Consider the following 57,175-nt stretch of genomic DNA (forward strand, 5'->3'; position numbering starts at 1 on the left):
AGGCGATCCCGGACGGCAAGGTCAGCAATCACCTGGTCCGCGAGGCGCGGCCGGGCACGCTGATCCACCTCGACCAGGCGACCGGTGACTTCGTGCTGCCGCGCGTCAAGCCCGCGAAGGTGCTCTACCTGACGGCCGGCAGCGGCATCACGCCCGTGATGGGCATGCTGCGCGACACCGAGTTCGACGACGCCGTCATGATCCACTCCGCGCCCCGGCCGCAGGACGTGATCTTCCGCGAGGAGCTGCACGGCCTGGTCGCGGAGCAGAAGCTGCGGCTGACCGAGGTGCACACCGACACGGACGGCATGCTCGACATCGCCCGCCTCGAAGAACTCGTGCCCGACTGGGCCGAGCGCGAGACCTGGGCCTGCGGCCCCGCGGGCCTGCTCGACGCCGCCGAGAAGCACTGGTCCGAGCACGGCATCCCGGAGCGCCTGCACACCGAACGCTTCCGTCCCAACGTCGTGGTCGTCGGAGACGGCGGCGAGGTCACCTTCAGCGCCACCGGCAGGACCGTCGACGCGGACGGCGCCACGCCGCTGCTGGACGTCGGTGAAGAGGCCGGCGTGCTCATGCCCTCCGGCTGCCGTATGGGCATCTGCTTCGGCTGCGTCGCGCCGCTCAAGGCGGGCGCCGTCCGTGACCTGCGCACCGGCGAGATCACCGAGGCCGAACCGGGCGTCCTCATCCAGACCTGCGTGTCCGCCGCCGCGGGCCCCTGTGACATCGAACGGTAGGAGCACCTTGACCGCCATCGACCCCACCGCCCACCTGACCGCGGAGCAGATCGAGGAGCTCGGCCGCGAGCTGGACGCGATCCGCGACGAGGTGATCGCCAGTCGCGGTGAGAAGGACGCGGCCTACATCCGCAAGGTCATCTCGGCGCAGCGCAAGCTGGAGCTGGCCAGCAGGGGCGTGCTGCTGTTCTCGTTCTTCCCGCCCGCGTGGCTGATCGGCACCGCCGGCCTGTCCGTGGCGAAGATCATGGACAACATGGAGATCGGGCACAACATCCTGCACGGCCAGTGGGACTGGATGCGGGACCCGAAGATCCACTCCACCACCTGGGAGTGGGACCACGTCTCGCCGTCCGACCAGTGGAGGCACTCGCACAACGAGCTGCACCACAAGTACACCAACGTGATCGGCAAGGACAACGACCTCGGCTACGGCATCATGCGCGTCGACGAGGACCAGAAGTGGCACCCCTTCCACCTCGGCCAGCCGCTGTGGAACTTCATCAACGCCTGCTTCTTCGAGTACGGCATCGCGGCGTACGACCTGGAGCTCGGCAAGAACCTTCACAAGCGCCGCCGCAACAACCCGGAGTTCCGTGCCCGGGCCAGGGCCGTCGGCCGCAAGATCCGTAAGCAGGTCCTCAAGGACTACGTGATCCACCCGCTGCTGTCGGGCCCGTCGTTCCTCACCACGCTGGCCGCCACGTTCACCGCGAACCTGGTCCGCAACCTCTGGTCCCACTCGGTGATCATGTGCGGGCACTTCCCCGAGGGCGTCCAGGTCTTCGAGCGCCGTTCGATCAAGGGCGAGACGCGCGGCCAGTGGTACCTGCGCCAGATGATGGGCTCGGCGAACATCAGCGGCAGCAAGGCCATGCACTTCATGACCGGCAACCTCTCGCACCAGATCGAGCACCACCTCTTCCCGGACCTGCCGAGCAACCGGTACGCCGAGGTCTCGGTGAAGGTGCGCGCGCTGTTCGAGAAGTACGAGCTGGAGTACGTCACCGGACCGCTGCCCAAGCAGGTGTTCTCCGCGTGGCACAAGGTCGTCCGGCTCTCCCTGCCGAACAAGAAGCCCAAGGTCAAGGCGCCGGAGCGGGAGCAGGAAGTCCTCGCGGCCTGATCCCCGGTAGCGGTCCCGTACCGGCTCCCGGTCCCGTACCGGCTCCCGGTCCCGTACCGGCTCCCGGTCGGTCCCGTACCGGCTCCCGGTCCCGTCGGCAACGCCGGGACCGGGAGCCGGACGGCGTCACGTCACTCGGGGACGTGGAGCGGCGGGTGCTCCAGCACCCGGGGCCTGTACTCGACCAGTTGGATACGCCCGTCGAAGGTGCGGTGCTCGATCATGTCGAGGGCGACGTCCGGATAGCCGTCGTAGATGCGCTCCTCGCCCGTGGCCCCGGTGATCACCGGGAACATCACGACCCGGAAGCGGTCGACGAGCCCGGCCCGCAGCAGCGACCGGCTCAGACTGAGGCTGCCGATCGTGCTGAGGAGCCCCGAGCCGCTCGCCTTCATGGCGCGGACCGTCTCGACGGCGTCCTCACGGACGAGCGTGGTGTTGGCCCAGGTCAGCGGCTCCTCCAGCGAGGACGAGAACACCACCTTGGACGCTCGCGTGAGCCCGTCCACGGACGCCTCCTCCTCCGGCCGGAACTCGTCTTGGCCCTCGGGCACCTGACCTGCGGCGAAGCCCGACATCAGGCGGTAGGTGTTGGCTCCCATCAGGTGTGTGACCTCGGGCTGCTCACCGAGCCAGGCGAGGTACTCCGGGCCCTCCAGGCCCCAGAACCCGGGCCACCCTTCTCCCGACGCGTAGCCGTCGAGGGAGGTGATGAAGTCGACGAGAAGCTCCGACATGGCCGTGTCCTTTCGTGGGGTGTCACGAGTGTGGACCGGCGTGGAGCCGCGAACTCATCGGCCGCGCCGTGACGCACCGGGAAGCCAGTGACGCCGCGCGGAACATCCGCGGCCGGGCGGACGGCCGCTGTTTGCCGTGATCTGCCAACTCAGGCCCTACTGAGGGTGGTTCAATGCGTTCTGTGAGTACGCGAGCGCTGAATGTGGTTTCGTCGGCGGCGGGGAAAACTGTTCCCGCGCGGCGGCCGGCGTCAGCGCGAGGCGACGACGAGGAGCCGTCCGATGAAAGTGGGCCTTGCCGACCTGCTCCAGGACCTGCGGAGCGAACTGACCGAGGCCATGCGCGACGGGACCGGCTCCGACATGCGGTTCGAGATCGGCACGGTGGAACTGGAGCTCTCCGTGCAGGTGCAGAAGGAGGCCAGGCCCGGCGCCAAGGTCAGGTTCTGGGTCGTCGAGGCCGGCGCCGAGGCCGCGGTGACCGCGACGTCGGCCCACACCATCAGGCTGTCCCTGGAACCCCGATTGGCGTCGGCGCCGAACCGCCGACCGCTGATCGCGGGCGCCGAGGTCGAGGGCGAGCGCGTGCCGGCGGTCACTCGCGCCGAGGCCGATGGCGGACGGTGACCCGCGCCGGGACCGCGTCGCCGAACTGATCGTCAGCCACTCCGGGGGAGCCCGGCGCGGTTCCGGCTACCGCGTCGCTCCGGGCGTCGTGCTGACGGCCGCCCATGTGCTGGAGGACGCCGTCGATGTGCTGGTCTCCTTCGAGGCCAACCTTCCCACCGAGCACGCGGTGGCCGCGATCGGCTGGCGCGGGGTCGGCACCACCGACATCGCACTGATCGTCATTCCGCCGGTCGCCGACGACGGCGAGTTGCCGCAGTTCGGGCGGGTGGGAGCCTCGGCGGAACACCTCAACGTCCAGATGATCGGATTCCCGCTCTGGAAATTGCGCACCGACGCGGACGGCAGCAGGTACCGCGACAGCCACCAGGCGTTCGGCACCCTCGCGCCGCTGTCGAACGCGCGTGAGCGGACCCTGGAGATCACCGTGGGTCCGCCGCCCGACGATCCGTCGCCGGACGTGTCGCCGTGGGAGGCCATGTCGGGCGCCGCCGTGTGGGCACAGGGCCGGATCGTCGGGGTCGTCAAGGCGCACCACCCCGGTGACGGACTGTCCCGCCTCGCCGCCACGCCGCTCGACGTCGCCCTGACATCGCTGCAACCCGCCCTGCTGGCCAGCCTGCGCGCCCTGCTCCCGACCCTGCCCGCGCCCGCGGACCTCCCCGACGTCCTCGCCCGCCCCGACACCGGCGCCGGCGATGTCCCCGCCGGGCGGGGAACGCGGGAGGTGCTCCGCGCATACCTGGAGACGCTCGTCGAGAGCTTCCACTGGCTGCAGCTGCAGGGCATCGAGGACGACGGCTCGCTGCGCATCGAGCTGGAGAAGATCTACGTAGCCCTGGAGATGGCGCCGGAGACCGACTACGACCTCGGGCACATCGCGGACCTGCACTCGACGGAGGTGCGCGAGGCGGCCGGGGGGACGGCCGTCGACGCCCTCGCGCCCGAACTCCTGACGAAGCTCGACGCCGAGATCGTCCGCCGCGGCTTCCGGCCCTCGGGAGAAGGGGCCGGCCCGGAGCACACCGCCCAGGTCGCCACCATCGCCGACGCCTTCCGGGCGCACCGCAGGATGGTCATCCTCGGCAAGCCCGGCAGCGGCAAGAGCACGCTGGGCCGCTGGCTCGCCCTGCAACTGGCGCGCGGCATGCTCGACCGGATGGCCCAGGAGGTCCCGCCGGTGTCCGGCCCGGCACTCCCGCCGGACGCCGTCCGGGTCCACGTCGCCGCCGCGACGCGCTTCCTGTTCTCCAGGAGACACTTCCTCCGACCCGGCCACGGCGACCCCACCGGCACCGTCGTCATCGACACGCTCCCGGAGCGGGGCACGCTCACGCTGGCCGGCACCCCGGCCGCCGCCGGCCAGGCCGTCCCCCTCGACCAGATCGAGCGGCTGGCGTACACACCCGCGGGCGACGAGTGCGGCACCCGCTACGCCGAAGTGCGGTTCTCCACCGGAGGCGACACCGAGGCATGGGAGCGGGGCGTCGTCGTCATCGACGTCGGGCACCCGGTGCGGGTACCGGTGGCCTGGGTGGATCCCGGTACGACCGGCCCGGACGCGACCGGGCGACTCATCGACCTGGGGCCCGCGCGCGTCCCCGTCTTCCTGCGCCTGGCGCACTTCGCACACGAACTCGCCCGCCGCGAGCGCGCACACGAGCCGCCCCTCTCGCTGGCGGAGTACCTCGGGCGCGACCCCGACCTCCGCGGCGCGGACGCGGACGGCCGCAACGCCATGCTGCGCACCTTCCTCGACGAAGGCCGGGCCGTGATCGTCCTCGACGGTCTCGACGAACTGCCCGAAGGCAACCGCCGGACGGTCTCCCTGGCGGTCCAGAAGTTCATCGAGGAGGCCGCTGCCGCCAACGCCGCCGAGGAGAGCGACTGGCCCTGGCGCACCGGCGGCAATCAGGTCATCGTGACCAGCAGGTATGTCGGATACCGGTCGATGAGCATCCGGTCCGGTTGCGTTCACTTCGGAATCCGGCCGATGGAGCGCCCCGCGGTGGAGCACTTCGTACGGATGTGGACCGCGGTCGCCGGCAAGCGGTCGAAACCGGGCGCACCGCAGCGGCCGGTCGCCGAGGACCTCGTACGCGAGATCTACGACGACGCCCGGCCGGGCATCCGCACCCTGGCCACGAACCCGCTGCACGTGACCATCCTGGCAACCGTCTACTGGGCCGACGGACGCCTGCCCGAACAGCTCGCGGGCGTGTACGACCGGGTGGTGGAACGGCTGCTGCGCATCTGGCTCAGCCGGCCGGAGTGCCAGGCCCACACCCTGACCAGGGACGAACTGCTGGCGGCCCTGGAGCCGCTGGCGGCCGAGATGCAGGACAGCGCGGTGGGCAACGGCCTGGTCGGTCTCGACCGGATCGGCGAGCTGATCGCGACCCCGCTGGCGCGCATGCGGCACACGTCCCCCTCCGACCGCGCGTTCCAGGGGGTGCTCCGCGACCTGCTGACGGTCATCAAGAAGCACGTCGGTCTGCTCGCCGAGGAGTCCGACGACAACTACGCCTTCTCGCACCGCACACTCCAGGAGTTCCTCGCCGCCCGGCACATCCTGGCCGCGGGGGCGGCCGCCGCCGAGACGATCATCGAGAGGCTCGACGACCCGCACTGGCGGGAGCCGTTGAAGATGGCCCTGGGCCTGGTGACGGTCAGCGCGGAGTGGGGCGGCCCGCAGGCCAGGACGCAGTTGCTGCGTGACGTCCTGGCCGGCGACGACCGCGATCCGATGATCGCCCGCGCGGCGATGCTGATGGTCGACGCCTTCCCCGGGCTCGGCGACGCACCGGAGGACACGGTCGCCCGGATCGTCGGCCAGTTGCTGAAGTCGTACGCGTTCGGTCAGGACCAGGCGCAGGCGGAGGGCCTGCGCGAGGAGATCTGCGCGATCTTCGCCCGGCTGCGCCGCGGACCGCGGGCGGAACAGGTCGTCGAGGCCCTCGCCGACGCCATTCGGGGGTCCGCCGGGGGCCCCGACCTGGCGGGAGCCGCAGCCCAGGTGTTGCAGCGCACCGCCTGGTTCACCACCGTCACCGCGGACGCGCTGCTGGAGCAGGTCCACCGCGCCCCGGACCACCGTGACGCCGCCCGGCAGCCGGTCCGGTGGGCGCTCGTCTCCGCCCTCGGCAGGTCCGCCGAGGAAGCGCGAGGTGCGGAGCCGGCCGACCTCGACATGCCGCGACTGCTGGCCCGGCACCTGCCGATGCGCCGGCTCCTGGAGTCCAAGCCCGAGCTGACGGCCTTCGTGCGCGGCGACACCGACTGGCTGTGGCTGATGGTCGCGCTGTACGGCGGCATCGGCCAGGCGGACCAGGGCAGGGCCCGGCGCGCCCGGCAGACGGAGCGACTGCGGGCGTTCCGGCACACCGGCGTCCCCGCCGGCCTGCCGGTGCTCCCCCCGGAGGAGGCGCCGCCGCTCGGCTTCGCACCCGGCGACATCGTCTACGACCTCACGGACGCGGGACTGAGCCGCACCCTCCGCCGGCACCTGATCGCCCGCCTGCCCGCCCAGCAGCTGGCAGGGCCGTTCCGGGAGCTGTGGGAAGGGGCCGGCGACCCCGCGGGAGGCGCGGACGCCGTCGTGGGCCTGGCCGCCCTCGGCGAGGACGTCGTTCCCCTGATCCGAGACGCCCTGGCGGACCCGGCCCGACGCCCTACCGCGCTCGGCGCGCTCAGCCGGTTCCGGTGGCTGCAGGATCTGCTGCGCGAGCCACTGGTCGGATCGGCGGCGGTCGCCGCCCGCACCATTCCCGGGCACGCGCCCGAGGACCACCAACTCGATCTGCTGCGCATCGCCATCGACGGCCGGATCGCCGGAGGCGGTGACCCGCTGCCGGTCAGCGACCGGATCGCGGCCTACCGGTACGTCGACGCGACGACGGAGAGGGTCCGCGACGCGGTGGAGGCCGAGTACTGGAGCCACACCTTCTCGGGCCTGGCGCCCGAGACGCTGACAGGCACCGGAACCGGCACCGGCAGCCGCACGGTCCTGGGCGTGTCCTTCCCCGGGCCCGGAGGCCTGCCACGCGGCTGGTCGGGCCTGCCGGTGCCGCGCAACGAGTCCGTTCGACACCGGCTCACCTGGCCACGGGCGGTCCTGACCCAGCCGGCGGAGACGCCCGTCCAGCGCTACCTCGCCGCTCTCGACCGCCTGCTGACCGCACCGGACGAACTCGGTCAGCTGGCGGGCCACGTGCTGGGCCGCTACACCCGGCTGCTCGACGACCACCGGGAACTGCTCTGGGAGACACTCGCGGTCTGCTGCCTCCGCGACCGGACGTTCCGCAGCGGGTTCCTCTCGGGATTCGTCCAGGCGCGCACCGCCCACCAGTCGTCCGGCGTGACCGCCGCCGACGCGATGCTGAAGTGGGGAGAGGGATGGGCCGCCGCCGAAGGCGCCGACGCGGGCGAGATCCGCGAGATCCTGGCAGGCGTCCTCTACCCGCGCGACCCGGACTCGGGCGACCCGGACTCGGGCGACCCCGCAGGGTTCGACGTGCGCCCCGAGGCAGCCGTCACCGGTGCCATGGTGCACACCGCCCGCATCCACGACCCCTACCTGCGGTTCCGGGCTCTGTGGCGGCTGGCGGGCGCCCTCGCCGACCTGGACGGCACGGTTGCCGACCTGGCGGTGGCCCACTCCTTCGCCCGCATCGCCGACCCGCGGGACCTGGCGCGCGCCGTCGAGGTGATCGCCCTGACCGAACCGAACCTGCGCCCCGGCGACCTGCCGCTGTACGAATACCGCAGGCTCCGCCACGAGTTGGGCGAGGTCGTCCAACCGGCGGACCGGGCTCGGGCCATGGCCCGGCTGGCGCTGCTCGCCCCCGACCACTCGGACGAACTGCTCGCGGTCTGCACCGCGTCCCTCCGCCAGATCGACGACGACCGGCAACTGGTCCAGGCGCTCCGTGAAGTACGTGCCGTCTTCGGTGGGTTCTACGGACCGGCCGAGACGGGGGACACCCTCGTCGAGGCGGTCCCCGACGCGTGGCTGCGTGACCTGGCTACGGAACGTGCCTCGCGGCTCGTCGCCCGCTACCGCGCCCACTACGGTCAGGGGGCCCTCGCCTGGCGGCTGCCGCCAGGGATCACCGCCCTCGGCGCGAGGGAACACCGGCTCTCACAGCCGACCGGACGCCTTCCGTGGGGCCTGCTCTACCTCAACGCCACGGCGGCCGAGGCCATCACGATGGAAGCCGTGCCCACGGACGGCGACGCCAACTGGGACCTGCTGCGGGAGCGGGACCCGCAGGCGGCGGTGGCGGGCCTGCTGGAGGCGGCGATCGAGGAAGGCCTCCGGATCACCCCGAGGGAGGCGCTCCTCCTCACCCGCCTCGTCGAATCGGACCGCGGAGACGTCCTCGGCCCGCTCTGGGCACACCTGCGATGCCCCGACCGGGCGGCGCGGGCCATCGTCTCCCGCTGGACCGACTCCGACCCGGCCGCCGCACGGTGGGCGGCGCTCGTACAGGCGGAGGCCGGGCACCTGACACCCGGGAACGTCTCCAAGGTGATCGAGCTGATCGGCACATCGACCGATCGCCTCCGGCTGCGGGCCGCCCTGGCCCTGCACGGCACCACACCGCACGGCAAGAACCGTGACCGCCGCTGGTCCGTGCGGCGGGTGGGGGCGGCCTCCCTCGACACGCTCGCCGGACACCTGCGGCGCACCGACCTGCCTCCCGTCGTGCTGTCCTCCCTGGAGTGGGTGCGCTGCGACATCCACCACGACGACGGGACCGCGATCGACACCTGGCTGGAGCAACTGGCCTCCGGGGGCGGCGGATCCGCCGAGTGGATCGTCGAGTCGATCGAGTCGATCGACGCCGGACTGCTGCCCCGCCTCCTCGCGGCCCTCCCACGGATGCCCGCGGCCGGGCAGCGCGCACTGCTGACCGCGCTGTGCAAGCTCGCGTACAACCAGCCCGAAGTGATGAAGCCGCTGACGGACTCGGTCCACGCGGCCGTGACGTCCGTACCCGAGACGGTCAGAGGCGCGCTGCGCGTCGTGCACGAGGGCCCGGCGGCCTACCTCAAAGCAGCCCGCAAAGCGGTGACCGACCACAGGGCCGACGAGCGTCTGCAAGCAGCCGAGAGACTCGTCGTCGAGGCCGGAGTCTGGTTGGGCGGCGACGCCCTGGACAGCGCGGGCTCCTGCATGGAACGGCTCAAAGTGATCGGCGAAGGGCAGTACATCACGATCGGGCTGTCGAAGAACTCCGGCTACTGGGCCGCGGCCGACACCGCGGCGGCTCCCCTGCGCGGCGACGACGACGTACTGCGCCTGCTCCTGGCGTGGGTGGAGTCCGTCAACCCGGCGGACGACACGGACGACGAGCTGGGCCACCTTCTGACGGCCCTCAACGCGCTCGCCCAGGCAGCCCCGCACGCCTTCACCGCACTGGCCGATCCGGACGTCTGGGAGGTGATCCTCACCGAGTGCTCGGAGACGGCACCCCACTGGAACAAGCGCCTGGCAGCGGTCCGGCTCCTCGGCCTGCTGCGCCGCGTCTCCGGTCGCATCTCCGCGGCGCTGTGCACCGCGATGGGTGACGTCTCCTTCGTACAGAAGGCCGCCTACACCTCGGTCGCCCGGTTCCGCCAGGTCACCGGAGACATCATCCCGGAGCTGATCGGCCGGCTGAACGGCCCGGACGCGGCCGTGGCCGCGTCCACGGCACGGCTGCTCGTCGCCCTCGCGCAGGCGGAGGGCGCGACGGCCGACCGCCGCCGGATCCTCCTGGGTCTGCGGCAGGCCGCCGCCGGGCCCGCCGGACTGCGTGGCGTCTACCTCATGCTGGACTACGACGAGGCACCGGAGATGTCGGTCGAATTCGTCGACAGCCTCGGCCGGCTCCTGTACCGCGCGATCCTGGAGATCAGAAGCCTCTGACCGGCCGCGCCCGCTATGCAGCCGACCCCGGACCGCGCCTTCGACAGGCGTCGCCGCCCACCCGGACCACCTGCTCCGTCGCTCCGAGAGAGCCCACCTCGCCCGCCGGCAGCCCCACCAGCGCCTCGGCCTCCGCCGCCGCGGCGCCGTCCTTCGTCCCGAACACCTGCACCGCCCCCGCTCCCGCGACGATCTCCGGCCAGGTCGCCGGAAAGGTCGTACGGAGCTGGTGCACGTCGTGCCAGAAGGTCCAGACCCGGGGTCCCGCGCCCGGCCGCGTCCCGAGCAGCGCTTCGAGGAGCGGAAAGGGGCCCAGCGCGGAGCACCGGTCGAGGACGAACAGGGGCGCGGGCCCGGTCTGTTCGTCGCCCTCGGCGCGGGCGCGCAGCGCGCTGAGCAGCAGCGTGCCGACCCAGACGCGCAGCAGAGCGCCGTGGTCGGCCAGCCGCTCGGCGGGCACGACCAGGTAGACGGTGGCGGGCGCCCCGGCCCGCAGCCTTTCCATCGGGACGGTCGACGGACCGAGCGCGGCCAGGATCTGCGGCACACCCAACCACTTCAGCCGTGCTGTGACGCCCAGCAGGATGCGCGCGCGGACCGCGTCCTCGAACTGAAGGAAGCCCGCGATCTCGGTGTAGGCCATCCGCGGGATCTTCTTGCCGATCGTGTCCAGGACGACGGCGAGGTTGTAGACGACGTCGTCCGTGTGGAACGTGGCGTACACATCGCCCAGCGTGCGTCGTTCGGGCACCGCGGTCAGATAGGCGATCACCGCGCCGAGCAGCGAGAAGGCGTTCTCGTCATAGGGGTCGGTGAACACGTCGTGGGGGATGACGAGCGCTGCCAGGTCCTGGCACGCGGTCTCCAGCGCCGGATGCTCCAGCCCGTCCAACAGGTCGAAGGGCTCCAGCGCGTCGGTCCCTTCGCCGGCCACGCCGAACGGGTCGAGCCGGACCACCTCGTGGCCCATGGCCCTGCGCCGATCCGCGGTCGCCGCGTAGGCGGCACCACCCACGTCGACGACCACCACCTGACCGGGATACGACGCCAGATCCGACGCGTAACAGGCCGCGCCGCCAGCCCGGTTGGGAACGAACGTCACCAGGTGGGCGTCCCCAGCACACCCGACCAAGTCGTCCATCGCCGCGGCGTTGCCCCCGTCACTCATCCGTGCCTCCCCCGCACCCCAGCCGATACGACGACTCTACCGACGGCCCCCTCCCCCTAGCGGCGGCTTACGTCAAGCAGCCGAGCACCTGAACGCTCGGCGCCACGGCCGGCTTCAAGGAAGGCTGCACCCTATGACCGACAACTCGCCCGTGCCCGAACCGCGTCGAACGCCTGGCGCCCCCCAGCGCCTCCGTCTGCGTCGAGAGGACCGAACATGACGCAGCGCATGCCGGATGCCGTCGGGACGCCGGACACCCGGTTGATCGTGGTCCGTGGGAACAGTGCCTCGGGCAAGTCGTCGGTCGCGGCCGGACTGCGTGAGCGGTTCGGCCGCAATCTCGCGATCGTCGGCCAGGACAACCTGCGCCGGAACGTGCTGCGCGAGCGCGACCGGCCCGGGGCTGCGAACATCGGCCTCATCGACCTGACCGCCCGATACGCGCTGGACAGCGGCTTCCACGTCGTCGTGGAGGGAATTCTGTACGCCGACCGCTACGGCACGATGCTCCGGAACCTGGTGCGCTCCCACCGCGGCGTCTCACGCTGCTACTACCTCGACGTCCCCTACGCGGAGACGGTGCTGCGGCACGCCACGAAGGGAGACGCCGAGTACCTCGCGCAGGTCACCCCCGACGACCTGCGCGACTGGTACCGCGAGAAGGATCTGCTGGCCGACCCCGTGGAGACCGTGGTCGACGCGGCCAGCACCCTGGAGGCCACCGTCCAACGGATCCTGCGCGAGAGCGGCTTGGACCGGGTGCTTCCCATCGACCGCTGAGCCGTTCTCCGCCATCAACGTGACCGCGTCATGAGTCGGAGGCGACTGACGGTTGTGGCCCTGGTGCGCGCACCGGGGCGAGTCCGCCTGACCGGATCGTTCCGGTGCCGGCCCGGATCGGGTCTTCGGTTCGGGCGTCGCCGCAGGTCATGATGGGTGGCATGAGCAGAGCGCTGATCGTCATCGATGTCCAGGAGTCCTTCCGGGCTCGCCCGCTGTGGGAGCAGATCGCCGACCCGAAGATCGCCGAACCGGTGAACCGGCTCGTCGCCCTCGCCCGGGCCGGCGGCGACCTCGTCGTCTGGGTCCTGCACGCGGAGCCCGGCAGCGGCGATGTGTTCGACCCGGCCCAGGGGCACGTGCGCCCGCTGGCGGAACTGACCCCTCCGGAGCCGGGCGAACCGGTCCTGTACAAGACGTCCCACAACGCGTTCACCACCACCAACCTGCAACAGCGGCTGACCGAGGCGGGCGTGCGGGAACTCGTGGTGTGCGGCATCCGCACCGAACAGTGCGTGGAGACGACGACCCGGGTCGGCAGCGACCTGGGATACCGGATGGTCTTCGTCACCGACGCCACGACCACCAACCCGATCGGTGATCTCCCGGCCGAGGCGATCATCGAGCGGACCGAGGCGGTCCTGCGCGACAGGTTCGCCCGGATCACCACGGTGGCCGAACTGGAGTCGGAACTGGCACCCTCACACCCGTGAGCCTCGTCGTCTTCGTCCTGCTGCCCGGAGTCCACCTCCTCGACCTGGCCGGTCCGGCCCAGGCGTTCAGTACCGCCGCGGACTTCGGGCAGGAGTACCGCATCGCCTACGTCGCCGATCGGGAGCGGGTGATCAGCGCCCAGGGGCTGCCTCTGACCGCCGGGACGACATGGCCGACGCTGAACGCCGACGACCTGATCGTGGTGCCGGGTTGGCGGGCGCGGACCCTCGGGGCAGGGCCGACGCTGAGCGACGCCGGGTCGGCGTGGCTGCGCGATCACCATGCCGCCGGCGGCACCGTCGCCAGTGTGTGCGCGGGCGCGGAGGCCCTGGGGCGGGCCGGGCTGCTGAACGGCCGCCGGTGCACCACGCACCACGACCATCAGGACGAACTCGCCGCCCGCCACCCCCACGCCGTCGTCGTACGGGACGTACTGTTCACCACCGACGACCGCGTGGTGACCTCGGCGGGCATCGCCAGCGGCATCGACCTGGCACTGCACCTGCTGGCCGTCCGCCACGGTCCCGCTCTGGCCGCCCAGGTGGCCCGCGACATGGTCGTCTACGCCCGTCGCAACGGCCACGAGCCGCAGGACAGCGTCATGCTGCGGCACCGCTCCCACCTCGACGACGCCGTCCACCGCGTCCAGGACCTCATCGACGCCCGCTACACCGAAACCCTGCCGCTGGCGTACCTCGCCGCGGGCGCGGGCGTCAGCCAACGCACCCTCACCCGGCTCTTCCACCGCGCCACCGGCGGCCTGACCCCACTGCGCTACCAGCAGACACTCCGCGTCGAACACGCCGAGCACCTGATCGCCCAGGGCGCCACGGTGGAATCGGCGGCCCGGCGGGTCGGCTTCGAGGACGCCCGGATGCTGCGCCGCCTGCGCACCCGGCCACCCCGGGCGACCACCAGCGATTCAGCTCCGCACCATGCGCGGACGCCTGGCTGAACCGCCTCGGCAGCGGGGGACAGGGTTCAGACCTGTCGACTACCAGCGTTCCCAGGCGGCGAAGGGCGTGCCGCCGCCGAGGCCCGCGGTGACGAGCCGACCGTCGACGTCGTACATGCCGCTCACGGGGCCGGGAACCGGGTCGCGGAAGTGGCGTTCGTCGGTCTCGTCGCCGTTGCCGGCGTCGAGTTCGATGAGGGTGGTGATGGCGGTGGACTGGGTGGACCACTCCACAGGACCCTGACCGTCCCGCCGTCCGCCGTCATCGCGGCCGCGGGATCGTCCATTCCCTCCGACCAGACCTCCTCGCCGGTGGCGAGGTCGAAGGCGAAGACCGTGTGGTGTTCGCCCTTGTACCAGTACCCGGCGAGTGCGTAGAGGCGGTCGCCGGCGACGGCCGTCTGCATCGGACCGTTGGCGTCGATGATGCCGTCGTCGCCCCGGTCGAAGTCGATCGTGGGGCGCGGGCGCCCGTTGTCGTCGAACGCTGCGAACAGGCCCGTCGCGCCCTCGTTCTCGTCGGACGTCCCGATGGAGAGGACCAGCGGGTCGGCCGCCTCGATGGAGACGGACGTTCCCGGTTCGAGGGGCCGCCGCTCGTTGATCGGAACGTTCCACTTCAGCGCACCGGTGGTGGGATCGAAGGCGGCCACTGTCATCTCGGCCAGTTCACGTTTGTCGCGTCCGCCCGCCTCGCAGTAGAGGAGGGCGACAACGCGCTTGTCGCTGACGGAGACTTCCTGCGGTCCGCACCGGTCGGGCAGTTCGCTGGTCCAGCGGGGTGCGCCGGTGCGCAGGTCCAGGCCGCGCAGGACCGTGTCACCAGGCTTGCCGGTCTTCCGCACCGGATAGCCCTGCGCGTCGTGCTCCGTCGTGCGCCGGTCCTGGGCCACCACGGCGAGAGCACCGTGCGCGTCCACAGTCGGGTTGTTCATGGCGAGCACATTGCCGAACCGGTCCTTGCCGGGTTCGTGTTCTTCCTTCCAGAGTTCCCGGCCGTCCTCGGCGTCGAGGGCCAGTACTGTCGTGCAGGTGCCTACGGGCTGCCCGGTGCTGGCGTTGCTGCCGCTGCCGCCCAGCAGGACGATTACGGCTCCCGTTCCCGCGTGCTCCGCGGTGTCGCAGACCTCGCTCCGGCCCGGTGGTACGTACTCCCACTGCTTCTCGCCCTCGCGCCCGTCGGTGAGCCCGAATCCGGTCACCGCGTCGTAGCGGCTGCGGACGGCCACATCCCCGACGACCCAGTTGTCGTCGCCCGCCCCGGCCTCCACCTTCCGGTCCTCCGGGGCCTCCCAGGACCGCAGCATCGCGTCCCCCGGCAGATAGCCCTCGTTCGACAGGAACCAGGCCACGAGCGACCCGATCCCGCCCAGCACGACGGTGAGGGCGACCAGCGCCCCCACACACCCTCTTCTTCCCGACATTGCGAGCCCCCCAAGAGCTTCATACGTCGTCGATCCCCTGCGCGACGGCACCCCCCTGGCGTCCGCCGCCGATCGCCGGCCCCCCGGCCGCGCAAGCGAAGATCATCGTAAGCCGGGCGGACCCGAGGCACGCGTCAGGGCCCTGCCGTTCGGTAGGGCTGCGGAGCGGTCCTTGCGCCGGCTGACGGCTACGCCAACTGCCGTTGTCAGACGCGGGCCATAGGCTGCCGGACGGCAGGTTCCTGGCAACGGAGGTGGGGGTAGTGGTGCGCAGGCCGGTCGCAGGTGAGGTGCATGTTCACTACGGTCAGATCTACATCGAGAGCGATCCGGACAGCTTCGGCCCGGACCTCGCAGAGGCGTTCGCGGGACAGAGCGCCGGGCTGTGCGGAGCGGCGATTCCCGGCACGCTGTGGCTGAGCACCGGTCTTCACACGGGTCATGTCGGCTTCACCGTCGAAGTGCACGACCAGGCACCGCCGTTGGATCCGGCGTGGGAAGAGGCCGTGGAGGTGACCTTCCACCCCGTATCGGCCCGGACCGTTCTCGCGCAGTGGGCAGGCGAAGCGACCTGGGAACTCGGCCTGCGAGAGACCCACTATCGGGTCCGCTACTGCGCCAGAGGCATGGACGAGGCACACCGACAGGACACCCGGCTGGACAAGGATCCTCAACTGGACTGCTACCTGCTGCAGTTCTGGCCCGCTCCGCCCGCCCGGGACACCGTCCTGAAACAGACGTCGAAGACGGCCGCGTACTGGCACGACTACGCCCGTCAGCAACCAGACCCTCCCACCCCGGCCGAACGCGCCGAAGCCGAACGCCAGGCCCGCCTCGCCGAGGAAACTGCCGAGAGGGAACGCCTACTCGCCGTCGAACGATGGGAGTGGGGCGGACAGTTGCCGAGTCGGGCCCTGCGCGATGTCCGAGGCAACGTGCGCGGCCTGCTCCCCTTCGACCCCGCTCTCGTCCACGCCATCGCCGCGGCCCCCGAGGCCCATCGAGCAATCGCCGCGCTGGCCGCGCGCCGTGCCTGCGAGGCGGCCGGTCTCGCGGACATCGACTGGGTCTCCGCTGGACTCGTCGCCCTGGCCGAGGGCCGGCCCCTGCCGTCACCCTTCGATGAGTGGACCGACATGTGGCGCGCCCTGGATTCCGACCCGAGGGTCCCCCCAAGGACCGTCGGCCGACCCATCCCGCCCGAGCGGCCCCCTTTCCCGTCGCCCGCCCGCCACGACACGCAGGTGGTCACGCCCAGGCCTGCGCCGACCGCACGGGTCGTGGGCCCCGCGGCGGCCGAGGCGAAACTGGCGAGCTCCGGAGAAGCGCTGTCGCCTCCCCCCGAGGACGGGACGCTGCACGCGCTGAAGGTCACGCTGGGCGGGCCGGACCCGTCCCTGCGCATGTCCCAGCCCCACATGGCCCTGCGCGCTGTCCCGGACGCGGCCGCGGCCGACCCCCTCCAAGCGGCGCTGGATGCCGTGTACGCGGCCGTGGTCACCTATGGCGAGGACTACCCCACGCTCCTGCAGGAAGTCCGGTCCGAGTGCCGGCGCCATGAACCACGTCGCGCCCGGGACTGAGGGGTCGGTTGAGAGGGGGACAGGCTGGGGCCGCGTTGCGTAAGGCCGGCCCCTGCCCCGACCGGGCTGCGGGGCACCGACCACGCCGACCCCCGCCGTCGCGCGGCTTCTACTCCGCCGCCACGATGCGTTCGACCGCTGCCGTCACCAGTTGTTCGCGCTCTGCCTCCGTGAAGACGTCCGGCAGGGTGAGTTGTTCGACGATCAGCCAGTTCAGCGTGAGCATGAGCAGTTTGACCGCAGTGGCGTCGCCGGGCAGACCGGACGCTTCGTGATAGGCGACGTTGGCGTCCACGTCGGCCCGGACTCGCGCGGTGAGGACCTTGCGTAGTCCGGGGCGGCGGGTGGCTTCGAGGCGAAGTTCCAGCAGCGCGAGGTATCCGGTGCGGAAAGAGGCGACGCGACCGACCAGTTCGCGCATCAGCGTCACATAGGTCTCCCGGTCGCGGCCGGCCGTGCGCTGGCGGGCGATCGTGGCCTCGTCGGGCTGAAGGCGCTCGTATACGCGTGCGCCGGCCTGCGTGAAGAGGTCGTCGCGATTGGCGAAGTAGTTGGACGCCGTGCCGGCGGGCACGGCGGCCTCGGCGTCCACGGCCCGGAAGGTCAGGCCGCGCGCGCCCTCCCTGGCCAGTACTTCGATCGCGGCGTCGACGAGAGCCGCCCGCCGCTGTTCGTTCCGCCTCGCCATTGACACCACTCCAGATGTAGTACTAAGTTCTAGCCACTACAAGCAGAGTACTATGAGTGGGGGAAAGCTCATGCGAAAGCTCGTGTACTACATCGGCATCTCGCTCGACGGCCGCATCGCCGGCCCCGGCGGCGAGTTCGACTTCTATCCGCAGGGCGACCCGCAGCAGGCCGCCGCCTACTCCGCCTGGGTCAACGCGCTGTACCCGGAGACCATCCCAACCGCGTTCCGCGCGGCTGCCGGTGTCGCCGACGCGCCCAACCGGCGTTTCGACACCGTCGTCATGGGTCGGGGTACTTACCGCCCCGCCCTCGACAACGGGATCACCAGCCCCTACGCGCACCTGCGCCAGTACGTCGTGTCCAGCACCCTCAAGCCGGACACCGACCCGGCCGTCACCGTCGTGCCGGGCGACCCGCTCGCCCTCGTCCGTGAACTCAAGAACGAGGCGGGCACCGGCCTGGACATCTGGCTCTGCGGGGGCGGCAGGCTGGCCGGCACCCTCCTGCCCGAGATCGACGAACTACTGATCAAGACGTATCCGGTCATCGCCGGGACCGGAGTCGCGATGGTCGACGGTTCCTTCGACCCCACCGCCTTCGACGTCGCCGAGCGCACGGCCTTCCCCAACGGGGTGACCTTCACCCGCCTCACCCGCCGCTAGGAGACCTCGATTCAGCGGGCGACCACAGGCGGGGGCCTACGGCGGCGAGGACCGCGACGGGCCGCAGCAGGCATCCACCCCCTCACTCGTACGGACGCGCCGACGGCGCACGGAAGCGCGGCGGCTTTCACGATGAAGGGGCTGGGGTACTTCCGTCGTATCGACGTATGGCTGTGCCAAGCACGACATGTGACCGTCTGAGTTCCTTTCCGTCCTTCGCGGGGGAGTGAGCATGGCTGAGTCCGACCCCGACGGGTCTGTGCCCCTTGCCGCCGGGCACCGGCGCAGTGGGACTTCCGCGCCCGGCGAGACAGTCCGGAGCGCCGGCATGGTCGATCTTCGCCGCGTCGGGGCGAACCCGGACTTCTGGTATCCGGTCGCGTTGTCCCGGCGCGTGCGTGCCGGCCGCGTGGTGGGAGCCGCCTTCGCCGGTGAGCGCATCGCGGTCTACCGCACCCGGAGCGGTACCGTCCACGCGCTGGAGGACCGGTGCGCCCACCGGCAGGTGCCGTTGAGCATGGGCGTGGTGGACGGCGAGACACTCCGCTGCTGCTACCACGCGTGGGCCTACCGCGGTGACGGCCGTATCTCGCAGATCCCGTACCTGTCCAAGGGCGACGCCCGTCCGCCGCGCGGGGTGCGCGCCTATCCGGTCCGTGAGGCGTACGGCCTGGTGTTCGTCTTCCCCGGCGACCCCGACAAGGCGGCCGACACCGCCCTGCCCGTACTGCCGGCGTTCGGTTCGCCGCGGTACAAGACCATGACCTACTCCCGGACCGTTCACTGCCACTACTCCTTCATGCACGAGAACCTCCTCGACATGAACCACCAGTTCCTGCACCGGGGTGTGGTCGGCAAGCTCCGCCCCGAGCTGCTGGGATACCGGACCACCGCGCGGTCGGTGGAGGCCCGGTACCTGTTCACCCACGCCGGGGGAAAGCGGAACCGGAGTGCCGGCCTGCTGGCGGCGGAGGGCATCGGCGGGAGCGACTCCAGCGACGTCATGACCATCCGCACCGAGTACCCCTACCAGACCCTCGACCTGGTACCGGAGAACGCCGACCGTCCGGCCTTCCGCCTCTGGGTCGCCTACGTCCCCGAGGACGCCGAGCAGCGCACCTGCCACGTCTACGGCCTGCTCATGATCGAGAAGCCCAGGATCGCGGCCGCCCTTCATCTCGTCTGGCCGTTCATCAGGCGCTTCACGGAGCGGGTGTTCGCCGAGGACCGGATGGCCGTCGAAGCCGAACAGCGGGCGTGGGACGAACAGGGTGAGGACCGCAATCACGAGGTCTTCCCACTGATCCTCGACGTCCGCGAGGTGCTGCGCACCAACGGCGTTCCGCTCGGGCCCAGGGGCACCGTGTGCAGCTCCGCTTCGGGTGACGCTTGCGCGTCGGCGGCCGACTGTCGTGCCTCGAATGCGGACGTTCCTGCGGGCGCGGAGCCCTTCGTTGAACTGTCGGAGGGGTGAACGGGCACTTGCCGGAAGTCCGACTCGGCGTGCGGGTCCGTGGTTGATGCCATGCTCCACGTTCAGCCGCGCCGCACCTTTCGCCGGGACTCTTTCGGGCTGACGATCGTTCAGGCGAACCTCGCCGTCAGCCCTGGCGGCCCTCGGGGCGATGGCATCCCTCGGCGTCGTCGAGCCGGACGAAGGGGATCGACCGGCCGGCCGCCTGGAACGACGCTTCGCTGCCGTCGGTGCCGAGGCCCATGAAGGCGCACAGGCGGCGGGCGGTTCGGGGATGCCGGAGGGCGTAGTCGGCCATGATCCTCGCCCCCTCCTCCGGTGCGAGGAAGTGCGCGGTGACCGCGTGCATCCGGCTGCCGACCTGAATCACCGTCTTCGGCTGGTGGCGCAGGTTCTGGTACCAGTCCGCCCGCGGGCCGTATCCGGAGGCGACGATCCAGCTCATGTCGCCCGGATCCCGGGAGACCACTTCCAGGACGACCCGGTGGTCGAGATCCGAGACCCGGCCGACGTGATGGAGCAGGAGCAGACGGTTCCCGAAGAGGCGCCCCCAGCCGATCCGGAAGAGGTGGATCGGCGCCCGCAGGGCCAGGCGCCGCCAACCCGAGGGCGGGCGGGGGCGTCGGGGTGCAGTGACTCTCGGTGCCATGTCTGCCCTCCACAGGCCGGATGCGCCGGTCCCCGGACTCGATTGGGTAAAGGACCAAAGCCGCGAGCGGGCTCCCGCAGCCTACTCTTGCATAGGCTAAAGGTTGGGGGACCGCCCGCCGTGCCCGGGGCGCCCTGGAGCGCCTCGACACCGCAGGAGTGCACACATGACCGACAAGACGCCCGCATCGAACACCGCGGTGCTGTCCCGCATGCCCATCGCGGTGATGGCTGTGGTCGCGGTCGCGGACCTGATCGCCGGGCCGGGAGTCGGCTTCCTTCCGCTGGTGTCGCTCGGTCCCGCGTTCGCCGGCCTGGTCGGCGGCTGGCGACGGACGGCCGTCATCGGCCTCGTCGCCCTGGCTCTGTGCGTGGGGCTCGGACTGTACGACGGACTGTTCGACAGTCGCCGCGGTTACACGGCCATGGCGGCGGTGGCCGGAGTCACGGGCGTCGGCATCGCGGCGGCCGTGACGCGCTCGCGCAGGGAGGCGGAACTGGCCAGTGTGCGCTCGATCGCCGAAGTCGCCCAGCGGGTGCTGCTGCGGCCGGTGCCGCTGACCGCGGGCCCGTTGCAGGTGGCGGTGTCCTACACCTCGGCCGTCGCCGAGGCGCGCATCGGTGGCGACCTGTACGAGGTGGTGGCCTCACCGCACGGGGTCCGGGTGATCGTCGGCGATGTGCAGGGCAAGGGGCTGGCCGCGGTGGAGACTGCGGCCGTGGTGCTGGGAGCCTTCCGGGAGGCCGCGTACGACGAGCCGGAACTCGTGGGCCTGGGGGAGCGGCTGGAGCGCAGCGTCGCCCGCGAACTGGAAGGGGAGAAGTTCGTCACCGCGATCCTGGCCGAGATCGGCGGCGACCACGAGGCGGTTCTGCTGAACTGCGGGCATCCCGCGCCCATGCTCGTACGCCGGGACGGCACCGTCCACTTCCCCGAGCCGCCCGCCTACGCCCTCCCGCTCGGGCTGGGAGCACACGATGCGGGCAGCCCGCAGCCGTTCCGGGTGCCGTTCGCGCCGGGGGAGCAACTGCTGCTGTACACCGACGGTGTCACGGAGGCCCGTGACCAGCACGGGAACTTCTACCCCTTGGGAGAGCGCGCCCACCTGCTCAAGGAGCCCGACGCGCACCGCGCCCTTGAGTCGCTCCGGGCCGACCTCGCGCACCACGCCGACGGACCGCCTCGGGACGACGCCGCGATGCTTCTGCTGCGGTACCACCGTCATGAGGAGGGAAAAGCTGTTCCCATCCCGTGAGGGGGAGCCTCTTCGGCACGGTAGAAATGATCCATGGCGGAGCGCACGCCCCCGGCGGGGGCCATGGATGATGTCGATGCGGTGACCCGGGCGGTGCTGACCGCCTCGCGGCTGCTCGTGGCGGTGTCCGCCCGCTCCCTCGCCGAGGTCGAGGAAAGAGTGACCCTTCCGCAGTTCCGGATGCTCGTCGTCCTGCACAGCCGGGGAGCCACGAAACTGGTCGCACTCGCCGAATTGCTCGGTGTCGCCCCGTCCACCGCGATGCGCATGGTCGACCGGCTGATCGCCGGCGGACTCGCCGACCGGCAGACCAACCCGGCCAACCGTCGCGAGACCCTGCTGCGTCTCACGGAGGAGGGGCGACGGACCGTGGAGAACGTCACCGCCCGGCGCCGTGTCGAGATCGCCTCGATCGTCGAGCGGATGGCCCCCGAGCAGCGGGCGGCGCTGATCGGTGCTCTCGCCGCCTTCAACGAAGCAGGGGGCGAGCCGCCCGCGCCCGCACTGGATGACGCGGAACCGCACCCCTTGGGCTGGGCGATGGACGCGGCATCGGTGCCCGAAGCGTGAAGGACGGCGCGTGACGCCTGGCGCCTGAGGTCTGGCGCCTGAAGCCTGGCGCCTGAAGCCTGGCGCCTGCCGGGGAGGCCAGGTCCGAGGCAGGCTTTCTCCGCCCGTCTGCCATTTTGCATAATGCAAGGGTGGCGGCAGGGTGCGGCGCGACTGCCGGACCCCGGCAGGTCGGCCGGTCCGTGTCTGTCCGGTCCGAGGCAGTGCCCCCTGCTGCCCGGAGCGGCAGGATGCCGACACCGGACACGGAGACAGGGCAGGAGGTGGAGTCGCGCATGCGCTGGACGCGCCAACCCCTGCCCGCTGCGCAGCCGCATCTGCTGACCCATCTGCGCGCGTCGGTGTGGGGGCCGGCGGAATTCGTCGGCCGCCCGCCCTGGCGGCTGGTCGGGAAGGGACTCCTGGCCGGAATCCTGTGCGCGGCGGCCGTCGTCGGGACGGCTGTCGGTGGAGCGTGGTACGGGCTGCCGGCCCTGGCGGACGGCGAGGCCGGACTGGTCTGCGCCGCCGCGCTCGCCGTCTACCTGGCCGCGATCCGCGCCGGCCGCGCCCTGGTGGGCATCGCCGCCGTGCTCGGGGTGTGCCTCGCCCTCGCCGCTCCGCAGGCGGCCGCGGGGGTGGTGCTCGCGGAGCGCGGGCGGGTGGAGCCCGTGGTCGTGATGTCCGTCGACCGAGGAACTCCGGCCACCCCCGGGGGTTTCCTGTGCTCGGTGTCAGACCGGGACGGAATCCCGCTGAGAGTCCGGATCTGGCGCGGCTGCGGGCAGACGACGCGACCGGGCGACGCCCTGGCCGTGGTGCACGACCCGGACGGGCACGTGCTGCCGCGCGGTGTGGTGACGGAGCCGACCGTATGGGCCCCGCTGGCCGCCCCGGCGGGCTGGGCCGCCGCCCTGGTCGCGACGTGTCTGCTGGCGGTGGTGCGTTCCTGCCGAATGACGCACACCGCGGGCCGTTCCTGACGCTCAGCCCGCCGACGGGGACGGGGACGGGGTGGGTGAGCTGGTCCTGACGCCCAGATCCGGTCGCGGGGTGAGGACGACGACCGGGGCGTCGCCCGGCGGCGGGGGCGGGGTGAGCTGTTCCTTGGGGAGCTTGGGTGGGCTGGTCTGCTGGAAGTTGACCTGCTGGTAGTTGACCAGTCCGGTCTTCTCCAGGACCGTGATGTGGTCCAGCACGGTGTCGTTGGCCAGGTCGGCGAGCTGACGTACGAGGGTGTTCTCGGTCGAGGCGCGGATCTTGGCGATGGCGGGGAAGATCTGACCGTGCGTGACACGCATGATGTTCACGGCGGTGGTGTCGAACTCGATGCCGTTCTTGGAGTCGACGGTTGCCACGAACTGCTGCTGCTGGGGCGATGCCTGGTTGGGCAGTCTGATGTTGAGTTCGGGCGCGATCTTGCGGCACATGTCGTCGAGTCCCGCGTGTCCGACGATCAGGTGCTTGCCGGCCTCCTTCATCTCGTCCGTGGTGCCGCGCTGGAGCGCCATCTCGCCCAGGGGGTACTCCCACAGTCCGGCGGACCGCACCTTGACCACGAAGTCGCGGTCCGCCTCGGTCAGCGGCCCCCACTGGGTGTTGGCGATGATGCGCGAGGTGTCGGTCGTGGCGTTGTCGAGGCCGAGCATGGCGGGATAGGCGAGCGCCGAGAGCGTGAGCACGAGCGCGCCGCCCACGAAGACGGTGCCGATCGTGTTGCGGGCGAGGGGCATGTGACGTCCTGACGTGAGGGGGCGAGGTGTCAGGAAGTACGGGCGCGGCAGCCGAATCCATCATTGCATCAAGCAAATTTTGCACTCTGATGAGTGAGCTGTGTCACAGGGGTGCGTGAAGGGTCTGGCATGCGCGGATCGTGCTGCGCTCCGCGTCCGGCCGGGCGCGCGGGCCGGACTCGGGTCGCCGGTCTCCGGGACCGCGGCCCGCGAACGCCGACGGGCCGGTGCGCGAGGCCACCTTCCTCGCGCACCGGCCCGGTCCGGCTCCCTACGAACGCCAAGCGCCGCGACGCGTGGCGATCAGTTGCTCGCAGCGGGGGAAGGCGCCCCGGACGGCGGGGTGCCGCCCGGCTGCTGCCCGTCGCCGGGCGGCTGACCGCCCCCGCCGCCTCCCTGTGTGGGCTCGGTGCCGGTGTCCACGCCGAAGGTCAGCTCGGCGGTGTAGCCGTCGGTGACATTGCCCGAGACCTCGGGCACCTGGAGCTTCCAGTCACCGTCGCCGAAGATGCCGTCGTCGGAGACCTTGGTGCCGACACCGGCGAGGTTCTCCGTGGATCCGGAGTAGGTGTCGAGGGCGTAGACCTTGGCGAGCATCGCGGGCGGGAAGGCGAGCTGGGACGTCGCGATGGCGCTGCTGACGTTGGTCGCGGAGTCGGAGCTCGGGTAGACCTCGAAGTGGATGTGCGTCCAACGGCCGGTGTAGCAGCCCGGGACGATGGTCTTGAAGGTCACCGAACCGTCGGCGTCGGCGATCTGGACACCGCGCAGGTAGGTCTCGTTCTCGACGCCCTCGGAGTACATCGAGTACAGGCCCTGCGCATCGCACTGCCACGCGTACACGGCCACGCCCTCGAAGGGGGCGTCGTCATCGGCCATGTCGGTGACGTTGAATGTGAGAGTGAGCGGTACGCCCTCAACGGTCGTTCCGCCGTCGAGGCTCGACGTGATGTCGCTGCGCACGATGCCCGACCGCTCAAGGATGTTGACGTCGTTGGTGCCGTCGGCCGGGTAGGGCCCGTTGGTCTCCTCCGGGATCTCTCCCTCGGAGGTACCGGAGCCGGCCGAGGTGCTCGGTGTGGACCCCGTGCCGCTCGTACTGGAATCGTCCGAGGAGCAGGCGGCGAGCGCGAAGGAACTCACTCCGGCGCCGACCATGCCCAGCATGCGGCGACGGGTCAGCAGGGTCCTGGCATCGAAACCGGCACCCTGGTCCACGACCTCGTCGTGCGGGCGGGCGAGGAGCCGGCCTTCGTACGCGGGGCCTTGAGGTGTCTGATCGGCGTCGGGGACTTGACCCACAAGTGTCTCCAATGAATCGCTGCGATGTGTGCCCCACCACCGTGGCGCGAACTGCCGTGAGCTGCCTGTGAGGACGCTTGGATCGGGGTGAGAGGTCGTCTGACCTGCCCGTACGGCGTGTACGTCGGCTGTGGGGTGCTCCACTTGTCCGCTCGGTCGACGCTTCGGCGCACGAGCACGCGAACCGGCGGCCGTCCTGAGCGCGTCGGACCGCGTCGTCCGGCCGCACGCTACCCGCGCCGGGCGCGAGTGTTTCGGCGACTCGCGCCGTGCTCACGTCCGCGCTTCGGTAAACGGCCTCAGCCGGATTCCCCCGTCGCGTGCAGGACGACCGCCGCCTCGCGTTCCTGCTCGCCCAGCGAGCCCGGGACGGGCAGGCTCGGCCGGCGCAGCGGCACCAGTTCTCTCTGGAGGACCATGGCGGCCGAGCCAGGGCGGGCGCGATGGCGGCCGGTCCGACAGGCGTACGACGACAGGGTGGGCCGCCCGCGCGACCGCGGCGAAGTCCGCCGCCACCGAGCGGCGTTGCCCGCCCGGCGCCTGAGTCAGTCCCGCCTCGCGGGACAGTCTGAGGTCGGCGCGGGCCTGGGCGGCCACGGCGGCCGGCCCGGCCAGTGCCTCGGGGCATCCCCGCGCCCCGCACAGTCGGGTCAGTCCACGTCCAGGCACGGCGAGATCGTCGAGTACGAGGACGCGGGGAAGATCCATCGGCAGCCGGGACACCCCTACACCCGCACCCTGCGGGACTCCTTTCCCAGCCTCACCGGCGAACGCGGCGTCGGTTCCCGGCGATCTCTCACTGATCGCCTGGGACGACTCCACCCTGTGCCGACTTGCCTCCCCGCCGCTGACCCCGATGACCGTGGACGTCCACGAGTACGGCGCCCTCGTCGCCGAGGCGGCACTCGACCTCATCGACGGCCGCCCCGACCGCGACCGCTGGTCACCGGTCGCCCACTTCGTGAGCAGGGGATCGACGGAGCCCGCGCCGAAGTGACGGTCCGGGCGCCCCGACGGCCTACCTGCGCCCAAGGCCTTGACCATCGCGCCCGTCGACGGCCGTGGGTCGGACGGCCGCGAAGTCGTGGATGACGGCGGCGAGGTTGGCGGTCAGGCGCCGGGCGGCGCGGACCGCCTCCGGTTCCGCCCGCCGGGCTTCGGCTTCGAGCGCCGTGCGATTCAGGCCCTCTTCCGCGAGGGCCGCCTCGTCCCACCGGGCGAGGCGGCCCGCGTCGGCCTCCGGATGGAACTGGACACCCCACGCACGCGCGCCGACACGGAACGCCTGCACCTGACAGACGTCGCTCTCGGCGAGACGGACAGCGGCCTCGGGCAGACGGGTGATCTGGTCCCGATGGTTCTGTATCACCGGGAACGAACTGGGCAGTCCGCGCATGAGCCGATCACCGTCCGCCTCCGGCAGCAGCCCGACCTGACAGCTCCCGCGCTCCGGTGAACCGAAGCCGCCCTCGACCGTGCCGCCGGTGACGGCCGCCAGCAACTGAGCGCCCAGGCAGATGCCCAGCAGAGGAGTCCCGTCCTCGACCGCCCGGCGAGCGAGACCACGCTCGCGCGGAAGCCAAGGATGGCGGATGTCGTCGTCGGGCAGGAAGCCACCGCCGAGGAGGACGATGCCGTCGTACCCGGCGGGAGTGCCAGGAGCATCGGCGCCCTCCCTCTCGACAACGGTCAACCCCTCGTCGTGCAGCCAGGACCGAAGGCGTCCGATGCCGCTGCCCGGTGAGTTCCGAACGACCAGGACGCGGGGAGTCGCCATGCCGGGGCTGCCTTTCGGGGAAGTCGCGAGTTCGCCGCCTCGGAGCATAGGGAGTTGAGCCTGGCTGCGCGTCGCTGGGGTTCAGCCGATTCCCTGCCGGTCGGGCCGGAGCGCGAAGGAGCGGTCGGCCGAGGTGGGTGCTTGGCAACTGACGGCCTGGCAGAGCAGTTCGCGATGGCGCGCCAGTGGCTCGCGCCGTTCGGGCGGGACCAGGAGCAGCAGGTCGTCGAGACCGGCGAGGACACGGCGGGTGACCTGCGGGCTTCCGGTGGCGCATCCGCGGACTTCGGTGAAGCCGAGGTCGACGAGTGCGGTCCAGGTCGGCACGGGCTGGACCAGGCGTACGGTTCCGGCCCGGTCGAGGTGGAGGGCGGCGTCGAGGGGCCGTCGGCCGAGTGCGGCCAGGAGCTGGACTACCCGGTCCAGGGCCTGGACCGCGGTGGTGGGGTCGTTGATCCCCGCGGACAGGGCGCGCAGCGCGATGTCGGAGAGCTGGCGCAGCCCGAACCCGAGATCCTGGTGGTAGGTGCGCTCCACGCCCACCGACAGGACGCGGCGCAGTGCCGCGCGAGGGGGCGCCGGTCCGCCGTGGACGGCGAGGACAGGAGTGCCGGGGACCACGAAGTCGCCGACGCGGGGGATCAGGCGCAGGACCACCCCGTGCCGCCGGGCCACCCTGACGAGCCGGGCGACGTGCACGTCCCGGAGGACACCGGCCCGTCCCTCGTACAGGACCCGGGCGGTGACCGGGCCGAAGTCGAGAGGGACCGTGCCGCTGTCCGGTCCGGGCACCCAGGTGGCCGCCCGCAGGGACTCGGCGGCGATCCGCGCGATGACGTGGCTGATCCGCATCAGCCGAAGGGTGGCATTCACGTACAGCACGAACAGCAGCAGGCTCAGCGCGACCATGACCAGGGTGAGGACCGACTGCACCAGCGGAACGGAGACCAGCGCGGCGGGGTCCGGCGTGCTGTCGTACGAGGTCAGGACGAGGAGGGTCAGCACGAAGGTGGCGAGGAAGACCCCGAAGGTCGCCTTGGTGATCCGGCTGTGGACGAAGAGCCGCACCACGCGGGGTGTGAACTGCCCGCTGGCCATCTGCACCGCGACGAGCGAGATGCTGAAGACCACACCGATGAAGGTCATCATCGCCGAGCTGACGGTACTGACCACACTCTTGGCGTCGTCCGCGAAGCGCGCCAGCTCCTCGATCTCCTCGTAGGCCCCGTCCTCCTTGAGCGCCTCGACGATCAGCGCGTCGCACTCCTGCGCCACCACCCAGACGACGAACACGGCCGCCATGGCGGCGACCGGGGCGAACCAGAAGGTGTCGCGCAGATGCTCCCTGAGCGGAGACAGCACCGGGGGCCGACGCCCCCACAGAGAACCCTCCGTAACCGCTTCATCACGCATGGCCCGATGGTAAGAGCCGCACCCGTGGATCCGGCGCACTCCCACGACCACGCCGCCGCCGACCGCAGCCCGCGGCCCCCGTCGGCGGGAGGTGTCACCCGGGTGCGAAATACTCTGGGGATGGGTTCACGCACTTCCCCGACCGGCCCGCCGGTCGCGATTCGGAGAGCCGTCGCGCGGGACGCCAAGCGGCTCGGGAGGCTTGTGCGTGGTTCAGGCGCCTACGCGGGCGGATATTCAGCGGCGGTCGCGGGCTACCGTGTCGGCCCCGACTACATCGAGGCTCACCGCGTCTTCGTTGCCGTGGGCGACGACGGGCAGGGGAGCCGGGTCCTCGGGTTCTACTCGCTCGTCCTCGTTCCACCGGAACTCGACCTGCTGTTCGTCGCCGACGAGGCCCAGGGCCGGGGCATCGGGCGGATGCTCGTCGCGCACATGAGGTCCGAGGCACGTGCCGCCGGGATCGACCGCGTCAAGGTCGTGTCGCACCCTCCCGCGGCGGACTTCTACCACCGCGTGGGTGCGGTACGGACCGGGACCTCGCCGGCGAACCCGCCCGCCGTTCCGTGGGACCGTCCCGAGTACGAGTTTCGGATCGCCCCGGAGTGAAGCCGTGGGCAGGACACGGAACCGGCACGCCTTCGTCACGGACTGATCATTCGGCGCGCCCAGGGCCCTGAACCGGGCAGAGTGCATCCGTGTTCGCCTGCGCCTGCGCCGATGTTCCCGGAATCACGCACTCCACGGTCTCGCTCGGGGTCGTGATGACCGTGACGCTCGTGCTGCTTGCCGCGGTGATTCTCACGGCGGTCTTCGCGGCCGCGTGGGTCGTGGGGCGCCTGCTGCGGCTCGGCCCCTTCCGGGAGTCGCTGGGAAGCGATCCGGATGGCGCGGACGCGCCGTCGGGCCCGCGGGACTCTCAACCCGGAAGCAGCGTCTTGGCTGCCTTCACGTGGACTCGGGACGACCCGGCTGACCCGCGCTGACGCGTCCGGAGCGAGCCGTTCGGCGCTGTGCCCCACCATGAGGATGTCCGATCCCGGACATGGCGCCAGAATGGGCGTTATCCATACTTTCGGGCGGATCGGAGACCCTCATGAAGGACCTCAAGTTCGAGCAGAAGCGTTCGCTGTCAAGACTTGAGGCGGCCGACCAGCTCACGGCACTCGCGGACGCGCTGAGGGAAGGCGGGGAGGCGCAGCTGGATCTCGGCTCCGGAACGTTGAGCCTGCGGGTACCCGACGACCTTCGCAGTGAGGTGGAGGTCGAGATCGGCGATGGGGAGATCGAGCTGGAGATCGAGTTCAAGTGGCCCACCGCACCGACCCGTACGGCGTCTTCGCGGACGCCCGCGGGCACCGGGAAGACCGCGGGCACCGGCAAGACCGCGGGACGGAAGAACAGCCCCGCCAAGCCCCGTCGGAGCAGCACGGGCAACTCCGGCAGCACGAGCACGAGCAGGAGCAAGAGTGCGAGGGGGTCCACCGGATAGACGCTTGGCGGTCGCGCGCCGCGGGCGTCATGGCATGGCCAGGAACGGCGGGAAAGTCGATGTGGCGATGCTGCCTTTCGTCACCCTCACCACGGTCTTCGGGACGCCGATGACGCCCTCCGGCAGGGAGAGGCTGAGGAGATACAGACCGGGTTCCACATGGGCGAAGCCGAACCAGCCCGAGCCGTCGCTGAGCCGGGTGACCTTCGGGCCGGGGCCGGGGCCGGGGCCGGTGAGCGGGGTGAGGGTGACCGGTACCTGGTCCAGCGGGCCGCCGCCGCGGAGCTGGAGCCTGCCGGTCACGTGCCCGTCCCGGGGTGCCGTCTTCCACGGCATGCCGGGCACCGCCGCCTCGTCTCCGAACGGCGCGTCCTCGCCCGTCGTGAGCGCCTGCACGAGCTTGGCGCGCTCGGCCTCCAGGCCGCCTGCCGCCACGTCCTTGCTGGGGGTGGCGTACGAGTAGCCGCTCCAGCCGGCCGCGGTGTTGCCCGCCGCGCTGGGGCTCAGCGCCTCCTTGACCTGGCTGAGCGAGTCCTCGACGCCGTTCAGGTAGAGGGCGGGTCCGTTGACGGCCTGCCGCTCGCCCTGGTGGTCGGTCAGGAACTCGGACCACTCGGAGAACATCCGCGCCTGGTCCGGATTCCAGTTGCGCTTGTAGTTCATGGTCACCGCGGTGTCCATGATTCCCTCGTCCAGCCATCCCGCCCAGTCCTGAAGGACCTCGGAGTACGTGCGCGTGGCCTGCCAGCCGCCGACCGCCTGGGGCCCGTGGCCGTAGGTGATCGCGTCCATGGACAGGCGGGCCCGCGGGTCGACCTCCCAGACTCCGAGGTAGATCCTGCGCACCAGTTGGGTGACCTGGCCGCGCCGCCAGTCGCTCCAGGCGGCGTCGGAGGGCAGGGGTACGTCCGTCCGGCCCGTTGCCTGCTGGAAGCGGGCCACGGACACGGCGTTGTAGCCCCAGTCGCTGTGGGTGGTGGTGGAACTGCCGTCCGGGTAGCGGATGTAGTCGAGGTTGACGCCGTCCACGTCGTAGTTGCGCACGATGCTCTGGACGCCGCGGACGATGTAGTCGACGGCGGCCGGATGGCCTGGGTCCACGTAGGCGTTGGCGCCGACCAGTTCCTGGCCGTTGGCCTTCTTGTTGAGCCAGCGGTCGGCTCCGGTGGCGCTCGGGCCGTGCTGGTTGAAGACATGGTCGGGGGAGCGGGGCGGGGTGCTGCTGTTCCACATGGTGTTGACGTTGACCCAGGCGTGCACCTGGAGGCCCGCCGCGTGCCCCTGCCGGACCACTTCGGCCAGCGGGTCGTAGGGCGCCGGGGCGATGGCGGCATCGGTGCGCGGGTACAGGGCGTTGTTGCAGAAGCAGTCGTAGCGCCGGGCCGTCTGCACGATCAGGACGTTGGCGTTGAGGTCCAGCGCGTCCTCGACCAGCGCCGTGACCTGGGTGGGTGTGTAGATGCCCGGGTTGAAGGCGTCCACCCAGTAGCTGCGCCACTGGGGCGGCGTCGCGCTGTCGTCGGCGCGGGCGTGGGCGGGCGGCGCGGTGAGCGCAGCGAGGAGCAGGCCGAGGCCCGCCGCCAGGGTTGTCAGTACGCGAGGTGGGCGCATGTCGATGGTCCCCTTGTGGAGTTCGCCGGCTGCGGGCGTACGTGGTGGAGGGCGGCGGGCCGTCGTCGGCTCTAGGCGAACGTGGCTCCCCAGGTGGCCGGCCCGACGATGCCGTCCACGGTCAGTCCCCTGCTCGACTGGAAGCTGCGGCAGGCGGTGTCGGATCCCGGCCCGTACTGGCCGTCCACCGTGAGGGCGTAGCCGTGCGCGCTGTTCATCCGGTACTGCCAGGTCGCCACGCTGGCGTGCACGAAGGTCGGCGGCTGGCGGAAGTTGACGCCGGGGTGGGGGAGGGGACCGCCGCCGGGGTTGACCTCGCCGCTGAGCACTCTGGCGTACAGGTTGCCGGGGCAGGCGGTCGCGTGGTGGTCGCGGTGGCCGGTGAGGGCGGGCGCGGCGCCGCCCGACACGCGCAGGCGGTTGACGCCGAGACGGATCGCGTCGACGAGTCCGGTGGTGATGGTGTCGTAGCTGCTCGCGGTGCCGCCGGTCAGCGCGCAGACGGCGTACCAGTCGTCGTTGCCCTGGGTGGTGCCCTGGGCGGCGGTGCGGACGTATTCGCCGCGGCCCTGGAAGAGGTAGCCGTGGACGCAGGCGAGGTGGCTGTAGGCGATGTCCGACCAGCCGTTGGAGTCCATGTGGAAGTTCTGGATGCCGCGCACCTGGGCGGCGCAGTCGGCGTGCGAGGCCTTGGCGACCTTCACGGCGTCGACGTGATGGACGACCACACCGCCCTGGCCCGGGGTGATGTTGTTGCTGACGCTCAGGGGCGCCCTGGCGCCCCATTGGGAGCGGGTGACGAACGTGGCCATCAGCTGCGTCCTCCCTGGTCCAGGGCGCAGTTCACGGTCGCGTTCAGGGGTTCGGTGTGGGCGACGTGCGCGGCTTCGGGGCCGTGGATGGCGCCGGGGTGGCGGGAGTTCGTGACGAGGGGGAGTTCACGGCCTCCGGGTGGGAGGGGGTTGGCGGCTTGCGCGGGCGCGGAACAGATGGCGGGCAGGGTGAACGCGCCGGCGGCGGCCGCCAGCAGCGTGGTGCGGCGGGACGGACCGTGAGTCAACGGACCTCCAAAGGGTGTGGGGGTACGGGCAATTGTCGAAACATTGACAGGTTCCAGTCAAGACAGTGACAGCCGTCGTCCGGCGCACCGACACGGAAGGACGGTCCGCCACTTCGAGGACCGCGCACTGCACTGCCACGCCGGGCGGCACGCACCGCGAAGTGAAGGTTCGGAGCCGCTTCGGGCATTTCGGTGATGCTATGTCAGTTTTGCGCGATTGCGCTGGCAGGGACGTGTCCGGGGGTGGCGTCCGTGTGTGTGTGGGGGGCTGGGTCGGCTCTGGTTGCGGCGAAGTGGGACCTCCCGGCGGTGGCCGGTCCGTAGCGGCGTCGGACGGCCCGGCTACGGTGGCCGAATGAACGGATCGGACCTGCCGGCGGGCGCACTGGCTCGCCCCGGCGGATTGCTGCCCCTCGTGGCCGGCGACGAGCGCGTGGTCGCCTTCTTCGCCGGTATCGCGGACCTGGATGCGACCAGTCCGGCCGATCACCTGCTGGAGGACGGCGTGCGGCTCGCTTCCGGGGCCCGGCTGGAGCAGTTTGCGCGGGCGGGCTCGGGCGACGCGTACTGCTTCGTCGGAGAGGGCGGCGAGGAGCGCCCCGTGGTGTACATCAGCCTTGACGGCGAAGCCGGACTCCTCGCCGTCGGACTCCCGGAGCTGATCCGGCTGTGCCTGGTGACACCGTGGTGGCGCGACGCTCCCGGACGAACGGCCCGAGAACTCCGTGCGGTCGCCGACGAGTACCGGCAGGACATCCCCGACCTCGACGAGCGCCGCGACCTCGCGGCCAGGGCGCTCGGACTCGACCCGGACGAACTGCCCTCCGAAGCGGCTGCCCTGGCCCGGCTCGCAGAGCTTGCCCGGGGACCGGCCGCCGCTGCGTGCCTCGTCATCGGCTACGAGAACGAACCGCTCGACCCGCTGTTCGACACCGCCCCTGACGGCTCTGACGCGCCGGTTCGGTAGGTACGAGAAGGCCGCTCGATCAGAGCGAGGCAGAGCGCCGCGGGATTCCCGGGTGGCCGGGGTTCGTGACGGGCGGGCGTTGCGCTCAGGGCTGGGTTTCGTACCGGGTCATCAGCACGCCGTTGGGAAACCGCCGGGTTTCCGCCAGGGTCAGGTTGACCCAGGTGTCCAGGGTGGTGAAGAAGGGTGTGCCGCCGCCGATGAGGACCGGGTGGGTCACGGTCACGTACTCGTCGATCAGGCCCGCCCGCATGGCGGCCGCGGCGAGTGTGGCGCCGCCGATGTCCATGGGGCCGCCGTCGCCGGCTTTGAGCCGGGTGATCTCGGTGATCGCGTCGCCGGTGACCAGGCGGGCGTTCCAGCCGACCGTGAGGGGCGTGGCGGAGAACACCACCTTGGGCATGTCCCGCCAGCGGCCGGCGTACTCGATCGCCGCGCGTGAGGCACCGGGCTGTCGGTCGGCGGTCGGCCAGTGCGAGCTCATGCCCTCCCACAGCTTGCGCCCGTACAGCGCGAGGCTCGTGGAGTGAACCCGGTCGGACCACCACTGGAACAGCTCGTCGCTCGGCATGCTCCAGCCGAGGTCGCCCCCGGGGGCGGCGACGTAGCCGTCCAGGCTTAGGTTCATCGCGAAGGTCAGTTTCCGCATGGCGTCAGCCTTCCGGGAGTCGGTACTCGGCGTCGGCTTACAGACCGGCGCGGCGCGGAAGAATCATCGGTCGGGCCACGCACGGACCGGCCAGGGCGGGCTCGCGCGGTCCCGTCGCGGACCGGCGTCGGTTTCGTACCCTGGCAGTCATGCGCACCCGTCCCACTCTGCACTGGACCCCGCCCGCGGATCTGCCGCCGGGCAGCACGGATCTGAAGCCGTTGGCCGACGTGCTGGGCGCGGGCGGGGCGCTGGTGCTCAGCGGCGCGGGGATCTCGACCGAGTCCGGTATCCCCGCCTACCGGGGCGAGGGCGGGAGTCTGACCCGCCACACCCCGATGACGTACCAGGACTTCACCACCAGCGCGCGGGCCCGGCGGCGGTACTGGGCGCGGGGGCACCTCGGGTGGCGGACCTTCGGCCGGGCCCGTCCCAATGCGGGCCATCTGGCCGTGGCCTCCTTCGCCCGGCACGGGCTGCTGTCGGGGGTCGTCACGCAGAACGTGGACGGTCTGCACCAGGCTGCGGGCAGCGAGGGGGTCGTGGAGCTGCACGGAGGTCTGGACCGGGTCAGGTGCCTGTCCTGCGACGCCGTCACCGCCCGCGCCGATCTGGCCGTACGGCTGGAGGAGGCCAACGCGGGGTTCGCGCCGGTGGCGGCGGGGCTCAATCCGGACGGTGACGCCGACCTCACCGACGAACAGGTCGCCGGGTTCCGTGTCGTGCCTTGTGCGGACTGCGGGGGCGTCCTGAAGCCGGACGTGGTGTTCTTCGGCGAGAACGTGCCCGTGCGGCGGATCGAGCACTGCCGTCGGCTGGTCGGGGAGGCGGCCTCGCTGGTGGTCCTGGGTTCCTCACTGACGGTGATGTCGGGGCTCCGCTTCGTCCGCCAGGCCGCTCAGGCCGACATCCCCGTACTCATCGTCAACCGGGACCCGACCCGGGGCGACGCCCTCGCCGCCACCCGGATCACGCTCCCGCTCGGGGCCGCCCTGACCTCGGTCGCCGAACGGCTCGGCGTCCCCGTCGAGGGGCCCACGGTCGTACCGGAAGGCTGAGCCGCCGCCGCCCGGAAGGCGGGACGGAGCCAGCCGCCTCCCTCGGTCGGCCCACCGCATTCTCCGCGCTTGTGCCTATAGTCGGTATTCGGCCACCGATAAACGAACTCCCTGGCTGCAAAAGGCACTTCCGTAACTGGCCGCGTGCATGACATCTTGCGTCCATCACTTGTTTCGTACGACCCGGCCTGACCACCGGGTCTTCGGAGGACGCATTGATACCCCACAGATCCAGCCGACCTCGCCGTGCCCTCGTGCTGGCTGCCACCCTCGGCGCCGCGCTCACTCTGGCGGCTCCCGTCGCGCTCGCCGACACCGCCCCCGTCTCCCCGTCCGGCGCCGCCGCACCCGCCCCCGCGGCGGCCCCCGCCTCCCAGAGCGCGGCCTGGGTCGCCGGGACCCGCGCCTACCTGGTGATCACGGCGCCGGGTGACACCACGGCGGTCCGCGACGCGGTGACCGCCAACGGCGGAACGGTCTTCCAGTACTACGACGCGATCGGTGTCATCACCGCCCACTCCGCTTCCGCCTCCTTCGCCGCCACGATGCGCGGCGTGAACGGGGTCCAGCAGGTCGGCGCCACCCGCACCTCCGACGTGCCGGCGGACGCCTACAACCCGGCGCTGCCCGCCAACCCGGCCCAGTCCACGACCCCTTCGGGCGAGCCGGTCCGCGCCGACATGACCCAGATCAAGGCCGACCAGGCCTGGGCCGTCACCACCGGCTCCGCCTCCGTCAAGGTCGGCATCCTCGACACCGGTGTGGACGACCAGCACCAGGACCTGGCGCCGAACTTCAACGCCGCGGACTCCGCGTCCTGCGCGTACGGAAAGCCGGACACCCGTACGGGTGCCTGGCGCGACGTCGGCACCCACGGCACGCACGTGGCCGGTACGGTCGCGGCCGCCAAGAACGGCAAGGGTGTCATCGGCGTGGCCCCGGGCGTGAAGATCTCCTCGGTGCGCATCGCCGAGCCCGGCAGCTCGCTCTTCTTCGCCGAGAACACCGTCTGCGGCTTCATGTGGGCCGGTGACCACGGCTTCAAGGTCACCAACAACAGCTACTACACCGACCCTTGGCAGTTCAACTGCCCGGACAACGTCGACCAGGCCGCGATCATCGAGGGCGTCAGGCGCGCCCAGGAGTACGCGGAGGGCAAGGGCTCGCTCCAGGTCGCTGCGGCCGGCAACTCCAACCTCGACCTGGCGAACAAGACGACCGACACGGAGAGTCCGAACGACTCGACGCCGGTCACCCGCACCATCACCAACGCCTGCCTGGACATCCCGACCGAGCTGCCGGGCGTCGTCACGGTCTCGGCGATGGGCACCACCGCGAAGGCCTCGTACTCCAACTACGGCCTGAACGTCATCGACGTCACGGCGCCGGGCGGAGACTCCACCGGCGTCTACAGCACCCTGCCGGGCGGCAAGTACGGCTCGAAGAGCGGTACTTCGATGGCCTCGCCGCATGTCGCCGGTGTGGCGGCGCTGCTGGCCAGCACCAACCCCGGCATCACGCCCGCACAGTTGCGTGACAAGCTGGCCACCCAGGCCAACGACGTCGCCTGCCCGTCGGACAGCCGGTGCAAGGGCACCACGGCCAAGAACGGGTTCTTCGGCGAGGGGCAGGTCGACGCCCTCAAGGCCGTCGGCAGCACCCCGCCGCCCGGCAGGTACTTCGAGAACACCGCGGACTTCGCCATCGGTGACAACACGACCGTGGAGAGCCCGATCACCGTCAGCGGCGTGACCGGCAACGCCCCGGCGACCCTCAAGGTCGGTGTGAACATCGTGCACACCTACATCGGGGACCTGAAGGTCGACCTGATCGCCCCGGACGGCACCGTCTACACGGTCCACAACCGCTCGGGCGGCAGCACCGACAACATCAGCCAGGTCTACACCGTCAACGCCTCCTCCGAGGTCGCGAGCGGCACCTGGAAGCTCCGGGTCAACGACAACGCCGGCGGCGACACCGGCCGGATCGACTCCTGGAACGTCACCTTCTAAGCGGTCGACCGTCTGTCCGGATCCGCCTCGCGGGCGGGTCCGGACAGACGGCGTCCATCACGACGTCGTACGGGCGGGCCTAGGAGGCCGTCACGTCCGTGATCCGCCAGCGCTGGTTGGAACCGGAGTTGGCCTGCCAGGTCGTGACCGCCGCACCCTCGCCGGTGGCCTGGCCGCCGACTTCCAGCAGTCGTCCGGTGGCCACGTTGACCAGGGTCCAGGTGCCGTCACCGGTCGACGACAGGATCCACTCGGTCGCCGGGTCCCGCTCCCCGGTGTCGGGCTCCACCACGGGCACGTTGTCCCGTACCGCGAGCCGCTCGCCCTCGGCGGGGTTGGCGAACACGTACCGCTGGCGGTTGCCGGTCCTGCCGTAGCGGGCGTCGAGCCGCCACTCCTGGGCGACCGTGCCGTTGGCCGAGCCGATGACCAGGTTCGTGCCGTTCGCGGCGACCGTGACCGCCTTGCCGCTCTGCACACCGGTCAGCGTGTAGGAGTGGCCCTTGCTGAACAGGCCGGCGTCCTTCGCCACACCGGAGACGCCCTTGACGGCGAACGACGTCACCGACTGGGCCGGGACCGTGTACGTCGCCCTGCCGTCGACGACCCTCACCGGTGCCTGGCGCTGGAGCTTGCCGTCGGCGCTGGTCACGGTCGGGGTGACGGTCGCGTCCCGCTTGATCGTGCGGAACTTGGACAGGTCGAGGGTGACCGTCCGCGCCTCCGTGGTGGAGTTGACGTGGACGAGCGAGGCGCCCTTGCCGTCCTTCGTCACCGCGGCGGCGCTGGAGGTGTCGTCCACCTGGATCAGCCGGTCGCCGGGCTTGATGAAGTGGGTGAAGTTCCGCGCCGTGTCGAACTTGGTGTTCGTGTAGATCGGGCAGGTCTCCAGGGTGTCCGTGGAGGTGCAGCTGAACGGGAGCTGGATGGAACCCCAGTTGCCGCCCTTCGCCGACTCGCCGCCCGGCTTCATGTTGTCGTAGTCCTCGACCGGCTGCCAGAACACCCAGGCCGTGGGCTCCAGTTCGCGCAGGTCGTCGACGATGCGCTGGGCGAGGCCGAGGCCCGGACGCATGTCGGTGAAGCTCTGCCCGTCGCCCCAGTCGCCCTCGACCTCGCTCATCCACAGCGGCTTGTCGGCGGCCTTGGCCAGATCGCGGACGGTGGTGCGCTGCCCGGTGCCGTAGGTGTGGACGTTCATCTGGTCGACGACGTCCTTGATCTCCTGGGAGTAGGAGTTCCAGTTCGTCGCGAACGTGCTCGGGTTGGTCTCGTCCATCGCCGAGATGTCGGCCTTGACCTTGGCCTTCTTCAGTGCCGCGGGAAGCGCGGCGAGCACCTGCTGCTGGAGCGCCGGGCCGATGTGGGCGCCCTCCTGCCGGCCGCCGACGGGCTCGCCGTTAGCGCCGAGGGTGGTGCCCCAGTAGTTCGTGTTGGGCTCGTTGAACGGGTCGATCGTGTCGACCTCGATGCCCTCGGACTTCTCCAACAGCCGCGTCGCGCCCGCGAGATAGGCGGCGAAGTCGTCGACCGACTCGGTCTTGAGCTGGTCGGCCGAGGAGTTGAAGCCGCCGGAGACATAGCCGCTGACGGTCATGAACCAGGGCGGGGAGTTGCTGAAGGTCTCCCAGTGGTCGATGTCGTTCTTGATGCGGTCCACCCACCAGCGCTGCGTGGCGTCCGCCTCCTTGTTCCAGTCCGCCTTGTCGTCGGCGCTCCACCAGTCGGTGTCCTCGCGGGTGGTGCCCTCGGGAGCGTTCCACCAGCCCTCGACGGCACCGCCGGCCCGCAGATAGTCCGTCACGTCCGGGGCGTTGCCGCCGCCTATGTTGTAGCGGGCGATGTTGAGGGCGAGACCGTCGTCCCCGAAGAGGAGCCTGGCGAGCTTCTCCCGGATGGCGGGGGGATAGTCACCGGTCGCGTTGGCGAACCAGACCAGGCTGGTGCCCCAGCCCTCGAACTCCTCGTGCGCGTACGAGGGGTCCGGCGTCACCGTGACGGCGGACTCGGCGTGCGCCTGGACGGGGACGGTGAGAAGAGCGGCCCCGGTGGCCAGGGCGGTCAGCGCGGCGGCTGACAAGGTGCGTCTGTTGCGGGTACGGCGTGCCATCAATGCTCCCAACTGCGGTGCGGTCGCGGTGGTGGGCCCCTCGCACCGTGCCGGAGCGAGGGGATGGCCCTCGGCGCGGCCGGGGCCGCGCCGAGGAGTCGTGGGTGTTCAGTTGTGCGCCGAGGGGTCGTGCCTTCGATCAGCCGGCCGGCTGCCGCAGGACGGCGACCTCCCGGGGGCCGAGAACGAGGGCACCGTCCTGGCCGGTCGTGCCGATCAGGACGTCACCGGCGAGGCCGGTCACCGGGACGCTCGCGTCGGTGCGGTTGACCAGGAACAGGAACCGCTCCCCGGCCCCGCGCCGCACGGTCAGCTCCACCGATCCCCGCAGTGGGGCGGGGAGTTCGCTGTGCACCCCGGCCGGCTCCAGCAGCCGCGGCAGCAGCCGCGTCAGCCCGTCGACACCGAGGCGGGTGGAGACGTAGGACGCCGAACCGGTGCCCGTGGCACGGCGGGTGACCGCCGGGAGTCCGGCCTGCTCGCCGCTCGCGTAACGGACGAGGACCTCGGTCTCCGGGTCGGTCGCGGTGATCCGGTCGGTCCACACGGTGCCCGTGGAGGAGTCGTCGAGTTCCACACCGGTTCCGGCGAGCAGCGGCGCGAACTCCTCGATGCGGATGCCCAGCAGATCGCGCAGGGCGCCCGGGTAACCCCCGAGCCACACGCGGTCGTTCTCGTCGACGATCCCGGAGAAGTAGGTGGTGATCAGATGGCCGCCCTGCTCGGTGTAGCGCGTCAGCTCCTTGGCCAGTTCGGCGGGGACGACGTGCAGCACGGGCGCCACGACCACCTGGTGGCGGGAGAGGTCGTTGCGGGTGGTGATCAGGTCGGCGCGGATGCCCAGCGCGAGGAGCGCCGAGTACCAGTCGAGCGCCTCCTGCCGGTAGTCGAGCAGCTCGGTGGGGTGCGAGTCCTGCTCGCTGGCCCACCAGGAGTCCCAGTCGTAGAGGATGCCGACACAGGCCGCCTCCCGCTCCGAACCGGCCACCGGGGCAAGGGCCTTGAGGGTGGCGCCGAGCGCGGCCACCGCGCGGAAGACGTCGCTGTCGGCGCCGGCGTGCGGGACCATCGCCGAGTGGTACTTCTCGGCGCCCGCGGCGGACTGGCGCCACTGGAAGTAGCAGACCGCGTCCGCGCCGTGCGCCACGTGCAGCAGGGCGTCCCGGGCGAGGTCGCCGGGGCGCTTGGGCACGTTGACCGGCTGCCAGTTGACGGCGCTGGTGGAGTGCTCCATCAGGAACCACGGCTTGCCGAGCGCGATACCGCTGGTCAGGTTGGCCGAGAAGGACAGCTCGTCGCGGTCCTGCGGGCCGGGGTGGACGTAGTGGTCGTTGGCGACGAAGTCGATCTCCCCGGCCCAGTCGGGGTAGTTCATGCCCTTGGTGTTGCCCATCACCATGAAGTTGGTGGTGACGGGGATGCCGGGCGTGATCTGGCGCAGGAGGTCCCGCTCGGCGATCAGGTAGTCCTTGAGCGCGTCCGAGGAGAAGCGCTTGAAGTCCAGCTGCTGGGTCGGGTTGGGGTGCGAGGCCGCCAGCCGCGGCGGCAGGATCTGCTCCCAGTCGCTGTAGCGCTGCGACCAGAACGCCGTGCCCCAGGCGTGGTTGAGGGCGTCGAGCGTTCCGTAGCGGGCGCGCAGCCAGGTGCGGAAGGCGTGGGCCGCGTCGTCGGAGTAGTCGTAGACGTTGTGGCAGCCCAGCTCGTTGGAGACGTGCCAGGCGACGAGCGCCGGGTGGTCCTTGTACCGGGTGGCGATCTCGCGGACCAGGCGCAGCGCGTGGGCGCGGAAGACGGGGGAGGTGGGCCGCCAGTGCTGGCGGGCGCCGGGCGAGAGGATCTCGCCGGTCGCGGTGACGGGGAGGATCTCGGGGTGGGCCGTGGACAGCCACGGCGGCGGGGAGGCGGTCGCGGTGGCGAGGTCGACGCCGATGCCGCCGGCGTGCAGCAGGTCCATGACCTCGTCGAGCCAGCCGAAGTCCCAGGTGTCCGCGTCCGGTTGGATGCGTGCCCAGGAGAAGATCCCCACGGAGACGACGGTGACGCCGGCCTCCCGCATCAGCCGGATGTCCTCGTCCCATACGTCCCGGGGCCACTGCTCGGGGTTGTAGTCGGCGCCGAAGGCCAGACGGGGAGCGGGGTCACCGTCCGCCCCGCGGAGCATGCGGGACTGGAGGGTGGAGATCATGGCGTTCCTTCCGAAGGGGTGCACGGGGGTGGCGCGGCCGGCGGGCCGCGCCACCCGGCGTTGAGGTACCGCTGGTCGAGAGCTACTTCTCGACGGTGAAGCCCTGCTCCTCGCCGTACTTGACCGAGGCGTCCTGCCAGGCCTTCAGGCCGTCGGCGAGCGTGGTGTCCGAGACGTAGGCCTTGCCGACCGTGTCGTTGAAGATCGAGTTGGCGTACGGCTGGAAGGGCAGGTAGGACCAGTTGTCGGCGACGTTGGCGGCCGACTCGGCGAAGATCTTGTTCGCCTCCTGTCCGCCGAAGTAGTCGAACTTGGTGCTCTGGAACTCGGTGGACTCCAGTTCCGCCTTGGTCGCCGGGAAGGCGCCTTCCTTCACGCGGGTGGCGACACCGTCACCGGAGTTGGCGTACTCGACGAAGGCGTAGGCGAGTTCCTTGTTCTGGCCGAGCGCGGGCAGCGCCAGGGAGCTGCCGCCGTTCTCCGCGCTGGCCTTGTCGCCCGCGGTCCAGGCCGGCAGGGCGGCCGCGCGCCAGTCGCCCGCGGCGTCCGGGACACCGGTGACGAAGTTGGCGGGCATCCAGGCACCGGTGGCCAGGGTGGCGATGCTGCCGTCGCCCAGGCCCTTGTACCAGTCGTCGGTCCAGCCGTTGATCGGCGCGAGGAGCTTCTCGTCGATCAGCTTCTGCCAGACGGCCTCGAACTTCTTGGCGCCGGCGTCCTCGAAGTCGATCTTCACATTGGTGCCGTCGACCTGGTAGGGACGGGAACCGGCCTGCCACAGCATGCTGGTGGTGAAGCCGGCGTCACCGGCGTCGTTGGCGATGTAGACCTTCGGGTCGGCCTTGTGCAGCTTGCGCGCGGCGTCCAGGTACTCGTCCCAGGTGGTGGGGACGGCGATCTTGTACTTGTCGAAGACCTTCTTGTTGTAGAACAGCGCCATCGGGCCGGAGTCCATGGGCAGGCCGTAGACCGCGTCGCCCTCGCTCACCGCGTTCCACGGACCGGCGGTGTACTTCGAGGCGAGCTGGTCCGCGCCGTAGGGGGCGAGGTCGGCGAGGCCCTTGGTGAGGGAGTACTGACCGAGCGCGAAGTACTCGACCTGGGCGACGTCCGGCACGCCCTTGCCGGCCGAGATCGCGTTGGACAGCGCGGTGTAGTGCTTGTCACCGGACCGCTCGCTGACCAGGTTGATCTTGACCTTGGGGTACTTCTTCTGGAAGTCGGCGGCGACCGTCTTCAGGGTGGGCTCCCAGGCCCACACCGTGATGTCCCCGCCCTTCTTGAGGGCGGCCTGGATGTCGGAGGCGGAGACGTCCTTGGTGGCGGCGTCGTCGTCGGAGCCGCCGCAGGCGGTGGCGCCGAGGGCGACGGTGGCGAGGAGGGCGATGCCGCGCAGCACGCGGCTGGTCTTTCTGCGCATGACGGTGCTTCCACTTCTTCGTGGGTGGGACAGGTGAGGGTGGGGGAGTACGTCACCCGGGCCGGGGCCGGGTGCGGGTGGGGTCGTGGGGCGGCGCAGGGGCCGCAAGGTCACTCCTTGACGCTTCCGGCGGCGAGACCCGACTGCCAGTACCTCTGGAGCAGCAGGAACGCGGCGATCAGCGGCACGATGGTGAGCAGCGATCCGGTGATCACCAGGTTGAAGATCACGTCGCCGCCGATGGTCTCCGCCTGCGAGTTCCAGGCGGACAGGCCCAGGGTGAGCGGGTACCAGTCCGGGTCCTTGAGCATGATCAGCGGCAGGAAGTAGTTGTTCCAGGTGGCGACCGTGGTGAACAGCAGCACGGTGACGATGCCGGGGGCGAGCAGCGGCAGTACGACGGTGAAGAAGGTGCGCGCCTCGCCCGCTCCGTCGATCCGGGCGGCCTCCAGCAGTTCGGTGGGGATGGCCTCCGAGGCGAAGACCCACATCAGGTAGAGGCCGAACGGCGACACCAGCGAGGGGATGATCACCGCCCAGGGGGTGTCGGTCAGGCCCATCTTGCTGAACATCAGGAAGGTGGGCACCGCCAGCGCCGTACCGGGGACGGCGACGGCTCCGATGACCAGGGCGAAGATGCCGCGCTTGCCGGGGAAGTCGAACTTCGCCAGCGCGTATCCGCCGAGCACGGCCAGCAGGGTCGCGCCGCCGGCGCCGAGGACCACGTACAGCAGGGTGTTGAGGAGCCAGCGGCCGAACACCCCGTCGTCGTAGGTGAACGTGTCGCGGATGTTGTCCCACAGCGCGAAGTCGTCGGCGAACCACAGTCCGTTGGAGGCGCCGAGGCCGGCCTGGGTCTTGGTGGCGTTGATGACGAGCCAGATCAGCGGCACCACGGTGTACAGGACGATCAGCGAGGCCAGCACCGTCAGCAGGACGCTGCGACGGGGGCGGGTCGGGGAGTCGGCCCGCTTGCCGCGCAGACGGGGTGCGCGCTTGCCGACGTTCGCGGGCGTGGCCGAGGAGGCCGTCGAGGCAGGGCTGCTCATCGGTCAGGCTCCCTTGCGCATGCCGCGAAGCTGCACGATGTAGGCGATCACCATGGTGATCACGCCCATGATGATGGCCACCGTCGCGGAGTAGTTGTGCTGCTGGCCGTTGAAGGACAGCGAGTAGGTGTAGAAGTTCGGCGTGTAGTCCGTGGTGATGGCGTTGCGGGCCAGCGGGCGCAGGATGCTCGGCTCGTTGAAGAGCTGGAAGCTGCCGATGATCGAGAAGATGGTCGCGATGACGAGGGCGCCCCGGATCGCGGGGAGCTTGATCGCGGTGATGACCCGCCACTGCCCGGCTCCGTCGATCTCCGCCGCCTCGTAGAGGGAGTGCGGGATGACCCGCAGCGCCGAGTAGAAGATCAGCATGTTGTAGCCGACGAACTCCCAGGTCACGATGTTGCCGATGGAGGCCAGCACCAGGTCGGGGGAGAGCGGGTCGGGCAGGGTGACGCCGAAGGCCTCGTTGAGGTCGCCGACCAGGCCGTACTTGGTGCCGTACATGAAGCCCCACATCAGGGTGGCGACCACGGCGGGCACGGCGTACGGCAGGAAGATCGTGATGCGGAAGAAGCTCTTGCCGTAGAGCCGCCCGCTGTCCAGCGCCAGGGCCGCCAGCAGGGCGATGCCGAGCATGATCGGCACCTGGACCAGGAGGAACAGCGTGACGCGGCCCAGCGAGTCCCAGAACTGCTTGTCCTTGAGGGCCTGCGTGTAGTTGTCCAGGCCGACGAAGGTGGTGCCGCCGATGAGCTGGTCGCGGAAGAGGCTCAGGTAGATCGAGTACACGATCGGGGCGAGGAAGACGAGGGCGAACACGGCCACGAAGGGACCGATGAAACCCCACCCCGTCCAGGAGCGGCGGTCTCTGCGCGCCGGAGGGGGCGCCGGCCTGGGCTCTGCGGCCGCCGGGTGTTGCAGCGTCGTCATGTCGTTCCTCGCTCGTGCGGTTCCGGAACCGGCGGTGGCGCGGACGGAGGAATCCGGCGCGTCACCGCCATCAGATGTTTGCGTAAACATGTACCGCTCGAAGGTCGCCCCGGAGCTGTTATGTTTACGTAAACATCTGATGGCGGCATGTCTACACTGCGCTGTTAACGACGGTCAAGGGTCTTCTGGGAACGCCGTGGCGAAGACGGCTGGAGAGGTGGGGCAACCGTGGGGATGGCCGACAGAGACACGCCCGGACGACGGGGGCGGGCCCGCGCCTCCGTCTCCATGGCCGATGTGGCACAGCGCGCGGGGGTCTCCTCCCAGACCGTCTCCCGGGTCTCCAACGGTTACGCGGGGGTGAACGAGGAGACCCGCCGCCTGGTGCTCGACGCCATGAGGGAACTCGGCTACCGGCCCAACAGCGCCGCCCGCGCCCTCAAGCGCGGGGAGTTCCGCACCATCGGCGTGATCACCTTCTCGCTCTCCAGCACCGGCAACGTCCGCACCCTGGAGGCCATCGCCACCTCCGCCGCCGCCGAGGGGTACGCGGTCACCCTGCTCCCGGTCGCCGTGCCCACCCAGGACGAGGTCAGCGGCGCGTTCTCCCGCCTGGAGGAGCTGGCCGTGGACGCGGTGATCGTCATCATGGAGGTCCACCTCCTGGACGCCGCGACCATCATGCTGCCGCCCCACGTCCAGGTCCTCGTCGTCGACTCCGACGCCGGCGACCACTACACGGTCGTCGACACCGACCAGGCCGGCGGCAGCCGCACGGCCGTGGAGCACCTGCTCGGCCTCGGCCACGAGACCGTCTGGCATCTCGCCGGACCCGCGGACTCCTTCGCCGCCCAGCGCCGCGCCGACGCCTGGCGCGCCGTCCTCACCCAGGCCGGGCGCCCCACCCCCGAACTCATCCGCGGCGACTGGTCCGCCGACTCCGGCTATCTCGCCGGCCTCGAACTCGCCGAACAGCCCGACTGCACGGCCGTGTTCGCCGCCAACGACCAGATGGCCCTCGGCCTCCTGCGCGCCCTGCACCAACGCGGCCGGCGCGTCCCCGAAGACGTCAGCGTTGTGGGATTCGACGATGTCGCGGAGTCGGCGTCCTTCCAGCCGCCACTCACCACCGTCCACCAGGACTTCGCCGAGGTCGGCCGACTGTGCGTCCAGGCCGTACTGCGCAAGATGCGCCAGGGCGACGCCACATACGGCACGACCCTCGTCCCCACCCGCCTGGTCCTGCGCGAGAGCACCGCGCCGCCGCCGGGGCGGTGACGGACCGACGCCGTGACGGGTGCTGCGGCGGGCGAGCGTGCGGGGAGTGGCGAGCCGCAGCAGTGCGGTCGACCAGGTCCGCACCGGGCTCGGGGGAGCGTCCCGCCCGAGGGGCCAGGGGGAATCCGAACGACGGGGTCTCCGGGGAAGACCTCCCTGCCGTTCTGGAGGCCGCCTTCGGGCGGAACCCTGACGGCACCACCGTGAACCGCCCACAGACACCCCAGCCGGTGGACGGCCGGGGTGATCTGCAGCGAGGCATCGGCAGCTCTCGTACATCGTGCCCAGGCGGGGCAACGCACCGTCAGACGCCCGATTTTCCGTGACTACGGGTAGAGCTTCTCGCCCCTGGCGAGCATGGTCACGTACTTTTCGATCCGGCGTGCCCGGGTCTCGGGCCTCTTGGCGTCATGGATCCGGTGGAGGATCGCGAAGCGGTTCTGCCGGTCCAGTTTCTCGAAGAACTCCGTCGCGGCCGGGTCGGCTGCCAGGGCCGCGGCGAGGTCCTCGGGCACGGTAGCGGTCCTCGCACTGTCGTAGGCGGCCTCCCAGCGGCCGTCCGCCTTGGCCCGGTCGATCTCGGCCTGCCCCGGCGGACGCATCCGGCCCTGCTCGATGAGCGCGGCCACTTTGCCCCGGTTGACCTTGGACCATTTGCTGCGCCGCGTGCGCGGGGTGAACCGCTGCAACCACCAGTGGTCGTCGAACTTCGCCTTCTGGCCGTCGATCCAGCCGTAGCAGAGCGCCACGTCGAGCGCCTGGGCGTAGTCCAAGGCGACGATGCCGGGGCCCTTCTTGCGCAGCTTGAGCCAGATGCCCGGCGAGGCGGCGTGGTTCTCACCCAGCCATGCCTGAAACGCCTCGGCGGATTCGAATGTGATGATCTCCAGGTCCTCGGTCACTGGAGCAGCGAACCACACCCGGCCGATGGCCGTGAGGCGTTCGGGCACGGTCCCGGACGCGGGACGCCCGCGAGCCCGCGTGATGTCGAGAGGACGGTCATCGGACCGACAGCAGTGCCTCCTGGAGACGGGCACTTGAGGGCATACCCCCGAGCCGCCAGGAGACCCTGCCTGCGTGTGCGGGCTGATCCAGTGAGCCGTCACCGGACGATGGGCCGGCGTGGCCACCTGACCCGTGGCGGGAGAGCCTAGTCGAGGTAGTCGGCGACCATGCCGGCGAACTCGTCGGGGGTGGCCAGGCGGATGCCGAGGTCCTCGGCCTTGGCCCGCTTGGACCCCGCACCGTCTCCGGCGACCACGAGCGTGGTCTTCTTCGAGACGCTGGAGGACGAGCGGCCGCCGGCCTTCTCGATGAGCTCGTTCATCTGGTTGCGGCTGAGCTTCTCCAGGGGGCCGGTCATCGCGCCGGTGACGACCACGGTCATCCCGGCCAGCGGTCGACCCGCACCCTCGGCGTCCTCGTCGCTGTCGCTGTCGCTGTCGCTGTCGCTGTCGCTGTCGCTGTCGCTGTCGCTGTCGCTGTCGCTGTCGCTGTCGCTGGCGGTGGCGTCGGACGAGGTGGGCGGGGTGGCGCCGGGCTCCGTCATGTTCACCCCGGCGGCGGCGAGTTTGTCGATCAGCGGGGCGAGTTCGGCGAGTTCGGCGACGATCGAGGGGGCCTTCTCGGTGCCGATGCCCTCGACCTGCTGCATCGCTTCCGCGTCCGCGGCCCGGACGTGGTCCATGTCGGCGAAGTGCCGGGCGATACGGCGGGACATCGAGCGGCCCGTGCCGCGGATACCGAGCGCGCACAGCACCCGCGACAGCGGCTGGCCCTTGGCCGCGGTGAGGGCGGCGAGGAGGTTGTCGGTGCTGGTGGCGCCCATCCGCTCCAGACCCAGCAACTGCTCGCGGGTCAGGGTGAACAGGTCGGCGAGGTCGGCGACCAGGCCGGCGTCGACGAGTTGGACGACGCGGGTGTGGCCGAGGCCCTCGATGTCGAGCTGGTCGCGGCCGGCAGCGTAGGAAAGGGCGGCCACCAGGTGGCAGTTGCGGCCGTTCTCGCAGCGCCAGCGCTGCTCGCTGGTGTCGATGCCGGCCCCGCAGCGCGGGCACGTCTCGGGGAAGGCGACGGGCTGTTCGTCGCCGGTGCGCAGGTGGGCCACGGGGGCTTCGATCCGGGGGATGACGTCGCCGGCCCGGTGGACCATGACGTGGTCGCCCAGGCGCAGGTCGCGACGGGTGATGTCGGCAGGGTTGTGGAGGGTGGCGTACGTGATGGTGGCGCCGTCGATCTCGACCGGCTCCAGGACGGCACGCGGGGCGATGATCCCGGTACGGCCCACGTTCCACTCCACCTCCAGCAGCCGGGTGATCTTCTCGACGGCAGGCAGCTTGTAGGCGATCGCCCAGCGCGGAGCGCGCGAACCCGATCCCGCCGTCCGCTGGTCGGCGGCCAGGTCGGCCTTGATGACGATCCCGTCGATCCCGAACGGCAGTTCCGCCCGCAGGGCGGCGATCTCCCGCACCCGGGTCAGCACCTCCTCGACGGTGTCGGCGGTGATGCCGGGTACCGCGGTGGTGGCGGTGGTGTTCACCCCGTACGCGGCGGCCTGGGCCATCAGGTCGCTGTGCGCGAGTTCGCTCAGCCGCTCGGCGAGCGATGTCTCGGTGCCGGGCAGGGGCAGCAGGCCGTAGCCGAAGAAGGTCATCGGCACGGTGTAGGCGCGCTCCTTGGCGCGCAGGGTGCCCGCCGAGGCGCCGCGCGGGTTGGCGAACGGCTGCCCGCCGTGCGCGGTGCGCACCTCGTTGGCGTGCTCGAACTGAGCGGTCGTCATGAGGATTTCACCGCGGACCTCCAAGGTCACCGGCTCGGCGAGCTGGTCCGGCAGGCCCTCGATGGTGCCGATCGCGTGCGAGACGTCCTCCCCCGCCGTCCCGTCCCCACGAGTGATCAGCTGTCTCAGGCGGCCGTCGGCGTAACGGGCGGCGACCGCGAGACCGTCCAGCTTCGGCTCGACGCTGAACCGTACGACGTCATGGCCGACGCGCCGGGCGAGCGACGCGGTCCAGGCGGTGAACTCCTCCGGCGAGAACACGTTGTCCAGACTCAACATCGCCACCGTGTGCGGGACATCGCCCACCACGGCCCCGCCAGCGACCTTCCCCGACGGAGAGCCGGGCAGCACCTGATCGGGATGTGCGTCCTCCCACGCGGCGATGCCGCGCACCAGCCGGTCGTAGGCGTCATCGTCCAAGGCCGACGTCCCACCCGCATAGTAGGCGGCGGACGCCTTCACGGCGTCCTCGACCGCCTGCGCGTAGGCGGCCGCATCCATGATCGCAACTGCGTGTGTCGTCATGTGGGCCATCCTGCCTGCCACCACTGACATCGCCCGATACGGCGGAACGACGGCTTTGCGGGGCCGCCGGACTTGGCGCAGCCCAGGGACGGGCGGGAGGCAGCGGCCTGGAGTGCGGTTCCACCGTCGGTGAGGCCGTCGACGGCGATGGTCAGGTAGTGACAGCGGAGATGCACAGGGGGCGTTCTGGACTACTTCGATCGCGCCGATCAGGGTCGGACCTGTTCATGCTCCGCAAATGACTTCCCTGCACGGATCGTGTGCGCCGGCGAGTCCTATGCGTCGGTACTGCACGGGTACTGGGCGCTCTCGGTTTCCGAAGCTTCCGACAGAAGCAGAATCCGGGACGCGGCCTCCGGCAGAGAGGCGCACGACCTGGGCGGCCGGGCAAAGCACCGGTAGGCGCCGGAGTGCACCGACGGTTGGTCAGCGGTTCTTGGCCACCGGAGTCGCTGTTCGGCGGATCGCCTCGATGATCCTGGCCTGCGCGACGCTCGTCGCGCTGCCGTCCGTGGCGTCCGTGCGGACTCGGTCGGCGAATCTGGTGAGGGTGTTCACGCACTGGTTGTCCGCCGGGCGGGTGCGCAGCTCCTGGTGGTTCTGGTGGTCGATACGGATCACGGGCCGGTGGTCCGGGGGAGTGCTGTACGCGTGCTCGACGGTGATCTGCCCGGTGCTGCCGAGGAGTTGGTAGCGCGAGGTGTAGAAGTGCTCCATGCCGAAGGTGATCTGGGCGGTGATCCCGTCGGCGTTCCGCAGTAGTGCGGCGCCCGCTATGTCGACGTCATGGTCGGGGTGGAGCCGCAGGTCGGCGCCGAGCACCGTGAGGTCGTCGCCGAGGAAGTACTGGGCGGCCCGCACCGGGTAGCCGGCACCGTCCAGCAGGGCCCCGCCGCCGAGGCCGGGGTCGAGCCGGTGGTCGGCGTCCGGGCGCGGGGGGATGGTGAACGCCGCCTGGAACGAGCGCAGTTCGCCGATCGTGCCGTCGGTCACGAGATCCCGTACGTACCGGTGCTGGGTGTGGTGGACGAACATGTAGTTCTCCATCAGCACCAGCCCGGCCGACCCGGCGAGCGCCGCGAGGGCGGCCGTCAGTGCCGGGTCGGTGGTCAGCGGCTTCTCCGCGAGCACATGCTTGCCCGCTTCGAGCGCCGCCCGCACCCAGGGCGCGCGCAGGGCGGGCGGCAGGGGGATGTACACCGCCTCGACCTCGGGATCGGCCAGCAGTTCCGCGTATCCGGTGACCGCACGCGCGCCGAAACGCGCGGCCGTCTCCTTGGCCTTTTCGGGGCTGCGGCTCGCGAGGGTGGTCAGGCGGAGCCCGCAGCCGGGTGCCCCGGCCAGTGCGGGCAGGATCTTGCGGACCGCGATGTCCGCGCAGCCCATAACCCCCAGACCCACCGGGTCGGGGCCGTGATCCAGCCCGGGGCCTGTGTCGGCGTTGGTGGCGGGCATCCGGGATCCCCTAGTCCGTGAGGCAGGCGAGCAGCGAGCGTGCGACCACGTTCACGTGATTGCCGTAGCGGACGAACTCGGTCAGCTGGCGGCGGGTCATCCAGATGTAGTCCTCCGGTACCCGGTCCGGGAAGTCCTCCGGGACCTCGACGAGGAGATAGCGGTTCTCCGCGTGGTGGAACCGGCCGCCCTCCTCGGAGAGCACGGTGTCGAAGTGGACGCGCTCCGGCGGCGCGGACAGCACCTGGTCGAGGAAGGGCGGGCGCTGCGGTTCCGGCAGGTGCGCGTAGTTGCCGGGGACGCAGTTCACGGTCGGCGACATCTCGACCACGTCCGAGGTGCCCGCCTCGCTCTGGGCGTGCACGAGCAGTTGCCAGTCCTCCTCCGGACCCGAGCGGCGGCCCAGGAACGCGACCACGCCCTGGTCCACGGGCGCGAGCAGTGGCTGCGACCAGCGGGCCACCTCGCGACTGCTGGCCTCCACGTCGACCCCGAGCACCGTGAAGAAGGCCCCTCGTTCGTGCTCGATGCGGTCCGGGCCCCGGCTCCACCCCTTGACCTGGTTCAGGGGAATGCGCCGGCGCTCCAGTACGTGGTTGCTGCGCGCCTCGGTGAACCAGCTGAGGATCTCAGCCGTCGAGTGCGGTGCGGGGCCGCCCCGGTCCGGCTCGTCGTACAGGAACGGCAGCCCGGACAGGACGGTCCTGGAGTCCATGTTGACGACGTTGTCGATCCGCAGCAGGTCCTTGAGGAGGGAGAGGTTCACCCAGCGGAAGTTGTCCCGCTCGGGGACCTCGGTGTCCTCCGGGACCTCCACGATCACGTTCCGGTTGCGTTTGGCGAGGAACCAGGAGCCCTGCTCCGACTGGAGGGCGTCGAAGACCCGCCGACCCTGCCGGCGGTCCACGAAGTACTCCAGGTACGGGACCGCGCTGCCTCGGTGCACGCGCGTGTAGTTGGAGCGGGTCGCCTGGACCGTGGGCGACAGCTGGAGCGTGTTGACGTTGCCCGGCTCCATCTTCGCCTGCATCAGGCAGTACGGTGTGCCGCCGAACCGCTTGACCAGGATGCCCAGGATGCCGATCTCGTCCTGGATGATGATCGGCTGTGTCCAGGTGCCGACGTTCTCGCCCAGGGACGCCTCGATCCCCTCCACCGTGAAGAAGCCCCCGCTGTGGTGCGCGAGGTTCCCGGTGGAGGAGTCGAACCGCCAGCCGTTGAGCTGGTCGAGGGGGACCGGTGTCACCCGGTAGTGGTTCACCGCGCGTCGTTCGGCGAACCACTGCTCGAAGGCGGCCGTGTCCTCAAGCGGCCTCGTCACTGCCGCGCCCTGGACTCCGCGTACACCTGGGCGTGGCCCAGGGTGGCGCGGCTGTTGGTGCCGAGGGCGTTGCGCAGGAAGGTCCGGGCCTCGGGGACACCGGCGCTCTCGCCGAGGATCGCGTGGATGTTCTCGGTGTTGACGATCACCGTGTGCTGGGAGGTGGCGGTGGTGACGCCCCGGTCGTCCTCCTCCAGCCGCCAGCACCCGGTGTGCAGGGCCATCAGGGCGGGCAGCGTGGTCTGCTTGTAGACGATGCGGTGATGCGGGAAGCACACGCGGACCGACTCGGTGGTGTGGGACGAACCGTCCTTGGTCAGGGTGTCCATCCGCAGGACCTGGAGGCCCGGGGTCTCCTCGCGCAGATCCACCGAGGCGACGTGGGGGAGGCGCTCCTGCCACTGGTCGGCCTCGTTGATGAAGTCGTAGACGTCCTTGGCCGAGCCGTTGATCTCGACGGTGTCCTCGAAGGACAGCATGAGGTCCGGGGTGCCGGTGGCCAGCTCCACGCTCGTTTTGAGCGCCGCCAGCTCCGACCGGCTGTTGCGGTCCACGGCCTTGTCGATCCACTCCAGGCCCTCGGGGTCGTCGTCGACGGCCCGGTAGTCGTGCAGCAGCCGCACCCTGGTGCGGTTCGGCGCGAGCGCCTCGGCGATCCAGGTGCCGCCCATCGCGGCCACGGGCGGCGCCGACACCTCCTGGCGGAAGGTGATGCGCAGCGCCTCGGGGTCCAGGACCCGGCGTGAGGTCCAGTTCTTCGCGGTGCCGTTGGCCGTGGCCCAGATCTGGATCCGCTCCTCGTCGCCCGCGTGCTCCACGCGTTCGACGTGCACGGAGGGCGGGAAGATCAGCGGCCAGTTCTCCACATCGGCGATCAGCCGGTACACCTCGGCGGCCGGGGCATCGATGGTGATCTCGTGCTCGACCTCGCGTTCGGTCATATCGGTGCTACCTCGTTTCGACGTTCGACGGGGTCAGGAGCTGCCGGTCCTCGACGGACGGGCCGAGGGGTGCCGGTCAGCGTGGGGTCGGTCGCGGGCCGCCGGTCGGCGCGGGCGGGCCGGGAGGGTCGGAAGTCGCCCGGTCAGAGTCGCCCGGTCAGAAGGTGCCCGGTCAGAAGTTGCCCAGCCCGCCGCAGACATTGAGCGCCTGCGCGGTCATGGAGGCGGCGGCGTCGGTGACCAGGTAGCCGACGAGCCCCGCGACCTCCTCCGGAGTGGAGTACCGGCCGAGCGGAATCTTGGCCTGGAACTTCTGGAGGATCTGCTCCTCCGTGGTGTCGTAGGCGGACGCGTAGCCCGAGCGCACCCGCTGGGCCATGGGCGTCTCCACATAGCCGGGGCAGACCGCGTTGACGGTGATCCCGGTGGGCGCCAGTTCGTTGCCGAGCGCCTTGGTGAAGCCGACGACACCGTGCTTGGAGGCCGAGTAGGGGGCGCCGAGCACCACGCCCTGCTTCCCGGCGGTCGAGGCGATGTTCACGATGCGGCCCCAGCTCTTGTGCCGCATCCCGCCCGTGGTCAGGACCGCACGCGTCATCAGGAACACACTGTTGAGATTGGTGTTGATGACGTCGAGCCACAGCTCGTCGGTGAGGTCTGCGGTGACCCCGCCGCCGCTGCGGCCGGCGTTGTTGACCAGGACGTCGACCGGGCCGTAGCGGTCGACGGCGGCGCTCACGAAACGCTCCACGTCCGTGGTGGACCGCACGTCGCACGGCACGCCGTCCACGTCGAGGCCCTCGTCGCGCAGCTCCTTGACGGTACGCAGCACGCTGTCCTCGGTGCGCGCGCAGATGAAGACCCGGTAGCCCCGTTCTGCCAGCAGACGGGTGGTGGCGAGGCCGATCCCGCTGGTGGCGCCGGTCACCACGGCGGTCCGTGACTCCTGCTCCGACATACATCCTCCTGACGGTGCTCCGGAAGGTCCGAACGACGCCGCGATGCTCACAGCCCCATCTGGAACCGTGCTTGAAGGACCCTCAGGGACCGGCCGAGGCACGGGCACCCGCTGCGCGGCTGCGGCCGGGCACCACTGCCGCTCCATTTGTCATCGAGTTGGTCTTCCCAGACTGACCGCCACCTCGACGACTCAAGGGGCGGCGATGACCCGAACTTCCCGGAGCACGACAGGCACGGTGACACCTCCTCGCCCGGCGGCGGCAGACATGAAGCTGTACTGCTTCCCGCACGCCGGCGCGGGCACCTCCGCGTTCGGCGCCTGGCCCGAACTGCTGGGCGACTCGGTGCGGCCGGTGCCCGTCCTGCTCCCGGGACGCGGCGTCCGGCGCCGGGAACACCGGGTCACCGACGTGCGGGCGCTCCTCGCCGACCTGGACCGGTACGACCTGCCGGCCGCCGGGGAGCCGTACGTCCTGTACGGGCACAGTCTGGGCGGGCTGATCGCCTACACGCTGGCCCGGTCCCTGGAGAAGGCGGGCCGTCCCGGGCCCGCGCTCGTCGTGGTCGGGGCCTGTCCGCCGCCCGACGCCCACTCCGCGCTCGCCGACGCCTGCGAGCTGCCCGACGACCGGCTGCTCGACGTGCTGCGGACGTTCGGCGCGGTGGACGCGGACACCCCGCGCGGCGGCATCTGGGAGCGCACCGCTCTCGGTGTCATCCGCGACGACCTGCGACTCGCCCGTGAGCTGCGCGGGGCCGCCGACGGGCCCCTGACCGCGCCGCTGCTGACCGTCGCGGGCACCGAGGACCCGATCGCCGGTCCCGAGGTGATGGCCGGGTGGCGGGCGTGGGCGGCCGGTTTCCACGCCGGGCGGACCGTCACCGGGGACCACCAGTTCGTACGGGGCCGGGCCCTGCCCGCACTGCTGGGCAGGGCGTGCCGGGTCGTGCGGCGTCTCCACGACCCGCTCGGCCGGACGTTTCTCTTACCCGCGCAACCACTCATGAAGGGCAGCCGATGAACCGTCGTGTCGCCATCACCGGTATCGGTGTGGTCGCTCCGGGAGGGGTGGGAACAAAGGAGTTCTGGTCGCTGATCACCTCCGGGCGGACCGCCACCCGGTCCATCTCCTTCTTCGACGCCTCCCAGTTCAGGTCCCGGATCGCCGCCGAGGCCGACTTCGACCCGCTGGAGCACGGCTTCGGCCCCGAGGAGGCCGAACGCCTCGACCGCGCCGCCCAGTTCGCCCTGGTCGGCGCCCGGGAGGCGGTGCGCGACAGCGGCCTCGAAGGGGACCTGGACCCGGTGCGTACGGGCGTGACCCTCGGCAGCGCGGTCGGCTGCACGATGGGACTGGACGCCGAGTACAACGTCGTCAGCCAGGGCGGCAGCGCCTGGCAGGTGGACCACACCCTCGCGGTACCGCACCTCTTCGACTACTTCGTGCCGTCCTCCATGGCCGCTGAGGTCGCGTGGCGCACCGGCGCCCAGGGACCGGTGTCGGTGGTGTCCACGGGCTGCACCTCCGGACTCGACTCCATCGGGCACGCCGTCGAACTGATCCGGGAGGGCAGCGCGGACGTGATGATCGCGGGTGCCACCGAGGCACCCATCTCCCCGATCACCATGGCGTGCTTCGACGCCATCAAAGCCACCTCGCCGCGCAACGACGAACCGGAGACCGCCTCCAGGCCGTTCGACGGCTCCCGCAACGGCTTCGTGCTCGGCGAGGGCTCCGCCGTACTGGTGCTGGAGGACCTGGACCGGGCCCGGCGGCGCGGCGCGCACATCTACGCGGAGATCGCCGGGTTCGCCACCCGCTGCAACGCCTACCACATGACCGGTCTCACCTCGGACGGCCGGGAAATGGCCGAGGCGATCCGGGTCGCTCTCGACGAGGCGCGCCTGGACGCCACCGCCGTCGACTACGTCAACGCCCACGGTTCGGGCACCAAGCAGAACGACCGGCACGAGACGGCCGCCTTCAAGCGCAGCCTGGGCAGCCACGCCTACGACGTACCGGTCAGCTCCATCAAGTCGATGATCGGGCACTCGCTCGGTGCGATCGGCTCCCTGGAGGTCGCGGCCAGCGCTCTCGCCATCGAGCACAACGTCATCCCGCCCACCGCGAACCTGCACACCCCCGACCCGGCCTGCGACCTCGACTACACGCCCCTGACGGCCCGTGAGCAGCGCACCGACGCCGTGCTCAGCGTGGGCAGCGGCTTCGGCGGCTTCCAGAGCGCGATGGTCCTCATCCGTCCCGAGAAGGGAGACGCACGATGACAGCCCGCGCCGGACAGGTGGCCGACCCGCGGTCCCGCCCGCAGCCGGACCCCGGCGACAGCACCCCCTCGGTCCCTGTCGTCACCGGGATCGGCGTGGCCGCGCCCAACGGCTTCGGGCGGGAGGAGTGGTGGAGCGCGACCCTGCGCGGCGAGAGCGGCATCCGGGAGATCAGCCGCTTCGACGCCGGCCAGTACCCGGTCCGCCTCGCCGGGGAGGTCAGGGGTTTTGAACCCTCCGACCACATCCCCGGGCGGCTGATGCCGCAGACCGACCAGGTGACCCGGCTGGCGCTCGCCGTGGCGGACGAGGCCCTCGCCCACGCCGGCGTCGACCCCGCCGCCCTGCCCGACTACGCCGCCGGCGTGGTCACCGCCAGCTCGGCGGGCGGATTCGAGTTCGGGCAGCGGGAGTTGCAGGCGCTGTGGAGCCAGGGCGGGCGGTACGTCAGCGCGTACCAGTCGTTCGCCTGGTTCTACGCGGTCAACACCGGCCAGATCTCCATCCGGCACGGGTTGCGCGGCCCCAGCGGTGTGCTGGTCACCGAGCAGGCGGGCGGGCTCGACGCGGTGGCCCAGGCCCGTCGGCAACTGCGCAAGGGGATCAGTCTCGTGGTCACCGGCGGCGTCGAGTCCGCGCTGTGCCCCTGGGGTTGGGCCGCCCAGCTCGCCGACGGACGGATGAGCACCGTCGCCGACCCGGCCCGCGCCTACCTCCCGTTCTCCGCCGACGCCTCGGGACATGTCGCCGGTGAGGGCGGCGCCCTGCTGGTCGTGGAGGACGCGGCGACGGCCCGTGAACGGGGTGCCGAGGTG

General features: G+C 71.0%; 48 protein-coding genes (2 of these 48 cut by a window edge). 24 read left to right on the forward strand and 24 right to left on the reverse strand.

The annotated features are described in order from the left end of the window. Together AB0E07_RS08455 and AB0E07_RS08460 are read left to right on the forward strand one after the other, a co-directional pair. Positions 1-740, forward strand: partial view of a ferredoxin reductase gene (locus AB0E07_RS08455; protein ID WP_362247571.1) — the 3' portion only. It extends 316 nt beyond the left edge of the window; the window shows 740 of its 1,056 coding nt (coding positions 317-1,056); its start codon lies beyond the left edge, outside the window; it ends in the stop codon at positions 738-740. Positions 741-747: 7 nt separating this feature from the next. Further along, positions 748-1,866 (forward strand): acyl-CoA desaturase, encoded by a 1,119-nt coding sequence (locus AB0E07_RS08460; RefSeq protein ID WP_362247572.1) that lies wholly within the window; start codon positions 748-750, stop codon positions 1,864-1,866. Positions 1,867-1,997: 131 nt separating this feature from the next. Here AB0E07_RS08460 and AB0E07_RS08465 read toward each other — a convergent pair whose 3' ends face one another. Further along, positions 1,998-2,603 (reverse strand): dihydrofolate reductase family protein, encoded by a 606-nt coding sequence (locus AB0E07_RS08465; RefSeq protein ID WP_362247573.1) that lies wholly within the window; start codon positions 2,601-2,603, stop codon positions 1,998-2,000. Positions 2,604-2,885: 282 nt separating this feature from the next. Here AB0E07_RS08465 and AB0E07_RS08470 point away from each other — a divergent pair, with 282 nt between their 5' ends. Next, on the forward strand, positions 2,886-3,230 hold the full coding sequence (locus AB0E07_RS08470) for a trypco2 family protein (protein ID WP_362247574.1): 345 nt from the start codon (positions 2,886-2,888) through the stop codon (positions 3,228-3,230). Continuing rightward, positions 3,217-10,143, forward strand: coding sequence for a hypothetical protein (locus AB0E07_RS08475; RefSeq protein WP_362247575.1), 6,927 nt, complete (start codon positions 3,217-3,219; stop codon positions 10,141-10,143). Before AB0E07_RS08470 ends, AB0E07_RS08475 begins: the two co-directional genes overlap by 14 nt. Before the next feature lie 13 nt (positions 10,144-10,156). On the opposite strand, the gene AB0E07_RS08480 is transcribed toward AB0E07_RS08475, so the two are convergent. Beyond that, entirely contained in the window at positions 10,157-11,338 is a 1,182-nt protein-coding gene (locus AB0E07_RS08480; protein WP_362247750.1) for a type IV secretory system conjugative DNA transfer family protein, read from the reverse strand. A 189-nt stretch (positions 11,339-11,527) separates the two neighbouring features. On the opposite strand from AB0E07_RS08480, the gene AB0E07_RS08485 reads away from it, so the two are divergent. The 3 genes from AB0E07_RS08485 to AB0E07_RS08495 all read left to right on the forward strand — a co-directional run bounded on the left by AB0E07_RS08485 (position 11,528) and on the right by AB0E07_RS08495 (position 13,760). After that, positions 11,528-12,091 carry an AAA family ATPase gene (locus AB0E07_RS08485; protein WP_362247576.1) on the forward strand — a complete coding sequence of 188 codons (564 nt, stop codon included), beginning with the start codon at positions 11,528-11,530 and terminating at the stop codon, positions 12,089-12,091. A 161-nt stretch (positions 12,092-12,252) separates the two neighbouring features. Next, positions 12,253-12,804: an isochorismatase family protein gene (locus tag AB0E07_RS08490; RefSeq protein ID WP_362247577.1), complete on the forward strand. Its 552-nt coding sequence runs from the start codon at positions 12,253-12,255 to the stop codon at positions 12,802-12,804. Beyond that, positions 12,801-13,760 (forward strand): DJ-1/PfpI family protein, encoded by a 960-nt coding sequence (locus AB0E07_RS08495; RefSeq protein WP_362247578.1) that lies wholly within the window; start codon positions 12,801-12,803, stop codon positions 13,758-13,760. The genes AB0E07_RS08490 and AB0E07_RS08495 overlap by 4 nt, the downstream gene beginning before the upstream one ends. Positions 13,761-13,882: 122 nt before the next feature. Here AB0E07_RS08495 and AB0E07_RS08500 read toward each other — a convergent pair whose 3' ends face one another. Next, entirely contained in the window at positions 13,883-15,163 is a 1,281-nt protein-coding gene (locus AB0E07_RS08500; protein ID WP_362247579.1) for a PQQ-binding-like beta-propeller repeat protein, read from the reverse strand. Positions 15,164-15,474: 311 nt separating this feature from the next. Here AB0E07_RS08500 and AB0E07_RS08505 point away from each other — a divergent pair, with 311 nt between their 5' ends. Then, complete coding sequence (locus AB0E07_RS08505; protein ID WP_362247580.1) at positions 15,475-16,767, forward strand: hypothetical protein; 1,293 nt, start codon at positions 15,475-15,477, stop codon at positions 16,765-16,767. Between the two features lie 109 nt (positions 16,768-16,876). On the opposite strand, the gene AB0E07_RS08510 is transcribed toward AB0E07_RS08505, so the two are convergent. Continuing rightward, on the reverse strand, positions 16,877-17,455 hold the full coding sequence (locus AB0E07_RS08510) for a TetR family transcriptional regulator (protein WP_362247581.1): 579 nt from the start codon (positions 17,453-17,455) through the stop codon (positions 16,877-16,879). Between the two features lie 70 nt (positions 17,456-17,525). Here AB0E07_RS08510 and AB0E07_RS08515 point away from each other — a divergent pair, with 70 nt between their 5' ends. Next, on the forward strand, positions 17,526-18,119 hold the full coding sequence (locus tag AB0E07_RS08515) for a dihydrofolate reductase family protein (protein ID WP_362247582.1): 594 nt from the start codon (positions 17,526-17,528) through the stop codon (positions 18,117-18,119). Between the two features lie 328 nt (positions 18,120-18,447). Continuing rightward, entirely contained in the window at positions 18,448-19,593 is a 1,146-nt protein-coding gene (locus AB0E07_RS08520; protein ID WP_362247583.1) for an aromatic ring-hydroxylating dioxygenase subunit alpha, read from the forward strand. 127 nt (positions 19,594-19,720) lie between these two features. Here the strand turns inward: AB0E07_RS08520 and AB0E07_RS08525 are convergent, their stop codons facing one another. Continuing rightward, the gene (locus tag AB0E07_RS08525) at positions 19,721-20,242 is read right to left on the reverse strand and encodes a nitroreductase family deazaflavin-dependent oxidoreductase (protein WP_362247584.1); all 522 of its coding nucleotides are present in this window, start codon (positions 20,240-20,242) and stop codon (positions 19,721-19,723) included. A gap of 166 nt (positions 20,243-20,408) precedes the next feature. On the opposite strand from AB0E07_RS08525, the gene AB0E07_RS08530 reads away from it, so the two are divergent. From AB0E07_RS08530 to AB0E07_RS08540, 3 genes are all read left to right on the forward strand, one after another. Beyond that, entirely contained in the window at positions 20,409-21,497 is a 1,089-nt protein-coding gene (locus AB0E07_RS08530; RefSeq protein WP_362247585.1) for a PP2C family protein-serine/threonine phosphatase, read from the forward strand. 63 nt (positions 21,498-21,560) lie between these two features. Beyond that, complete coding sequence (locus AB0E07_RS08535) at positions 21,561-22,067, forward strand: MarR family transcriptional regulator (protein WP_362247586.1); 507 nt, start codon at positions 21,561-21,563, stop codon at positions 22,065-22,067. A 275-nt stretch (positions 22,068-22,342) separates the two neighbouring features. Continuing rightward, a complete protein-coding gene (locus tag AB0E07_RS08540; protein ID WP_362247587.1) occupies positions 22,343-23,029 on the forward strand; it encodes a hypothetical protein in 687 nt (228 codons plus the stop codon). Between the two features lie 3 nt (positions 23,030-23,032). Here AB0E07_RS08540 and AB0E07_RS08545 read toward each other — a convergent pair whose 3' ends face one another. Beyond that, the gene (locus AB0E07_RS08545) at positions 23,033-23,779 is read right to left on the reverse strand and encodes a DUF4142 domain-containing protein (protein WP_362247588.1); all 747 of its coding nucleotides are present in this window, start codon (positions 23,777-23,779) and stop codon (positions 23,033-23,035) included. Between the two features lie 303 nt (positions 23,780-24,082). Beyond that, positions 24,083-25,081, reverse strand: coding sequence for an intradiol ring-cleavage dioxygenase (locus tag AB0E07_RS08550; RefSeq protein ID WP_362247589.1), 999 nt, complete (start codon positions 25,079-25,081; stop codon positions 24,083-24,085). 706 nt (positions 25,082-25,787) lie between these two features. Here AB0E07_RS08550 and AB0E07_RS08555 point away from each other — a divergent pair. Next, the gene (locus tag AB0E07_RS08555; protein WP_362247752.1) at positions 25,788-26,078 is read left to right on the forward strand and encodes a substrate-binding domain-containing protein; all 291 of its coding nucleotides are present in this window, start codon (positions 25,788-25,790) and stop codon (positions 26,076-26,078) included. A 21-nt stretch (positions 26,079-26,099) separates the two neighbouring features. On the opposite strand, the gene AB0E07_RS08560 is transcribed toward AB0E07_RS08555, so the two are convergent. Both AB0E07_RS08560 and AB0E07_RS08565 read right to left on the reverse strand, forming a co-directional pair. After that, positions 26,100-26,858, reverse strand: coding sequence for a type 1 glutamine amidotransferase (locus AB0E07_RS08560; protein WP_362247590.1), 759 nt, complete (start codon positions 26,856-26,858; stop codon positions 26,100-26,102). A gap of 81 nt (positions 26,859-26,939) precedes the next feature. Next, positions 26,940-28,271: a DUF2254 domain-containing protein gene (locus AB0E07_RS08565; protein ID WP_362247591.1), complete on the reverse strand. Its 1,332-nt coding sequence runs from the start codon at positions 28,269-28,271 to the stop codon at positions 26,940-26,942. A gap of 120 nt (positions 28,272-28,391) precedes the next feature. On the opposite strand from AB0E07_RS08565, the gene AB0E07_RS08570 reads away from it, so the two are divergent. The 3 genes from AB0E07_RS08570 (at position 28,392) to AB0E07_RS08580 (ending at position 29,763) form a co-directional block, all read left to right on the forward strand. Beyond that, positions 28,392-28,880 (forward strand): GNAT family N-acetyltransferase, encoded by a 489-nt coding sequence (locus AB0E07_RS08570; RefSeq protein ID WP_362247592.1) that lies wholly within the window; start codon positions 28,392-28,394, stop codon positions 28,878-28,880. Between the two features lie 89 nt (positions 28,881-28,969). Continuing rightward, on the forward strand, positions 28,970-29,257 hold the full coding sequence (locus AB0E07_RS08575; RefSeq protein WP_362247593.1) for a hypothetical protein: 288 nt from the start codon (positions 28,970-28,972) through the stop codon (positions 29,255-29,257). A 110-nt stretch (positions 29,258-29,367) separates the two neighbouring features. Further along, positions 29,368-29,763, forward strand: a complete 396-nt coding sequence (locus AB0E07_RS08580; RefSeq protein WP_362247594.1) for an amphi-Trp domain-containing protein — start codon at positions 29,368-29,370, stop codon at positions 29,761-29,763. Between the two features lie 27 nt (positions 29,764-29,790). On the opposite strand, the gene AB0E07_RS08585 is transcribed toward AB0E07_RS08580, so the two are convergent. The 3 genes from AB0E07_RS08585 to AB0E07_RS08595 all read right to left on the reverse strand — a co-directional run bounded on the left by AB0E07_RS08585 (position 29,791) and on the right by AB0E07_RS08595 (position 32,434). Beyond that, positions 29,791-31,374 carry a family 10 glycosylhydrolase gene (locus tag AB0E07_RS08585; protein ID WP_362247595.1) on the reverse strand — a complete coding sequence of 528 codons (1,584 nt, stop codon included), beginning with the start codon at positions 31,372-31,374 and terminating at the stop codon, positions 29,791-29,793. A gap of 71 nt (positions 31,375-31,445) precedes the next feature. Beyond that, positions 31,446-32,186, reverse strand: a complete 741-nt coding sequence (locus tag AB0E07_RS08590; RefSeq protein WP_362247596.1) for a peptidoglycan-binding domain-containing protein — start codon at positions 32,184-32,186, stop codon at positions 31,446-31,448. Further along, positions 32,186-32,434 (reverse strand): hypothetical protein, encoded by a 249-nt coding sequence (locus tag AB0E07_RS08595; RefSeq protein ID WP_362247597.1) that lies wholly within the window; start codon positions 32,432-32,434, stop codon positions 32,186-32,188. Before AB0E07_RS08595 ends, AB0E07_RS08590 begins: the two co-directional genes overlap by 1 nt. Positions 32,435-32,789: 355 nt before the next feature. On the opposite strand from AB0E07_RS08595, the gene AB0E07_RS08600 reads away from it, so the two are divergent. Beyond that, positions 32,790-33,401, forward strand: a complete 612-nt coding sequence (locus tag AB0E07_RS08600) for a hypothetical protein (protein WP_362247598.1) — start codon at positions 32,790-32,792, stop codon at positions 33,399-33,401. An 85-nt stretch (positions 33,402-33,486) separates the two neighbouring features. Here AB0E07_RS08600 and AB0E07_RS08605 read toward each other — a convergent pair whose 3' ends face one another. Further along, positions 33,487-34,050, reverse strand: coding sequence for a dihydrofolate reductase family protein (locus AB0E07_RS08605; RefSeq protein ID WP_362247599.1), 564 nt, complete (start codon positions 34,048-34,050; stop codon positions 33,487-33,489). A gap of 149 nt (positions 34,051-34,199) precedes the next feature. On the opposite strand from AB0E07_RS08605, the gene AB0E07_RS08610 reads away from it, so the two are divergent. Together AB0E07_RS08610 and AB0E07_RS08615 are read left to right on the forward strand one after the other, a co-directional pair. Beyond that, positions 34,200-35,108 (forward strand): NAD-dependent protein deacetylase, encoded by a 909-nt coding sequence (locus AB0E07_RS08610; RefSeq protein WP_362247600.1) that lies wholly within the window; start codon positions 34,200-34,202, stop codon positions 35,106-35,108. 254 nt (positions 35,109-35,362) lie between these two features. Beyond that, positions 35,363-37,120, forward strand: coding sequence for a S8 family serine peptidase (locus tag AB0E07_RS08615; protein WP_362247601.1), 1,758 nt, complete (start codon positions 35,363-35,365; stop codon positions 37,118-37,120). 79 nt (positions 37,121-37,199) lie between these two features. Here AB0E07_RS08615 and AB0E07_RS08620 read toward each other — a convergent pair whose 3' ends face one another. The 5 genes from AB0E07_RS08620 to AB0E07_RS08640 all read right to left on the reverse strand — a co-directional run bounded on the left by AB0E07_RS08620 (position 37,200) and on the right by AB0E07_RS08640 (position 44,814). Then, entirely contained in the window at positions 37,200-39,230 is a 2,031-nt protein-coding gene (locus tag AB0E07_RS08620) for a glycoside hydrolase (protein ID WP_362247602.1), read from the reverse strand. Positions 39,231-39,369: 139 nt separating this feature from the next. After that, positions 39,370-41,415: a beta-galactosidase gene (locus tag AB0E07_RS08625; RefSeq protein WP_362247603.1), complete on the reverse strand. Its 2,046-nt coding sequence runs from the start codon at positions 41,413-41,415 to the stop codon at positions 39,370-39,372. 82 nt (positions 41,416-41,497) lie between these two features. Further along, on the reverse strand, positions 41,498-42,835 hold the full coding sequence (locus AB0E07_RS08630) for an extracellular solute-binding protein (RefSeq protein ID WP_362247604.1): 1,338 nt from the start codon (positions 42,833-42,835) through the stop codon (positions 41,498-41,500). 110 nt (positions 42,836-42,945) lie between these two features. Next, positions 42,946-43,884: a carbohydrate ABC transporter permease gene (locus AB0E07_RS08635; protein ID WP_362247605.1), complete on the reverse strand. Its 939-nt coding sequence runs from the start codon at positions 43,882-43,884 to the stop codon at positions 42,946-42,948. Between the two features lie 3 nt (positions 43,885-43,887). Then, complete coding sequence (locus AB0E07_RS08640) at positions 43,888-44,814, reverse strand: sugar ABC transporter permease (RefSeq protein ID WP_362247606.1); 927 nt, start codon at positions 44,812-44,814, stop codon at positions 43,888-43,890. A 234-nt stretch (positions 44,815-45,048) separates the two neighbouring features. Between AB0E07_RS08640 and AB0E07_RS08645 the strand changes: the two genes are divergently transcribed. Next, on the forward strand, positions 45,049-46,092 hold the full coding sequence (locus tag AB0E07_RS08645) for a LacI family DNA-binding transcriptional regulator (RefSeq protein ID WP_362247607.1): 1,044 nt from the start codon (positions 45,049-45,051) through the stop codon (positions 46,090-46,092). A gap of 326 nt (positions 46,093-46,418) precedes the next feature. Here AB0E07_RS08645 and AB0E07_RS08650 read toward each other — a convergent pair whose 3' ends face one another. The 6 genes from AB0E07_RS08650 to fabG all read right to left on the reverse strand — a co-directional run bounded on the left by AB0E07_RS08650 (position 46,419) and on the right by fabG (position 54,071). Continuing rightward, complete coding sequence (locus AB0E07_RS08650; protein WP_362247754.1) at positions 46,419-47,012, reverse strand: YdeI/OmpD-associated family protein; 594 nt, start codon at positions 47,010-47,012, stop codon at positions 46,419-46,421. Positions 47,013-47,242: 230 nt separating this feature from the next. Next, positions 47,243-49,405: an NAD-dependent DNA ligase LigA gene (gene ligA / locus AB0E07_RS08655; RefSeq protein WP_362247608.1), complete on the reverse strand. Its 2,163-nt coding sequence runs from the start codon at positions 49,403-49,405 to the stop codon at positions 47,243-47,245. Positions 49,406-49,822: 417 nt separating this feature from the next. Continuing rightward, positions 49,823-50,851, reverse strand: coding sequence for a Gfo/Idh/MocA family oxidoreductase (locus tag AB0E07_RS08660; protein ID WP_362247609.1), 1,029 nt, complete (start codon positions 50,849-50,851; stop codon positions 49,823-49,825). A gap of 10 nt (positions 50,852-50,861) precedes the next feature. Further along, positions 50,862-52,172: an NDP-hexose 2,3-dehydratase family protein gene (locus tag AB0E07_RS08665; RefSeq protein ID WP_362247610.1), complete on the reverse strand. Its 1,311-nt coding sequence runs from the start codon at positions 52,170-52,172 to the stop codon at positions 50,862-50,864. Beyond that, positions 52,169-53,113 carry an aromatase/cyclase gene (locus AB0E07_RS08670; RefSeq protein ID WP_362247611.1) on the reverse strand — a complete coding sequence of 315 codons (945 nt, stop codon included), beginning with the start codon at positions 53,111-53,113 and terminating at the stop codon, positions 52,169-52,171. The genes AB0E07_RS08665 and AB0E07_RS08670 overlap by 4 nt, the downstream gene beginning before the upstream one ends. Before the next feature lie 172 nt (positions 53,114-53,285). Continuing rightward, positions 53,286-54,071, reverse strand: coding sequence for a 3-oxoacyl-ACP reductase FabG (gene fabG / locus AB0E07_RS08675; RefSeq protein ID WP_362247612.1), 786 nt, complete (start codon positions 54,069-54,071; stop codon positions 53,286-53,288). A gap of 268 nt (positions 54,072-54,339) precedes the next feature. Here fabG and AB0E07_RS08680 point away from each other — a divergent pair, with 268 nt between their 5' ends. The 3 genes in view from AB0E07_RS08680 to AB0E07_RS08690 are tightly spaced (each overlapping or abutting the next) and all read left to right on the forward strand, a layout consistent with a single transcriptional unit that may run on beyond the window. Beyond that, a complete protein-coding gene (locus AB0E07_RS08680; RefSeq protein ID WP_362247613.1) occupies positions 54,340-55,095 on the forward strand; it encodes an alpha/beta fold hydrolase in 756 nt (251 codons plus the stop codon). Further along, a complete protein-coding gene (locus tag AB0E07_RS08685; protein WP_362247614.1) occupies positions 55,092-56,360 on the forward strand; it encodes a beta-ketoacyl-[acyl-carrier-protein] synthase family protein in 1,269 nt (422 codons plus the stop codon). The genes AB0E07_RS08680 and AB0E07_RS08685 overlap by 4 nt, the downstream gene beginning before the upstream one ends. After that, a protein-coding gene (locus AB0E07_RS08690; RefSeq protein ID WP_362247615.1) for a ketosynthase chain-length factor crosses the window boundary here: on the forward strand, positions 56,357-57,175 show its 5' portion. It continues 465 nt past the right edge of the window; 819 of the gene's 1,284 nt are visible here — the first part of the coding sequence; the start codon lies at positions 56,357-56,359; the stop codon falls past the right edge of the window. Before AB0E07_RS08685 ends, AB0E07_RS08690 begins: the two co-directional genes overlap by 4 nt.

Origin of the sequence: Streptomyces sp. NPDC048002 (assembly GCF_040653275.1) — a bacterium.
In the GTDB taxonomy this organism is placed as follows: domain Bacteria; phylum Actinomycetota; class Actinomycetes; order Streptomycetales; family Streptomycetaceae; genus Streptomyces.

Bases quoted from the DNA above. Each gene is read 5' to 3' on its own strand.
- AB0E07_RS08570 (WP_362247592.1), top strand. From the start codon at position 28,392: ATGGGTTCACGCACTTCCCCGACCGGCCCGCCGGTCGCGATTCGGAGA.
- AB0E07_RS08475 (WP_362247575.1), top strand. From the start codon at position 3,217: ATGGCGGACGGTGACCCGCGCCGGGACCGCGTCGCCGAACTGATCGTC.
- AB0E07_RS08680 (WP_362247613.1), top strand. From the start codon at position 54,340: ATGAAGCTGTACTGCTTCCCGCACGCCGGCGCGGGCACCTCCGCGTTC.
- AB0E07_RS08620 (WP_362247602.1), bottom strand. From the start codon at position 39,230: ATGGCACGCCGTACCCGCAACAGACGCACCTTGTCAGCCGCCGCGCTG.
- AB0E07_RS08635 (WP_362247605.1), bottom strand. From the start codon at position 43,884: ATGAGCAGCCCTGCCTCGACGGCCTCCTCGGCCACGCCCGCGAACGTC.
- AB0E07_RS08560 (WP_362247590.1), bottom strand. From the start codon at position 26,858: ATGGCGACTCCCCGCGTCCTGGTCGTTCGGAACTCACCGGGCAGCGGC.
- AB0E07_RS08520 (WP_362247583.1), top strand. From the start codon at position 18,448: ATGGTCGATCTTCGCCGCGTCGGGGCGAACCCGGACTTCTGGTATCCG.
- AB0E07_RS08510 (WP_362247581.1), bottom strand. From the start codon at position 17,455: ATGGCGAGGCGGAACGAACAGCGGCGGGCGGCTCTCGTCGACGCCGCG.
- AB0E07_RS08600 (WP_362247598.1), top strand. From the start codon at position 32,790: ATGAACGGATCGGACCTGCCGGCGGGCGCACTGGCTCGCCCCGGCGGA.
- AB0E07_RS08540 (WP_362247587.1), top strand. From the start codon at position 22,343: ATGCGCTGGACGCGCCAACCCCTGCCCGCTGCGCAGCCGCATCTGCTG.
- AB0E07_RS08590 (WP_362247596.1), bottom strand. From the start codon at position 32,186: ATGGCCACGTTCGTCACCCGCTCCCAATGGGGCGCCAGGGCGCCCCTG.
- AB0E07_RS08525 (WP_362247584.1), bottom strand. From the start codon at position 20,242: ATGGCACCGAGAGTCACTGCACCCCGACGCCCCCGCCCGCCCTCGGGT.
- AB0E07_RS08515 (WP_362247582.1), top strand. From the start codon at position 17,526: ATGCGAAAGCTCGTGTACTACATCGGCATCTCGCTCGACGGCCGCATC.
- AB0E07_RS08640 (WP_362247606.1), bottom strand. From the start codon at position 44,814: ATGACGACGCTGCAACACCCGGCGGCCGCAGAGCCCAGGCCGGCGCCC.
- AB0E07_RS08625 (WP_362247603.1), bottom strand. From the start codon at position 41,415: ATGATCTCCACCCTCCAGTCCCGCATGCTCCGCGGGGCGGACGGTGAC.
- AB0E07_RS08465 (WP_362247573.1), bottom strand. From the start codon at position 2,603: ATGTCGGAGCTTCTCGTCGACTTCATCACCTCCCTCGACGGCTACGCG.
- AB0E07_RS08485 (WP_362247576.1), top strand. From the start codon at position 11,528: ATGACGCAGCGCATGCCGGATGCCGTCGGGACGCCGGACACCCGGTTG.
- AB0E07_RS08610 (WP_362247600.1), top strand. From the start codon at position 34,200: ATGCGCACCCGTCCCACTCTGCACTGGACCCCGCCCGCGGATCTGCCG.
- AB0E07_RS08490 (WP_362247577.1), top strand. From the start codon at position 12,253: ATGAGCAGAGCGCTGATCGTCATCGATGTCCAGGAGTCCTTCCGGGCT.
- fabG (WP_362247612.1), bottom strand. From the start codon at position 54,071: ATGTCGGAGCAGGAGTCACGGACCGCCGTGGTGACCGGCGCCACCAGC.
- AB0E07_RS08470 (WP_362247574.1), top strand. From the start codon at position 2,886: ATGAAAGTGGGCCTTGCCGACCTGCTCCAGGACCTGCGGAGCGAACTG.
- AB0E07_RS08545 (WP_362247588.1), bottom strand. From the start codon at position 23,779: ATGCCCCTCGCCCGCAACACGATCGGCACCGTCTTCGTGGGCGGCGCG.
- AB0E07_RS08660 (WP_362247609.1), bottom strand. From the start codon at position 50,851: ATGCCCGCCACCAACGCCGACACAGGCCCCGGGCTGGATCACGGCCCC.
- AB0E07_RS08605 (WP_362247599.1), bottom strand. From the start codon at position 34,050: ATGCGGAAACTGACCTTCGCGATGAACCTAAGCCTGGACGGCTACGTC.
- AB0E07_RS08530 (WP_362247585.1), top strand. From the start codon at position 20,409: ATGACCGACAAGACGCCCGCATCGAACACCGCGGTGCTGTCCCGCATG.
- AB0E07_RS08630 (WP_362247604.1), bottom strand. From the start codon at position 42,835: ATGCGCAGAAAGACCAGCCGCGTGCTGCGCGGCATCGCCCTCCTCGCC.
- AB0E07_RS08670 (WP_362247611.1), bottom strand. From the start codon at position 53,113: ATGACCGAACGCGAGGTCGAGCACGAGATCACCATCGATGCCCCGGCC.
- ligA (WP_362247608.1), bottom strand. From the start codon at position 49,405: ATGGCCCACATGACGACACACGCAGTTGCGATCATGGATGCGGCCGCC.
- AB0E07_RS08580 (WP_362247594.1), top strand. From the start codon at position 29,368: ATGAAGGACCTCAAGTTCGAGCAGAAGCGTTCGCTGTCAAGACTTGAG.
- AB0E07_RS08535 (WP_362247586.1), top strand. From the start codon at position 21,561: ATGGATGATGTCGATGCGGTGACCCGGGCGGTGCTGACCGCCTCGCGG.
- AB0E07_RS08565 (WP_362247591.1), bottom strand. From the start codon at position 28,271: ATGCGTGATGAAGCGGTTACGGAGGGTTCTCTGTGGGGGCGTCGGCCC.
- AB0E07_RS08645 (WP_362247607.1), top strand. From the start codon at position 45,049: ATGGCCGACAGAGACACGCCCGGACGACGGGGGCGGGCCCGCGCCTCC.
- AB0E07_RS08585 (WP_362247595.1), bottom strand. From the start codon at position 31,374: ATGCGCCCACCTCGCGTACTGACAACCCTGGCGGCGGGCCTCGGCCTG.
- AB0E07_RS08685 (WP_362247614.1), top strand. From the start codon at position 55,092: ATGAACCGTCGTGTCGCCATCACCGGTATCGGTGTGGTCGCTCCGGGA.